The 57671-nt window shown below is 59.6% G+C and carries 48 protein-coding genes and 1 pseudogene (2 of these 49 cut by a window edge); 21 read left to right on the top strand and 28 right to left on the bottom strand.

Annotation, left to right across the window (positions count from 1 at the left end; translation table 11 throughout):
- The 3 genes from QEH57_RS17785 to QEH57_RS17775 form a co-directional block, all read left to right on the top strand.
- On the top strand, positions 1-2017 hold the 3' portion of the coding sequence (locus tag QEH57_RS17785; protein ID WP_309008121.1) for a TonB-dependent receptor. It extends 131 nt beyond the left edge of the window; only the last 2017 of its 2148 coding nucleotides appear in the window; the start codon falls outside the window, past its left edge; its stop codon occupies positions 2015-2017.
- A gap of 192 nt (positions 2018-2209) precedes the next feature.
- The gene (tcdA, locus tag QEH57_RS17780; RefSeq protein ID WP_309008120.1) at positions 2210-3007 is read left to right on the top strand and encodes a tRNA cyclic N6-threonylcarbamoyladenosine(37) synthase TcdA; all 798 of its coding nucleotides are present in this window, start codon (positions 2210-2212) and stop codon (positions 3005-3007) included.
- 66 nt (positions 3008-3073) lie between these two features.
- On the top strand, positions 3074-4435 hold the full coding sequence (locus QEH57_RS17775) for an MBL fold metallo-hydrolase (protein ID WP_309008119.1): 1362 nt from the start codon (positions 3074-3076) through the stop codon (positions 4433-4435).
- A gap of 127 nt (positions 4436-4562) precedes the next feature.
- Here QEH57_RS17775 and ruvC read toward each other — a convergent pair whose 3' ends face one another.
- Positions 4563-5135, bottom strand: a complete 573-nt coding sequence (gene ruvC / locus QEH57_RS17770; protein ID WP_309008118.1) for a crossover junction endodeoxyribonuclease RuvC — start codon at positions 5133-5135, stop codon at positions 4563-4565.
- A gap of 3 nt (positions 5136-5138) precedes the next feature.
- Positions 5139-5888 carry a sulfite exporter TauE/SafE family protein gene (locus QEH57_RS17765; protein WP_309008117.1) on the bottom strand — a complete coding sequence of 250 codons (750 nt, stop codon included), beginning with the start codon at positions 5886-5888 and terminating at the stop codon, positions 5139-5141.
- 102 nt (positions 5889-5990) lie between these two features.
- Here QEH57_RS17765 and QEH57_RS17760 point away from each other — a divergent pair, with 102 nt between their 5' ends.
- The gene (locus tag QEH57_RS17760) at positions 5991-7001 is read left to right on the top strand and encodes a Gfo/Idh/MocA family oxidoreductase (RefSeq protein WP_309008116.1); all 1011 of its coding nucleotides are present in this window, start codon (positions 5991-5993) and stop codon (positions 6999-7001) included.
- Positions 7002-7023: 22 nt separating this feature from the next.
- Here the strand turns inward: QEH57_RS17760 and QEH57_RS17755 are convergent, their stop codons facing one another.
- The 3 genes from QEH57_RS17755 to QEH57_RS17745 form a co-directional block, all read right to left on the bottom strand.
- A complete protein-coding gene (locus tag QEH57_RS17755) occupies positions 7024-8004 on the bottom strand; it encodes a hypothetical protein (protein ID WP_309008115.1) in 981 nt (326 codons plus the stop codon).
- Positions 8005-8135: 131 nt separating this feature from the next.
- Positions 8136-8903, bottom strand: a complete 768-nt coding sequence (gene hisA, locus QEH57_RS17750) for a phosphoribosylformimino-5-aminoimidazole carboxamide ribotide isomerase (protein WP_309008114.1) — start codon at positions 8901-8903, stop codon at positions 8136-8138.
- A 20-nt stretch (positions 8904-8923) separates the two neighbouring features.
- Complete coding sequence (locus tag QEH57_RS17745; RefSeq protein WP_309008113.1) at positions 8924-9634, bottom strand: lysophospholipid acyltransferase family protein; 711 nt, start codon at positions 9632-9634, stop codon at positions 8924-8926.
- Between the two features lie 249 nt (positions 9635-9883).
- Between QEH57_RS17745 and QEH57_RS17740 the strand changes: the two genes are divergently transcribed.
- From QEH57_RS17740 to rhuM, 4 genes and pseudogenes are all read left to right on the top strand, one after another.
- Positions 9884-10360, top strand: coding sequence for a hypothetical protein (locus tag QEH57_RS17740; protein WP_309008112.1), 477 nt, complete (start codon positions 9884-9886; stop codon positions 10358-10360).
- Between the two features lie 33 nt (positions 10361-10393).
- Positions 10394-11572 carry an XRE family transcriptional regulator gene (locus QEH57_RS17735; RefSeq protein ID WP_309008111.1) on the top strand — a complete coding sequence of 393 codons (1179 nt, stop codon included), beginning with the start codon at positions 10394-10396 and terminating at the stop codon, positions 11570-11572.
- Positions 11572-12033, top strand: coding sequence for a DUF4411 family protein (locus QEH57_RS17730; RefSeq protein ID WP_309008110.1), 462 nt, complete (start codon positions 11572-11574; stop codon positions 12031-12033). Before QEH57_RS17735 ends, QEH57_RS17730 begins: the two co-directional genes overlap by 1 nt.
- Before the next feature lie 141 nt (positions 12034-12174).
- Positions 12175-12545: pseudogene (rhuM, locus tag QEH57_RS25020) on the top strand (RhuM family protein); the annotation flags it as partial.
- Between the two features lie 53 nt (positions 12546-12598).
- On the opposite strand, the gene QEH57_RS17720 reads toward rhuM, so the two are convergent.
- Entirely contained in the window at positions 12599-13435 is an 837-nt protein-coding gene (locus tag QEH57_RS17720; RefSeq protein WP_309008108.1) for a glucosaminidase domain-containing protein, read from the bottom strand.
- 59 nt (positions 13436-13494) lie between these two features.
- A complete protein-coding gene (locus tag QEH57_RS17715; RefSeq protein ID WP_309008107.1) occupies positions 13495-13902 on the bottom strand; it encodes a hypothetical protein in 408 nt (135 codons plus the stop codon).
- A gap of 255 nt (positions 13903-14157) precedes the next feature.
- Here QEH57_RS17715 and QEH57_RS17710 point away from each other — a divergent pair, with 255 nt between their 5' ends.
- The 5 genes from QEH57_RS17710 to QEH57_RS17690 are packed head-to-tail and all read left to right on the top strand — an operon-like array spanning position 14158 to position 17553.
- The gene (locus QEH57_RS17710) at positions 14158-14940 is read left to right on the top strand and encodes an ABC transporter permease (protein ID WP_309008106.1); all 783 of its coding nucleotides are present in this window, start codon (positions 14158-14160) and stop codon (positions 14938-14940) included.
- The gene (locus QEH57_RS17705; protein WP_309008105.1) at positions 14937-15653 is read left to right on the top strand and encodes an ATP-binding cassette domain-containing protein; all 717 of its coding nucleotides are present in this window, start codon (positions 14937-14939) and stop codon (positions 15651-15653) included. The genes QEH57_RS17710 and QEH57_RS17705 overlap by 4 nt, the downstream gene beginning before the upstream one ends.
- A 20-nt stretch (positions 15654-15673) precedes the next feature.
- Complete coding sequence (mlaD, locus tag QEH57_RS17700) at positions 15674-16138, top strand: outer membrane lipid asymmetry maintenance protein MlaD (protein WP_309008104.1); 465 nt, start codon at positions 15674-15676, stop codon at positions 16136-16138.
- Positions 16139-16194: 56 nt separating this feature from the next.
- Positions 16195-16794, top strand: coding sequence for an ABC transporter substrate-binding protein (locus QEH57_RS17695; RefSeq protein ID WP_309008103.1), 600 nt, complete (start codon positions 16195-16197; stop codon positions 16792-16794).
- Positions 16795-16809: 15 nt separating this feature from the next.
- On the top strand, positions 16810-17553 hold the full coding sequence (locus QEH57_RS17690) for a VacJ family lipoprotein (protein WP_309008102.1): 744 nt from the start codon (positions 16810-16812) through the stop codon (positions 17551-17553).
- 46 nt (positions 17554-17599) lie between these two features.
- On the opposite strand, the gene QEH57_RS17685 is transcribed toward QEH57_RS17690, so the two are convergent.
- The 3 genes from QEH57_RS17685 to ald all read right to left on the bottom strand — a co-directional run bounded on the left by QEH57_RS17685 (position 17600) and on the right by ald (position 21905).
- On the bottom strand, positions 17600-18022 hold the full coding sequence (locus QEH57_RS17685) for a biopolymer transporter ExbD (RefSeq protein ID WP_309008101.1): 423 nt from the start codon (positions 18020-18022) through the stop codon (positions 17600-17602).
- A gap of 78 nt (positions 18023-18100) precedes the next feature.
- On the bottom strand, positions 18101-20716 hold the full coding sequence (locus QEH57_RS17680) for a zinc-dependent metalloprotease (RefSeq protein ID WP_309008100.1): 2616 nt from the start codon (positions 20714-20716) through the stop codon (positions 18101-18103).
- 76 nt (positions 20717-20792) lie between these two features.
- Positions 20793-21905, bottom strand: coding sequence for an alanine dehydrogenase (ald, locus tag QEH57_RS17675; RefSeq protein WP_309008099.1), 1113 nt, complete (start codon positions 21903-21905; stop codon positions 20793-20795).
- Between the two features lie 285 nt (positions 21906-22190).
- Here ald and QEH57_RS17670 point away from each other — a divergent pair, with 285 nt between their 5' ends.
- Entirely contained in the window at positions 22191-22526 is a 336-nt protein-coding gene (locus tag QEH57_RS17670) for an energy transducer TonB (protein WP_309008098.1), read from the top strand.
- A 64-nt stretch (positions 22527-22590) separates the two neighbouring features.
- Here the strand turns inward: QEH57_RS17670 and QEH57_RS17665 are convergent, their stop codons facing one another.
- Entirely contained in the window at positions 22591-23805 is a 1215-nt protein-coding gene (locus tag QEH57_RS17665; RefSeq protein ID WP_309008097.1) for an MFS transporter, read from the bottom strand.
- Between the two features lie 249 nt (positions 23806-24054).
- Here QEH57_RS17665 and QEH57_RS17660 point away from each other — a divergent pair, with 249 nt between their 5' ends.
- A complete protein-coding gene (locus QEH57_RS17660) occupies positions 24055-25893 on the top strand; it encodes a CAP domain-containing protein (protein WP_309008096.1) in 1839 nt (612 codons plus the stop codon).
- 197 nt (positions 25894-26090) lie between these two features.
- Here QEH57_RS17660 and QEH57_RS17655 read toward each other — a convergent pair whose 3' ends face one another.
- The 3 genes from QEH57_RS17655 to QEH57_RS17645 are packed head-to-tail and all read right to left on the bottom strand — an operon-like array spanning position 26091 to position 27786.
- Positions 26091-26333 (bottom strand): RNA-binding S4 domain-containing protein, encoded by a 243-nt coding sequence (locus QEH57_RS17655; RefSeq protein WP_309008095.1) that lies wholly within the window; start codon positions 26331-26333, stop codon positions 26091-26093.
- Positions 26334-26384: 51 nt separating this feature from the next.
- On the bottom strand, positions 26385-27062 hold the full coding sequence (locus QEH57_RS17650) for a hypothetical protein (protein WP_309008094.1): 678 nt from the start codon (positions 27060-27062) through the stop codon (positions 26385-26387).
- A 1-nt stretch (position 27063) separates the two neighbouring features.
- Entirely contained in the window at positions 27064-27786 is a 723-nt protein-coding gene (locus QEH57_RS17645) for a hypothetical protein (RefSeq protein ID WP_309008093.1), read from the bottom strand.
- 206 nt (positions 27787-27992) lie between these two features.
- On the opposite strand from QEH57_RS17645, the gene QEH57_RS17640 reads away from it, so the two are divergent.
- From QEH57_RS17640 to QEH57_RS17630, 3 genes are all read left to right on the top strand, one after another.
- Entirely contained in the window at positions 27993-29780 is a 1788-nt protein-coding gene (locus QEH57_RS17640; protein WP_309008092.1) for a DEAD/DEAH box helicase, read from the top strand.
- Between the two features lie 58 nt (positions 29781-29838).
- Positions 29839-29976, top strand: a complete 138-nt coding sequence (locus QEH57_RS17635; protein ID WP_309008091.1) for a hypothetical protein — start codon at positions 29839-29841, stop codon at positions 29974-29976.
- Between the two features lie 184 nt (positions 29977-30160).
- The gene (locus QEH57_RS17630) at positions 30161-31441 is read left to right on the top strand and encodes an amidase (RefSeq protein ID WP_309008090.1); all 1281 of its coding nucleotides are present in this window, start codon (positions 30161-30163) and stop codon (positions 31439-31441) included.
- Positions 31442-31466: 25 nt separating this feature from the next.
- On the opposite strand, the gene QEH57_RS17625 is transcribed toward QEH57_RS17630, so the two are convergent.
- The 4 genes from QEH57_RS17625 to QEH57_RS17610 all read right to left on the bottom strand — a co-directional run bounded on the left by QEH57_RS17625 (position 31467) and on the right by QEH57_RS17610 (position 37296).
- Complete coding sequence (locus QEH57_RS17625; RefSeq protein ID WP_309008089.1) at positions 31467-32006, bottom strand: YSC84-related protein; 540 nt, start codon at positions 32004-32006, stop codon at positions 31467-31469.
- Positions 32007-32133: 127 nt separating this feature from the next.
- Positions 32134-33687 (bottom strand): Ig-like domain-containing protein, encoded by a 1554-nt coding sequence (locus tag QEH57_RS17620; protein ID WP_309008088.1) that lies wholly within the window; start codon positions 33685-33687, stop codon positions 32134-32136.
- A gap of 157 nt (positions 33688-33844) precedes the next feature.
- Entirely contained in the window at positions 33845-34924 is a 1080-nt protein-coding gene (locus QEH57_RS17615; RefSeq protein WP_309008087.1) for a 3-deoxy-7-phosphoheptulonate synthase, read from the bottom strand.
- A 254-nt stretch (positions 34925-35178) separates the two neighbouring features.
- Entirely contained in the window at positions 35179-37296 is a 2118-nt protein-coding gene (locus QEH57_RS17610) for an ATP-binding protein (protein ID WP_309008086.1), read from the bottom strand.
- A gap of 331 nt (positions 37297-37627) precedes the next feature.
- On the opposite strand from QEH57_RS17610, the gene QEH57_RS17605 reads away from it, so the two are divergent.
- Positions 37628-38632 (top strand): glycoside hydrolase family 130 protein, encoded by a 1005-nt coding sequence (locus tag QEH57_RS17605; protein ID WP_309008085.1) that lies wholly within the window; start codon positions 37628-37630, stop codon positions 38630-38632.
- A gap of 22 nt (positions 38633-38654) precedes the next feature.
- Here QEH57_RS17605 and QEH57_RS17600 read toward each other — a convergent pair whose 3' ends face one another.
- Entirely contained in the window at positions 38655-39689 is a 1035-nt protein-coding gene (locus QEH57_RS17600; protein ID WP_309008084.1) for a UDP-3-O-acyl-N-acetylglucosamine deacetylase, read from the bottom strand.
- A gap of 287 nt (positions 39690-39976) precedes the next feature.
- Between QEH57_RS17600 and QEH57_RS17595 the strand changes: the two genes are divergently transcribed.
- Positions 39977-44620 (top strand): 2-oxoacid:acceptor oxidoreductase family protein, encoded by a 4644-nt coding sequence (locus tag QEH57_RS17595; RefSeq protein WP_309008083.1) that lies wholly within the window; start codon positions 39977-39979, stop codon positions 44618-44620.
- Between the two features lie 90 nt (positions 44621-44710).
- On the opposite strand, the gene QEH57_RS17590 is transcribed toward QEH57_RS17595, so the two are convergent.
- From QEH57_RS17590 to cbiB, 8 genes are all read right to left on the bottom strand, one after another.
- Positions 44711-46165: a cobyric acid synthase gene (locus tag QEH57_RS17590; protein ID WP_309008082.1), complete on the bottom strand. Its 1455-nt coding sequence runs from the start codon at positions 46163-46165 to the stop codon at positions 44711-44713.
- 10 nt (positions 46166-46175) lie between these two features.
- Positions 46176-46748: a cob(I)yrinic acid a,c-diamide adenosyltransferase gene (locus QEH57_RS17585; RefSeq protein ID WP_309008081.1), complete on the bottom strand. Its 573-nt coding sequence runs from the start codon at positions 46746-46748 to the stop codon at positions 46176-46178.
- Between the two features lie 33 nt (positions 46749-46781).
- Positions 46782-47942: an adenosylcobinamide amidohydrolase gene (locus tag QEH57_RS17580; protein WP_309008080.1), complete on the bottom strand. Its 1161-nt coding sequence runs from the start codon at positions 47940-47942 to the stop codon at positions 46782-46784.
- Between the two features lie 2 nt (positions 47943-47944).
- Positions 47945-48976: an ABC transporter ATP-binding protein gene (locus tag QEH57_RS17575; RefSeq protein WP_309008079.1), complete on the bottom strand. Its 1032-nt coding sequence runs from the start codon at positions 48974-48976 to the stop codon at positions 47945-47947.
- A complete protein-coding gene (locus tag QEH57_RS17570; RefSeq protein WP_309008078.1) occupies positions 48973-50022 on the bottom strand; it encodes an iron ABC transporter permease in 1050 nt (349 codons plus the stop codon). The genes QEH57_RS17575 and QEH57_RS17570 overlap by 4 nt, the downstream gene beginning before the upstream one ends.
- 21 nt (positions 50023-50043) lie before the next feature.
- Positions 50044-51141, bottom strand: coding sequence for an ABC transporter substrate-binding protein (locus tag QEH57_RS17565; protein WP_309008077.1), 1098 nt, complete (start codon positions 51139-51141; stop codon positions 50044-50046).
- An 84-nt stretch (positions 51142-51225) separates the two neighbouring features.
- Complete coding sequence (locus tag QEH57_RS17560) at positions 51226-53106, bottom strand: TonB-dependent receptor (RefSeq protein ID WP_309008076.1); 1881 nt, start codon at positions 53104-53106, stop codon at positions 51226-51228.
- Between the two features lie 446 nt (positions 53107-53552).
- Positions 53553-54482, bottom strand: coding sequence for an adenosylcobinamide-phosphate synthase CbiB (gene cbiB / locus QEH57_RS17555; protein ID WP_309008075.1), 930 nt, complete (start codon positions 54480-54482; stop codon positions 53553-53555).
- Positions 54483-54692: 210 nt separating this feature from the next.
- Between cbiB and QEH57_RS17550 the strand changes: the two genes are divergently transcribed.
- Positions 54693-57560: a glycosyl hydrolase 115 family protein gene (locus tag QEH57_RS17550; RefSeq protein ID WP_309008074.1), complete on the top strand. Its 2868-nt coding sequence runs from the start codon at positions 54693-54695 to the stop codon at positions 57558-57560.
- 62 nt (positions 57561-57622) lie between these two features.
- On the opposite strand, the gene QEH57_RS17545 is transcribed toward QEH57_RS17550, so the two are convergent.
- Positions 57623-57671, bottom strand: partial view of a hypothetical protein gene (locus tag QEH57_RS17545; RefSeq protein WP_309008073.1) — the 3' portion only. The gene runs 740 nt beyond the window's last position; only the last 49 of its 789 coding nucleotides appear in the window; its start codon lies beyond the right edge, outside the window; it ends in the stop codon at positions 57623-57625.

Genomic DNA, 57671 nt, shown 5'->3' with positions numbered 1-57671 from the left:
CACCTACGAGCTTGATCCGCTCCTCGCCAATGCGAACCGTATCCTGACGAACGGCAACTACGCCCAATCGGCCGTATCGACGATCTCACTACCCGATCTCGATCTCGACCACTTCCGCGATATTTCGGACGCCCTCGCATCCTACCCCGGCATCGCCAGCTACCGCCGCACCCATGCCACGGCCGCCCACCCCACCACCCAAGGCGTACGCCTACGCAACTTCGGAGCCAACGCCACCTCCCGCAGCCTCGTGCTCTACAACGGCGTCCCCCAAAACGACCCTTTTGGAGCGTGGATCTACTGGCACCAGTACGACCTCGCCCGAATCGAGGACCTCTCCCTCTACCCCAGCGGTATTGCGGAAAGCTGGGGCAACATGGCCTCGGGCGGACTGGTGTCCATCGTAGACAACGCCGCCGCGCCCGGAGCCCGCACCTTCCAAGCCAGCATCGGCAGCTCCCAGCGCTACGACCTCAAAGCCTACGCCGCCATCGAGCTGCAGGACGATTCCGTATTCGATTTTGGAATACGGCACTTCGAAAGCGACGGCTTCCACACCCTGCTCGAGAGCCAGCGGGGAAGCGTCGACATTCCGGCCAACTCGCAGGCCAGCAGCTTGAGTTCCCGCCTGTCCTGGAAAAACAACGACATCTGGAACTCCCAACTCAGCCTACGCTGGTTCGACGAATCTCGCGGCAACGGCACTCCCATCGGGCAAAACGAGAGCCAAGCCCTCGATCTCTCCCTCGTATCCGAACGTGCCATCCCCTCGCAAAACGCCAGCCTCAACCTCAGCCTTTACCTGCAAGACCGGGACTTCCAAAACGTATTCGCCTCCGTCGCCGAAGACCGCAATTCCGAGCGGCCAGCCCTCGACCAATACGACGTTCCCGCCCAAGCCATCGGGGGAGCCGCCGTCTATCGAAGCGATCCAACCCAACCTCACCAATACTCTGCAGGCTTGGATTTCCGCTTCATCGAAGGTTCCGTCAACGAACGCTACCGCAACCTCGGGGCCGGCTTCACCCGCGACCGTTTCGCCGGCGGCGAGCAGCAGTTCTTCGGTCTCTTCGCCCAAACGCAGTCCAAGCTTGGAGAACGCGACACCCTCACCCTTACCGCTCGCCTCGAAGAAATTCGCCGCAGAGCGGGCCGACGCATCGAGACGAACACCGAAACCGACAGCCTCATCCTCGACGAGCGCTACCCCGACTCCAGCAACAAGGCCTTGAGCGGAAACCTGAACTGGACGCACCGCTTCTCGGATACTCGAGCCACCCAGCTCTCCCTCTTTAGCGGCTACCGAGCCCCCACCCTCAACGAACTCTACCGCCCCTTTCGCGTACGCAACGACATCACCGAATCCAACCCCGAGCTCGCCAACGAACGCCACCAAGGCGCCGAGCTCGCCTACCTGCAGCAATCCGACGACGCCCACTCCAAGCTCCGCCTCTCCGCTTTCTTCTACGAGGCGGACGAAATGATCGCAAACGCCCTCTTCACCACCGACTCCGGCTTCGACCCGCGTTTCGGATTCATCCCGGAAGGAGGCTCCGGCAGCGCGCGCGTCAACCTCGACCGCAGCTACGTATCCGGCGCCGAACTACACGCAGAGCGCGCCTTCGGCGACTCCCTGCAGGCGTCCCTCACCGCGACCTATTCCCAAACCGAAATTCGCCGGGACGAGCGAAGCGAGCTCATCGGCAACCGCTTCCCGCAATCCTCCCCTTGGAAAGCGGTGGCGAACCTCGACTGGCAGGCGAGCAAGAAGCTCAGCCTTTGGGCGGCCTACCGCTGGTACGACCGCAGTTGGGAAAACCTCAGCAACACCCGGCGCCTGGGAGCCACCGCCGACCTCTCGCTGGGAGCCCACTTCGCGCTCGACAGCGTGCAAAGCCTATCCCTCACCCTAAGCAACGCCCTCGACGAGCAAAACGTCACCGGCATCGCCACCAACGGGCTCATAACCATCGACGAACCCCGCGAACTCTTGCTGAGCTACACTTGGAAAAAGTAGCGTCCGGTCAGAGCCTGGTGGAACAAGGGGGCGATCCCCGTAGCGCTGAGCTTTAGCCAGCGTCCACGAAGGTAAGAGCTTGCGCAAAGGACGCCGGCTAAAGCTCGGCGCTACGATTCGAGTCCCTCGACTAAAAGCGAACTTGCCAGCGTGCCGAAGTTCGGCACCTTCCCAGTCTCTTTTTCAGACGCTATGGCAGACACGCAGGCAAACTTTGATTTCCGATTCGGCGGCATCGGCAGGCTCTACGGAGCCGCTGCGCTCGAGCGCTTCCGCGCCGCCCACGTTTGCGTAGTCGGCATCGGCGGGGTCGGCTCCTGGATCGTGGAAGCCCTCGCCCGCAGCGGCATCGGCCACCTCACTCTCGTCGACCTCGACGACATCTGCGAAAGCAACGTCAACCGCCAGATCCACGCCCTCGACGGCCTCATCGGCGCCTCCAAGATCGAGACCATGGCGGCCCGCTGCCGGGCCATCAATCCAGAGTGCCAAGTCACGACCGTGCACACCTTCCTCACGGCCAAGAACGTAGACGAAATCCTCGCCGCCGGCTTCGACTACGTCATCGACGCCATCGACAGCACCAACCACAAAGTCGCCCTCATCGCCGCCTGCAAGCGCCTCGAAACGCCCATCCTGACCATCGGCGGAGCCGGCGGCCGCATCGACCCGACGCAGATCCAGATCTGCGACCTGGCCCGCTCCATCAACGACCAGCTGCTCAAGCGGGTGCGCAAGCAGCTACGGCAGCAGCACGGATTTCCCCGCCAAAAGAAGCGCAAGTTCCATATCGACTGCGTCTTCTCCCCCGAAGAGCCTCGCCCCCCGGAAAGCTGCGAGCTCGAAGGCGAGGACTCCGGCCCCCAGAGCGTGCGCCTGGACTGCTCCAGCGGCTACGGCGCCGCCACCCACCTGACCGGCACCTTCGGCTTCTTCGCCGCCTCCCACGTCCTGAAAGCCCTCGCTGGACTGGCTTCCCCCAGCGAATAGGGCACTTTCAAATGCCTTGACCGCTGGAGGGCTTTCCCTCTCCATCCAGCCCTTTTTCCAGTCGGCATGAAAATTACGGATCTTAATAGAGAGGGAGGCATAGGCTCAAATTCGCTGCTCGTCGAAGCAGGGAGCTACAACTTCGTAGTCGATGCGGGGCTCCATCCCAAGCTGACCGGAAACGATGCCATGCCCGACTTCGACCATATTGGCGACCGGGAAATCGATTTCGTCATCGTCACCCACTGCCATCTCGACCACATCGGCTCCCTGCCCGTCCTCCTGCGCCGCCACCCCAAGGCCCGCGTCTTCATGAGCCTCCCCAGCCAAATGCTGGTCGAGCGCATGCTGCACAACTCCTGCAACGTGATGAAGCGCCAGAAGGAAGAGAAGCGCATCCCGGAGTATCCACTTTTTACGCACGAGGACATCGACGGCATTTCCAGCCGCTTCGAGCCGCTCAAGTACAAGGAGCCGCTGCAGCTCAACCTCAAGGGCGAAGCCATCACCATCACCCTTTACCAAGCAGGGCACGTTGCGGGAGCCGGCGGCTTCCAGATCGAGCACGGCGGCAAGACCGTCTTCTTCACCGGCGACGTGCTCTTCGACGACCAACGCGTGCTCAACGGAGCACGCTTTCCCAAGGCCAAGAAGTTCGACGCCATGGTCATCGAAACGACCCGCGGCGAAACGGAACGCACGGAAGGCACCACCCGCCAGAGCGAGGTGAAACGCCTGCTCAAGCAAGTCGGCGAAACCATCCGCCGCGGCGGCTCGGTCCTCATCCCCGTCTTCGCCCTCGGCCGCATGCAGGAGCTGCTCACCCTCCTCAACGACGCCCGCAAGGATGGACGCCTCCCCAAGTGCCCCGTCTACGGAGCTGGACTCGGACTCGATATCGCCGACTACTTCGACCACATCACCAAGCGGACCCAGCTGATCAACTACACCCGCAAGGTCACCAAGGAGCTGCGCCTCAAGCGCCCGCCCCGCAAGCTCACTCCCGGCAAGGAGCCCGGAGAACCCGGCGTCTTCGTGCTCAGCAGCGGCATGCTGGTCGAGCGGACCCCCAGCTACCAACTGGCTTCCACCATTCTGGCCGGCACTAAAAACTCGATTTGCTTCGTCGGCTACTGCGACCCCGACACCCCTGGCGGCAAGCTGCTGGAAACCAAGCCCGGCCAAACCTTCCTTTTCGACGTGCTCGACTACCAGTGCCCCGTCCTCGCCCAGGTGGACCGCTACGAGATGAGCGGCCACGCGGACCGGGAGGAAATCCTCGAGTTCGCCCTTGCGGCCGAACCCAAGTCCATCGTGCTCACCCATGGCGACCCCGGCGCCCGCGACTGGTTCAGCCAAGCCTTGGAAGCCGCCGACCATCCGGTCAACGTCATCGATCCCGAACCGCTAAAGCCGGTCGAAATCTAGCGCATTTTTCGTTTGATCATTGGCATAAGGTAGGGCGGGACCGCCGGGCACGCCGCGTCTCCCTCATCACACAGTACGACTAACGAAACGAAAAACGCTCTAGCCGACCGCCGCGCCGCACAAGCGTCTAGCCGGTGAAGGCATGAGTCATGGCCACCGCGGCCGCGTCCGATTCGTCCAGCTCCAGCAAGGCGCCGTGGCCTAACAAGGTGCGGACCGTCTTGGCAACCTGCTCCTTGCTGGCTCGACCGTTCCCCACCACCGCTTGCTTCACGCGCAGCGGCGGATACTCGAAAACCTCCTTGCCGCGCATGGCGGCCGCAGCGATCGCCGCCCCCCGCGCCGCCCCCAAGATTTGCGCCGTCTGGAAATTCTGCACGTAGATTGTCTGCTCCAGCGCCACCACGTCGATCTCGTACGTATCCAAAAGATGGAGCATCTTTTCGCAAATGTTGCCCAGGCACTGCGGCATGCTGACTTTCGGCTTTTGCTTCAGGGTCTCGCTCCGCAGCAAGGTTTGGCGTCCGCCGCTCGCAAACTCGATCACCGCGAAGCCAGACCCGCGCAAACTCGGGTCCACGCCTAGGATCGTACCCACGTACTTCTTCTTCACGAGGGAAGCCATCGCTCCGATATTCGAAGCCACCGGCTTGCCGGCGACCTTAGCCTTCCACAGATCTCTTACTCCTTTGCGCGCCATTGCTTAAAACGAAATGAACAACATGTAAGCCACCGCGGCAACTGTCAGCCAAAAGGCGACCCGCTCGAACCAGGCTTGGCTAATCTTCTTGGCGAACAGGTAACCCAGAACGCTGCCTGCCAGCACGAAGGGCAGGAGCTTGAGGTTCGCTTCCAAGCTTCCCCAATTCACCAAGCCTTGCTGATGCAAAAAAGGCACCTTGAAGATATTCAAGAAGGTGAAGAAATAGACGCTGGTCCCCATGAAGGCCATCTTCGGCAAGCGCATGGAAAGCAGGAACAGGATCATGATCGGACCGGCCGCGTTGGCCAAGGTCGACACGAAGGCCGCGATCACGCCGATGCTGGCCGCCGCTCCGTAGCTGTGCGGCAAGGCGGCGCTGATGAGCTTGGGATACTTTTCCCTAAGCACGTGCAGCCCCAGCATCACGGCCAGCACGATGCTGATCACCAAACGAGCCTGGTTTTCCTGCATCGCCCCCAAGGTCAGCCAGCCAACGACCACTCCCGCAACCGCCCACGGCACCAAGCGAAAGATGTGCTTCCACTCCGCATGCTTGCGGTAGATCAGCAGGGAGCACAGGTCGCCCGCTATCAACAGCGGCAAGCCGAAGCCCACCGCTTCCTTCGACTCCAGAAGTATCTGGAAAATCGCTACATTGAGGATTCCAAGCCCCGGCACGCCGCTCTTGCTCAAACCAATGATCAAGGCCGCAAGCGCAAACATCGCCCATCGCCATAACTCGAAATCCATCCCCACGAAGGAGACCGATGCCCATCGAAAGGCAAACGAAAATCTGGCGATTCGCAGCATCCAGTCTCGCCAAGATTCCCTCCCGCTCCAACATACGTCTCCATGCAAAAACTACGCTGGGGAATTCTATCGACTGGCTTCATCGCAGGGCGTTTCGCCGAGGGCATCGCCTCCTCCAACACCGGCGTTCTGGCCGCCGTTTCCAGCCGCTCCCTCGAGGCGGCCAAGGACTTCGCCGCCCAGCACGGCAACCCGGCCGCCTACGGCAGCCACGCCGAACTGCTCGCCCAGGACGACGTCGATGCCGTCTACATCGCCTCGCCCCACCCCTACCATGCGGAAATGGCCATCGCGGCCGCCCAAGCCGGCAAGCACATCCTCTGCGAAAAGCCGATCGCCATGAACATGGAAGAAACGGAAGCCATCATCGCCGCCGCCGCAAAAGCGGGCGTGACCCTCGTGGAAGCCTACATGTACCGCTGCCACCCGCAAACCGCCAAAGTCGCCGCCCTCCTGCGCGAAGGCGCCATCGGCGAAGTGAAGCTCGTGCAAGCCGCCTTCGGCTTCCACGCTCCCTACAATCCCGAAGGACGCCTCTTCTCCAAGAAACTTGGCGGCGGCGGCATACTCGACGTGGGAGGCTACACCGCCTCCTTCGCCTGCATGGTCGCGGACCTCGCCAACGGCGGAGAGGAAACCGAGGTACAATGCACCGGCGGGAGCGGCCAAATCGATCCGCAGTGCGAAACCGATACCCTGGCCATCGCCAACCTGCAATTTTCGAACGGCGTCCTCGCCCAGATCTCCTGCAGCACCCAGCTAGCCCAAAACAACCATGTGAGGATCTACGGCAGCAAGGGTTGGATCGACGTGGCGGAACCCTGGATCGTCGGCCCGCGCGGCGGCGAGTGGAGCTTCCAGCTGCACCTAGCCGACGCCGATTCCCCGAAAATCCTCAAAGGCCGGGAAAGTCGCGAACTCTACGGCGTGGAGGCCGACACCTTTGCCCAATTGCTTGCGGGCGAACAGCCCGAGGCTCCGTGTATGAAGATCTCCGATACGCGTCGCACCAACCAGATCATAGCCGACTGGATGCAACAGCTTTCGCTCTAGAGCGAACGTGGCGAGAACCGCCTTAGTTCCCCGTGCGGAACTGCTCGAGCGAGGACTTCTTCTTTTTCTTGGTTTCGGCCTGGGCTTCTTCCGCCGCGTAGTCGGCAGGATTCCCCTTTAGCCAGCTACCGCAGTAGTAGACCACGCCGTTGTCCTCGTAGGTTTCGAACTCAGTCAAACGGTATCCATCGCTCAAATACATCGAGTTCTTATTGTAGAACTCGTCCGGCAACAGGTCGAAGGCGTACTGGCTCTTCTGCCACTCGGCCCGCTTCACCCACTCCGCGCCGAAAACGAATTCGCCCTCGAAGTCGTAGCCTTCGATATCGAGAAGGCGAAAGCCCCCTGCGTCCAAGCTCTTGGCTACGTTCGCAAACTTGTCCTTCTCGATGCCGCGGTAGAAGCGCACCTCGTACCCGTCGTTCTTCATCCAAACCCCAGCGTGGCGAAACTTCCCGTTCGCTTCGTAGGCCTCGAAGTCGATCAAGCGAAAGCCTCGGTCCGCCATTTCACCGTAGCGATTCGAGAACGAGAGGCTCTCCATTCCGAAGTAGAACTCAGTCTCCAGCCCTTCCTGGCTCTTCATCCAAACTCCCGAGAAATGCAAGGTCGCCCCGAAACGATCCACCTCGAACTCGACCAAGGAATAGCCGTTCTTGAGGTGAGCCTCGTGCTTATCGAGAAAATCGGCGATCGGGAGCGACATCTCGACCTGCCACACTTCCGCCACCGCGAGCTTCGTCCAAATGGTCGAAACCGTGGTCGTGCGACCGCTGCGGTAGGTTTCGATATCCGCGATGCGGAAGCCTTCCTTGATCTTCGCATTGAAGGCCTTCGCAAAAGCGGCCTTGTCCAAGCCCGACTTGAACTCCCACTCGACCTCCGTGTCCTTGAAGTCCGAGGCATGGCTAGCAGCGGTGGCGGCAAGGGCGATTGCGGACAGGGCAATCCGAGAAATAAGTCCAAAAGTCGTGGTGTGAGCTGTGCGAACGAGCTGTTTCATAAATGCGATCCTCCAAGAGTTCTCTAATAGGATCGGCCCAAGGGATTCCTACTGTAGAGCGGATACCACTCAAAATCAGCTAGGCTCCACCCCCTGCTCGCCCGCAGGGGGTTCGATAAAATTCCCCTGCCCTAGGGGTTGCGGCTGCGGTGCCAGGCGATCACGTCCGCGTAAGCCACCTGCCCGCCAAACACGTCCAAGGCGCTGCCAATGGTCAGGTCCACCTTGCCGCCGCCCAAGCTCTCCACCCGATCCAGATCCTCGAGCGACCGAGCACCACCCGCGTAAGTCATTGGCAGTTCACAATTAGCGCCGAGCATCCGCACCAAGTCCTCCTCGATGCCGCTCATGCGCCCTTCCACGTCCACCCCGTGCACCAGAAACTCGCAGCAGTACTTTCCGAGCTCCGCGATCGTATCCGCATCCACGCAGGTGCTGGTGAAATTCTGCCAGCGATCCGTCACCACCCAGTACTGCCCGTCGCGGGCGCGACAGCTCAAATCCAAGACCAGGCGCTCCTTTCCGGTTTCCGAAACCAGTTTCTCCAAGCGCCCGAAATCGACCTTTCCGTCGCGGAACACGTAAGAGGTCACGATCACCTGCGAGGCGCCCGCCTCCAGGTATTCGCCCGCATTTTCAGCCGTCACCCCGCCGCCGTACTGCAAGCCGCCCGGGTAAGCCGCCAAGGCCGAAAGAGCCGCCTCCTTGTTGCCCGGGCCGAGGGCGATCACATGCCCGCCGGTCAGCCCGTCGCGCTGGTACATGCGGGCAAAGTCCGCCGGAGCCATCTCCGACTCGAAATTGGTCTCCACGCTCGACTCGGAGCTGTCGGAAAGCGTGCCGCCCACGATTTGGACGACTTTGCCATTTCTTAGATCGATACAGGGGCGAAAGCGCATGGGCTACTCAGATGCGGACTCTAGATGCACTTGCAAACCTTCTTGAACGGTTCCTCCGCCCGGAAGCCAAGCTGGTCGAGCTCCACCTGCACCTGCTGCCGGAAGGCCTCCAGCTCGTCGTCGTCGGAACGGCGCGGCACTTCGATCAGGTCCCCCACTGTGATCAGGATGCGAGCGAAAGGCTTGGGAAAGATCATGCGGTCCCAGGAGCGGATCCGCCAGTAGTCGCTTGCCCAACAGGAAACCGGCAATATCGGCTTGCCGGTCATCTTCGCCAAGGCCGCGACCCCGACCTTCGCTTCGTAGACCGGCCCCTTCGATCCGTCGGGCAAGATGATGATGGAGTGCTTGTCCTTCACGATGGCCCGATACAGGCCTCGCAAGCCGGAGGCGCCGCGACGCGAGGAGGAGCCGCGCACGACCTTGGCCCCGGCGTACTTGCCGATGGTGGCGCCGATCTCCCCGTCCTTCGAGTCGCTCGACATCATGGCCAGCTTGAACTGCTTGCGCAGCAGGTAGCGGTAGATGTAGGTCGCGAAGTAGAACATGCGGTTGTGCCAGCAGGCCACCACCACGGAATCGCCCCGCCCCACCAGCCCCAGCAGATGCTCCGGATGCCCTACTACCCTCAGCCGATAGGTGAAACTGAAGACCTTGATAGCCGACAAAGTCAGGAACGCGATGAGGCGCGTCTTGCGGGGAACGTTGCTAAGTGATTCGTCAGTAGCCATGTAGAGGAACGGCTACAGTTCCAAACGCCCACGCCAAACCGTCAAGGTTAGAGCGCTAAGTGTATCCCTACAATACCTCCACCCCAGCTGCCCCCCAAGGAAGACAGCGCCCAGCAAGCTGCCAAGAGCGCGGCCCTCGCTTGTCCTGCAGCATCGTTCCCTTCAGCGAATTTTCACCTCGCAAATCTACCTAGAGCAGCCAAACGTAAAGCAACCTTCCCTCTCTCGTATCAGGACCGCCCCAGACCGATGGGCAAATCCCTCTTTCCCGATCACATGCCGCAATCCTCCCTCGTTAAGAAATCTGCCCGCAAAGCCGCCAAGAAGGCAGCCACCGCCAAAGTCTTCGAGATGGTCGAAGCCAACGCCATGAAGAAAGACTTCGATCTGCCCAAAATCTCCCGCTGGTCCCCCATCATCACCCAGCGGGCCAAGCAGGACGACATCACCACCGACACCGCCCTCTCCGACGTCGAAAAGAGCACCCCCTCCCACAAAGGCGCCCTGCACGATATCGAGCCAAGCGAGCTTTTCGAAAAGGCAGCAGAGCCGATAGTCACCAAGGTTCCAGGCAACCAAAAGCAGTCGGCCACCACCCAAACCAAACTCCGCGACACCCTCCTCCCAAAGCTCATCTCCGGAGAACTCCGCATCCGCGTAGCCGAAAAACTAGCGGAGGAGCTATCGTCAAATGCTTGTAAGACAAAGCCTTTTCTCAATCGTTGAAGTTAGTAGAATCAGCCTTTCGGATCTCTAGCCATGCCCAAACGCATTCCAGCACCCGTAAAACCAGAAGTTCTTGCTTGGGCAAGGACCTCAGCCCGCCTGAACCTGAGCGATGCGGCTCGTAAGACCAAAATAACGGAAGAGCAGCTTTCGGCATGGGAAAAAGGCGATGGTAGCCCGACGATACCGCAACTCAGAAAACTAGGGGCCGCCTACAAACGCCCAATTGCTGTATTCTTCCTGCCTGAACCTCCTAAAGACTTTTCGCCTCAAAAAGAGTTTCGCCGTCTGCCGGGAGAAGCTCCGGGAACGGAGTCGCCGGAGCTCGTTCAAGCCATTCGCAAAGCCTATTATCAAAGAGCCGCAGCAATCGAGTTGAGCGAAATTCTGAGCACCCCTCCCCATACTATCGAGGAGCAGCTGCATCCGAACCTGAATCAAGAACAAGCCGGAGCCTACATTCGCGACTCCCTTGGCGTAAGCTGGGAAAACCAGATAAACTGGCCGAGCCCCCATGCCGCCTTGGCTGCCTGGCGTACAGCCATCGAGGCAAAGGGCATACTGGTTTTCCAAACAGGCGACGCTCCTCTTAGAGAAATGAGAGGCACCTGCATCCCAGACCAACCTTTCCCAATAATCCTGATCAACAGCAAGGATGCACCGCACGGGCGAGTGTTCACGCTAATCCACGAATACGTTCACGTACTCATGCATGCAGCTGGCCATCAGACTTCCAGAATGGAGGGCATGCGGTCACCAGAGGAACAAAAACTCGAGATTGCTGCAAACGCATTCGCTGCCGCTGCCCTACTCCCTCAAACTCCTTTTCTTAAGTTAGCAGAAAAATATCCGGCGGCAAACCATGGCGACGACAACGCCCTACGATTACTCTCTCAGAGAGTGAAAGTCAGCCCCGAAGGGGTCTTGCGGAGACTGGTCACACTTCGAAAGTCTCAACAGTCAACCTATCGCCACAAGCGTGATTCATGGGGTAATAAAGTCTGGTACGTGAAAACTGGTACGGGCGGAGCCATTCCACAGCATGTCAAAGTGCTTTCGCGGGATGGCCGCGGTTTTGCTCGAATGGTGTTCGATGCCTACGATAGGCGATTGATATCGACCAGCGCGGCAAGTGACTATCTCGGAACAAAGCCAACTCACTTCGCTAATATTAGACAGGAGCTTTCCGTCGGACCGGGATCCAGCCGCTGATGAAATATTGTATCGATACCAGCGCTTGGATGGACGGTTGGGTTCGCGACTACCCTCAAGACGTATTCCCTTCTCTTTGGACAAAGCTTGAAGAACACGTTACAAATGGAGCCATCATTTCGAGTGAGGAAGTCTACATCGAAATAGCTAAGAAAGAAGATGGACTTCACGAATGGATAAAAGACCGAAAAGAGATGCTTGTCCCTATCGAAAGCGAAATCCAAGAAATCGTCTTCGAACTGCTAGCAACGTATCCAAGACTTGTAGACACGAAACGAAACAGATCCCAAGCCGACCCTTTTGTAATAGCGACAGCTGAGCATCTCAAAGCAACTGTCGTGACCGGCGAAAGAGCATCGGGCAGCCTCAACAACCCAAAAATCCCCGATGTTTGTATAAAGCGAGAAATACGCTGCATTTCCTTTTTGGAGATGCTTAGGGAAATTGGCTGGAAGTTCTAACACAACCTCTCGTTTCCAATACACCGAATTCAGTAATCTGGAAGCACGACTCCTTAGAGCGGATCTGCACCTTCGCCTAATCTCTCAATGACAGTCGATTCCGAAATACCCCAAGAGCTGAAAGGCGAGTTCATCCTCTAAATCACCGAGGACGGTAAATGGCGCGTCGAGGGTCGCTTCGAGAACGAGACCTCTGGCTCTCACAGGCCTTGGTGGCGGAGCTTTAAGATCGCGACGTTCGTATAATCAATGAGCACCTCAAGAACCTCTATCAGGAGGAAGAGCTCGATGAAAAAGCAACTATCCGGAATTCCCGGATCGTTCGCGTGGAGGGCGAAAGAGAGGTCGTCCGGGAAATCGATCACGACTATATCGAAGCAATTCTCGCAGCCGGCTTTCGGGTAAAATCGAGACGCGGCACCCAGGTCAGGCGTTGGGCCAAGACGCGTCTGCAGGAAGACCTCGGCAAGGGCTTCACCATGGATGACGAGCGGCTCAGGAACCCGTCCGTCGCCGGGCAAGCCCGATTGGCCTGCCACTCGATCGGACGATTACGATTCCCCCTTCAGCGCTCGTCCAAGCGGTTCGCGGAAATCATGCCGCGAACCTTGTCCACGTAGGTCCAGCGTTCTTGCGAGTAGCGAACCAAGCCGGGAGCCAGGTCGCGTCCGGTCGGCTCCACGCCGTTTTCGCGGTGGGCGGCCCGAATGTCGCGCAAGGCCTCGTAGGCGGCCCCGGTGTTCAGGTTGTGCAGGTAGGCGAGGAAGGATTCGCGCGGGCTGCGGTAGACCGTGACCTCGTGCTTCTTGCCGGCGGAGCGGCGCTTGGGCACCAAGCCGCAGCCCGGTTCGTAGCACCACATCCCGAAAAGGTTGTTGCCCTGGCGGGCGAAGCGGGAGGTTCCCCAACCGCTCTCGATGGCCGCTTGAGCCAGGGCCAGGGACGTGGGAATGGTATCGACCCGCGCGAGCAGTTCCCGGAAGGCGCCAGGGCTGGCCGCATCCACGGGGTCGAGCTTGTAGGCTTCCCGCAGCTCGTTGAAGCTCTCCAGTCGGCTGCCGTTCAGGCGCTGGTTGCGCTCGAAGTAAGCCTGCAGCTTCAGCACTTCCGCCCGTTCCTCCAGGATGTCTCCGTTCGCTTCCGCCACGAAGGGCTCGAGGAATTCGAAGAAGGCTTGCTTGCGCTCCTGCGTGGAGGTGATGGCCGAGAAGTTGGGCAGGCGGACTTCCTCGCTGCGCTCCGGTTCGTCGATAATGGTCTCGACCACGCTGAAGACGGAGTAGACGGCGATGAAGAGCAGGCTCAAGCCGGCGGCCACGAACATCCAGGTCTGGTAGTCGCTCCTCTTGGCGAGCGAAACCCCGCTCAAAAAGGACATGTTTGGTTTGCGGATTGGACTCATGTTTCCCTGTTTCCCCTTGGTTTAGGCGACAGCAATCCTGCGGCGGTGCAGTCCGAGGACTACTTGACGCGCTTCAGGTGCAGAAAAACCTCTCCATCCATCCAGTACTCGATGTAGTTGGCAGAGGTGTTCACGTGATCGGTCCAACCGTAGGGCGTCTTGCCTTGGTTGGCCGGCGATACCAGCTCGTAGCCTCCGTGATGCCACTCGCGATAGCTTGCGAAGTAGTCGTTGGAGAGCTTGACGGTGAGCTCCTTCTCCTTGTGGTCGGGAAAGAGCTGCAGGTAGACATTGTTCTCTTCGGGAACGTACTTGACGTCGCGAAGGATGGAGGCGTTGAAGGTGAGCGCTTCGAAGGGACCAAATTGCTTCCGCACGGCGCCCTGCTCCGGCTCGCCACCCGCGAAAAGCGAGGCGACAGGTCCGGCCAGCGCCAGCAGCAAAATCGATACGAAGAGTCGTTTCATAGTGTGAGCAGTCAACACGACGAGTGGCCAGAAGTCAAAAGCCTAGGGTTCTGAATCTCTCGTAAGGGTTGGCCGGATGGCACTGAGTAGCGCATACTAGCGAACCGATGAGCAGCGGCGCCTATTTTTTAAGTAACCTTTTCTGCACAAACTTTGTGGGTGACAGTCCATGAGGAATCCTTTTGTTGCCTCCTCAGCGAATTTACCGAATCGAAGAGGCATGCCAAACGTACAAGACGGAATCGCGAACATCAGATGATCAGCAAAATTGGAAGGCAGAGCATACGCTTGGTGAGCGAACTGGGAGAACTGGCAAGTTTCTCCGCGAAGGCGAGCGTCGCCCTGCCGGGACAACGGCACATCCTCGAGAAGCTCACCCGCTCCCTTTTCGAAATCGGAGTCCGCTGCGTGCCAATCACCTTGATCGTCGGCCTCTTCACCGGACTGGTCCTCGGCCTGCAGCTCTACTACGTGCTCACCAAGTTCAGCTCGGAGAGCCTGCTCGGGCAAGCGGTCGCACTTTCCATCATATTGGAGATCGGTCCCGTCTTCACCGCGATCATGATCGTCGGCCAGGCAGGCAGCGCCCTCTCGGCCGAAATCGGCATCCAGCGAAACGCCGAGCAGATCGACGCCCTGCACACCATGCAGATCAACCCCATCGGCTTCCTCGTCTCCCCCCGGCTCTGGGCCGCCATCGTGGCCTTCCCCATCCTGACCACCTTCTTCGACCTCATCGGCATCTACGGCGGCTACCTGACCGGGGTCGAGCTGCTGGGAGTCGATCCGGGCGCCTACTGGAACCGCATCTACGACGCCGTCAGCCTGCAGAACATCTTCAACGGTCTGGTCAAGGCCCTCGTCTTCGGAGTGGTCACCACCCTGATCTGCTCCTTCCAAGGCTACTTCACGCACCGCAAGGCCGACATCCCCGGAGCCCGCGGCGTATCCCAGACCACCACCCGCGCCGTCGTCTACTCGAGCATCGCCATCCTGGTGTTCGACTACCTCATAACCTCCTTCCAAATGGCGAAATGAGCGAAGCGACCACCCTAAGACTCCGCGGCATCAAAAAGGCCTTTGGCGAACAGGTAGTGCTGGGCGGCATCGACCTGGACATCCCGCTAGGCAGCCACACCACCGTAATCGGCAAGAGCGGCACCGGAAAGTCCGTCCTGCTGAAGTGCATTTCAGGGCTGCTTCCTCCCGACGCCGGCAGCATCAGCTCCGGCGACTCCAAGGGCGCTCCGCCTTGCAGCTACATGTTCCAGCAAAACGCCCTCTTCGACTCCATGACGGTCGAGGAAAACGTGGCCCTGCCGCTGCGCGAAAAGGGCAAGGCCAAGAAGGCGGAGATCGAAGAGCGCGTATCCGATTTGCTTGGACAGCTCGACTTGACCGCAGCCCGCAAAAAGTATCCTGCCGAAATTTCCGGCGGCATGAAGAAGCGGGTCGCCCTCGCCCGGGCCCTGATCACCAATCCCGAAATCATCCTCTTCGACGAACCCACCACCGGACTCGACCCGCAGCGCAAGTACAGCGTCTTCGACATGATCCGCAGCTACCGCAAGCGTTTCGGCTTCACCGTCATCATGGTCAGCCACGACGTGCCGGAAGTATTCGAAATCTCCGACAAGATCGCCTGGCTCGACGCTGGCCAGATCAAGTACTGGGGCTCCCCCGAAGACCTGCTCGCCAACCCGCCCGAAGACCTGAAACCCTTTCTCAACCCACAGCTTACATCCGTCTAAGCCTCACTCCCTTTAGCAATATGAACAGCAAGAAAATCGACTTTTCAGTTGGCCTCTTCGTCCTCGTAGGCATCAGCGCCATCGTCTACATGGCGATCCAAATCGGAGGCGGACGCTTTTTCGGAAACGACAGCCAGAACGTAACCGCGATCTTCTCCAACATCGGCGGCCTGAGCTCCGGCAGCAACATCACCATCGCCGGCGTCAAGATCGGCACCGTCGGCCCCATCACCCTGAATGCCGAAACCTTGAAGGCGGAGGTCACCCTCCTCATCGACAAGGACATCCAGCTCTGGGACGACGCCACCGCCGCCATCAAGACCAACGGGCTGATCGGCGACAAGTACATCTCCATCTACCCCGGCACCGAGATCGAAGGCATCAGCATGGAGCTCTCCGGCCCGATCGTGGACACGGAACCGGCCATCGACATCGAAGGACTCATCAGTCGCTTCGCCTTCGGTTCCGTAACCGAAGAGAAATAGAATTACTTACAGTCAAGAGGGAACGGCAACCGTTCCCACACAAACTACAAACTACGATGAACCTTAAAACCCTCCTCAGCTCCCTCGCTGTACTCTTCATCTCCAGCGTCAGCCTTCCCCACCTCCACGCCGAGGCGCGGCCGGAAAGGATGCTCGAAGAGACCATCGCCGAAGTGCTCGATATCTTGCACGCCGACGACCAAGCGATCCCCGCGGAAGCGAAACGCACAAAAATCCTGACGCTCCTCAACGAGCGCTTTTCCTTCGATATCATCATTCGTCGCGCCCTAGGCAGAAACTGGAACGCGCTCTCCGACAAGCAGCAAACCGAGATCACCAACCTCATCTCGGACCTGCTCATCCGCGCCTACACCAAGGAGCTGCAGAACGGACCCAAGCCGAATATCGCCATCGTAAGGACCGAGGACCTCGGCTCCAACAAGATCGAGATCGTGACCAGCGTTCGCTACAAGAGCAATTTCGTATCCGTCAGCTACCGGCTGGCCAACGTGAAAGGTCGCGGCTGGCAAGTCTACGACGTGCTCATCGAGGGCGTCAGCATGGTATCGAACTACCGCAAGCAGTTCGACGAACACTTCCAAACGAAGTCAGCTGCCGACCTGCTCGAGGTTCTTCAGCGCAAACTGGAGAGCTAACACGCTACCTGACCTATGAAGTTCCAACGCTTCGCTAGCGCGCTCACCCTCGCGACCGCCCTCGGCTCCCTCGCGATCGCACAGGACGATGGAATCGATCTCGACGAACTCTTCGCCGACGATTTCGAGGAGCAGTCCACCGTCTCCATCAACGATCCCCTCGAGCCTCTCAACCGGGCGATCTTCCACTTCAACGACGACGTCTACAAGAAATTGGCTAAGCCGCTCGCCCGGACCTACGCCAAGATCATGCCGGACCGCGTGGAACGCGGCATCAGCAACGCCTTCGTCAACATCAAGTTCCCCTCGCGCTTCGTCTCCAATGTCCTGCAAGGCCGCTTCGGCCAAGCCTCCAAGGAAACCGGAAAGTTCGTTCTCAACACCACCGTCGGCCTCGGCGGCGTGCTTCGCCCCAGCGACAACTACGAGAACCTGCAGACCACCAACGAAGACATCGGACAAGCCTTCGGACGCTGGGGCATGGGCCACGGCTTCTACCTCGTCATTCCCTTCATGGGACCGACCAGCTTGCGCGACGTCGTGGGCGACTACGCCGACGACGCCGTAGAGCCGCTCAAGACGCCCTGGAGCCAAGTTGACGACGATACCCTGCGCCTCTCCCTGCGGGTGCTGGAAATCACCAACAAGATGCCAGCCCTCATGGAACTCTACGACTCTATGCGACGTTCGTCCATCGATCCGTATTCATCCGTCCGCGACGCCTACGCCCAGCGCCGCGCTCGCGACGTATCCAAGTAAGCGCTACGACAAAAGCGAAAACCTTTTCCGATCCGCCATCCCTGTTTCAAGGGGTGGCGGATTTTTCGTCCGTGGTCTTCGTCACCACCTTTTTCACCTCCATCTGCGAACAGATTCCCAGGATTTCGGCGACGAAACCAACCTTCGTTTCCGGGTGGGCCTCGATGGTTACCGGCTCGAGGGCGCCGGCGTTCCGGGCGTTGGCCACCGCGTAGCGCACCCCGTCCATCCCGATTTCCTTCTCCCCCAGATAAACCGCTCCACCGCGCGATACCCGCAACACGAAAGGCTCCGTCTCCGGGTCCGGGATCTCGGGCGACGGGATCGGCCTTTCGATTCCTAGGCCGCTCTCGTCCACGAAGACCGTGGTAACGATGAAGAAGATCAGCAAGATGAACACCATGTCGATCAAGGGCGAAATGTTGATGTCCGCCGCTTCGTCCTCCCCTTTCAATGACTTCTCTCTCATGTCCTACATTTGTAGGACTTTAGGGCGAAGTCAAATCGAGCTCCACCTTTTTCGCGAGTGGAGACTCAGCGCCTAGGGCTACTGCTTGGGGTCGGGCGGCAGCAGCTTAAGGATGTTTTGCTGCTGCAGGTACCATTCCCTCAAGGAGCGAGAGAGCATCTTGTCGTCGAAGTTCTTGAAGAGCCCGATATTGAGCGAGCCTTCCACCGCCGCCTTCAGGTCCGCATGCAGGGATTGCTTGGCTTCCTTGGACCAGGCCTCGAAGGAACCGGTCTTGTCATTCAAGGCTTTCGCCGCCGCAAGACGCGTCTCGTAGGCGTATTCAAAATCCGGAACTTCCACATAAGCCTTGTCCACCTTGCCCTTGATCCGGGAATGCTTCTCGCGCTTGAGGATAACGTACTTCGCGAGGGCGATGATCCGCTTCTCGAGCGTCGCCACCGAATCCTCGTCGGAAAGATTGCCCGTGGCGGCCAGGCCCAGATCCCGCGGCGCGTTTTCGTACAGCTTCAGCGTTTGCAGCAATACCGCCTCCTCCAGCTTCTCGAACAAGGTGGAACTGCGCTCCACGATGACCTTCTTTTCCTCTTCGGTCCAAGCGTAGGATTCTCCGTCGAGTCCGATAAAGGTCGCATAGGCATCCGTATCCAAAAGCTCCACGAGAGACTCCTTGAGCTTCTCCGCATCGAGCTTTGGCGCCTTCTCCACGCGTTCGAGCTTGTCCTTCGACCTCAAGCTAATGCGAGCCGGCAGGTGGGCGAAAAGCACTTGGTCCACGCCACCCAGCTCTTCCAGGCTCTTCTCCAGACGTTCCCAATGCGCCATCCAGCGCTCCTCCTCGTTGATGTCGCCGACGTATTCGAAGGCGCCCTCCAACACAAGGGAACGGGTCGCCTTGTTGAACCATTTTAGCATGCGTTCGACCGGTTCGGAAAAGCGTCGAGCGAAGCTGCCAACATTCAATTCCACCGCCTCCAGCGATTTGCGATCCCGCGGATCCATAGGAGCCCGAGCCGAGATGAAGCGCTCGATCACCGCGTTGGGCAAGTAACGGGCGGCCGCGGAAAGCTCACGATAGTTGGACTCGATCGGATCCAAGCCGAAGTCGCCTTTCAGGACATCCGCGTACACCTTGGTCTCCTCTTCCGAACCGAAGCGAAGCTTCTTATCCTTGATGCCCTTGTCGTCCAGGTAAACGAAACGAATGGCGGCTTCGTCGTAGGCCAGCGCCTTCTCGCTCTGCTGGATCTTCCAGCCGCTGAACACCGAGCCGGTAAAGATGGAGTATTCCATCACGGAAGTAGTCGTTCTCATGTCCTCGTACTGGGAGAGGTCCTCGCCGCCGATAAAGTCCTGCATAAACTGGCGCAACTCCTTGGGCGAAATGCTCGCGTCCAGACTAGCCGCGAAGTTATGCCGCAAGCCGAGCACGTGCCCTACCTCGTGCGCAGTCACGTCGCGCACGTACGCCTCCGCGATCTTTTCAACCGCCGCGTCCGAAAGCTCCGGATCGGACAGGATTTCCTCGAGCCCGTCCGCCAGCTTCTTGGCGTAGGCGATAGGATCGAGGCGACAGCCGGCATGCCCGAGGTGCAGGCCGTAGCGCCCTTCCTCCTCGCCTTTGTCTTCGCCTTCCTCCTCCGCATCGTCCACGAGCGAGCGCAGGGACCTGAGCAAGCGACGAGCCCGATCGGTACCGCGAAAGTCAAAGGCGCTGGTCAAGTAAGCCTGCCCTCGCAGCATCTGCCCGGTGAGCGGATCCACCAAGGCGTCCGCGTAGGCGAATCCGGCCAAATCCCAAGGCACCCATTGGATGATGTTCAGGCTAGGGTCCGGAGCGGTCACGCCCTCCGGCGCCCTGCGGGCTTCCACCACCTCCTTGCCGAAAGCCTTGTTCCAATAGAGAATCCCTTCCCTGACTGCCTCCTGCAAGTGCTCCGGCGTATTGGCGCTGTAGTGAAATACGATCGGCTCGCTCGCGTCGAAACGGCTCAGCTTGCGGGACATCCGCCCCGTCTCGAGCTCCAGCAAATTGGCCGTCTCGAAGAACCGCAGGTAACGGTGCTCCTCTTCGCTCAGCTCCTTGGCCTCGAAATCGCTGCTCTGGTAGGGCTCGAAAAAATAGCGGATCTCGTACCGGGTTTCCAAGTCAGGATCGTTGACGCGGCTTCTCGCCTGCACCGCTTGACGGATGACGAGTATCCCTTTTTCCGATACCACCTCGAACACTCTGGCTTGCGGCAATTCCGCGCTGCGCTCGAAAAGCCGGGCATCGTACAAGGCGTCCATGCTGTACCAATTCCCGTAGGCCAAGCGACGCATCCCCGCGTTGAAGTCGATCACGATATCGCCGCCGGATTGATCCACCACCGGAAACGTCGCCAACAGGCGCCGCGCCGGGAGGTCCTCCGTCACCACTTGCCCCTGCGTCGTCTCGTACATGTCCAGCCCGTCCTCGAAAAGCTCGAAGAAGACCACCCGCCCCAGCATGCCCTTGCTCGTGGCCGCGATCGATTGCGGAATCAGGGAGGTCGAAAACATGTACTCCTTCCCCAGCCCAGACTTCGGTATGGCGACCCGAGTCTTGTCCGCGACCTTGAGCGGCGGCGCCGTCTTCTCCCTTGCCGATTGAGCCGAACAGGCCAGGAAAAACACCGCTGCCGCGGACAACACGAACGCCCTGAGAATCTTCATCGCGCCCATCCTTGCATCCGGCAGGGAATACTCACGCCCAAAATCCGCAAAAGCAGCGACTTGCAGCCTCCCACTTCTAAGGGAGCAGCGTATCCAGTTTCTGGTACTCCAGACCGAACGCTTCCGCCACCGGTGCGTAGACGATGCGCCCCTCCGCCACGTTTACCCCCTTGGCAATGGCAGGGGAACGCCGACAGGCCTGGCGCCAGCCCTTGCCCGCAATCTGCAGCATGAACGGCAAGGTCGCGTTCGTCAGGGCCAAGGTCGAGGTCATCGGCATGGCCCCCGGCATGTTGGTCACGCAATAGTGCACGATCCCGTCCACCTCGTAGATCGGGTTGACGTGGTTGGTCGGGCGAGAGGTCTCGGTCGAACCGCCTTGGTCGATAGCCACGTCCACGATCACCGCTCCCTTCTTCATCAAGGCCAAGTGCTCCCGCTTCACGAGCTTGGGAGACTTCGCCCCCGGGATCAAAACGCTCGAAACCACCACGTCCGCCTCCCGCAAGGCTTCGCGAATGGTTACCGGGTTCGACATCAAGGTAACCACGTTGGGCGGCAGCACGTCCGACAAGTAGCGCAGCTTCTGCAGGTTCACGTCCAATATGGAAACCCGAGCCCCCAAGCCTGCGGCCATCTTCGCCGCATTGGTACCGACCACTCCGGCCCCGATCACCACCACGTCGGCAGGAGCCACCCCTGGCACGCCGCCAAGCAGCACGCCCCGTCCGCCATGCTCCCGCTCGAGGTACTTCGCCGCCTGCTGGATCGCCATCCGGCCCGCCACCTCGCTCATCGGCGTCAACAGCGGCAAGCTTCCATCGCGTTCCTGGATGGTCTCGTAGGCGATGGCGACGCATCCGGAATCCCGCACCGCCTCGGTCAGTTCCTGGGAAGCGGCGAAATGGAAATAGGCGAAGACAATTTGGCCTCGCCGCATCGACCCGTACTCTTCCGGCACCGGCTCCTTCACCTTGGTGAGCAGCTCGCTCTCGGCCCAAACCTTCGCGCCGTCGAGCACTTGGGCCCCCGCTGCTTCGTAGTCGGTGCCGCTGAAACCGCTCGCTTCGCCAGCCGCCTCCTCCACCAGTACCCGATGCCCCGCCGCGACCAGCGCTTCCACGCCAGCGGGCGTCAGGGCCACCCGGTTTTCCTCAGTCTTCCTCTCTCTAACGACGCCGATAAGCATCCCCCAAACTAGGCCTGAGTTTCCGGATTCGCAAGTTAGGGTTCGGAGCTAGATGTACGTGCTTAGAGAGCCTTGCGCATAAGGGTGATAGAGGCCGCTACCCATAGCCTGGGGTGAATGAATGATTTTTGGAAAAAACGAGGGGTATTCCTCATTATTTCGATGGATTTGAGACGTTTTCGCTACGGAAACCGTAAAAGCGGCCGTTTTTTTATCCCATCGCCGGGCTCACACCTGGTCTTCGAAAAATCCCATCATCCCAAAATTAACAGCAAATCAACTACCATGAAGAAATTTAAGACTGCGATAAACGCCTTCTTGCTTGCCGCGCTAGCCTTCACCCTGCTCCCAGCTCTCAACGCCAACGATTGGGACGAGCAGCCATCCGTCAAGAAGAGCGTAGCCCCTAACAACCCGAAGAAGCTAGAGGGCATGGTAATGGCCACCATCAACATCGATGAAAAGGGATTCGTCGTGGGCGCCGAAATCAGCAAGTCGACCGACGCAGCCCTCGACTCCGAGGTCCTCGACGCCGTTAAGCAATGGCGCTTCAACCCAGCCAAAAAGGGCGGTTCCGCGATCTCCTGCAAGATCAACGTCCCCTTCAAGTTCAAGAGCTAAGCCAACGCTCGCTCGAGCAATCACTTTCCAGCGCCTTCCCGAAGGGAGGCGCTTTTTTGCGTCCCTAGGCCTGCACGGGCCGACCGCTGCGACGCAAGCTCACGTACATCGTCGACACGATCAGGATCGAAACCAGCACCAAGGACGAGCCAATGATCGCCGTATTCGTCGCGCCCATACCGGAGATCAGGTAGAAGCCTAGGAAGGGAGCCAAAATGCCTCGAATCCCCGTGGTAAAGGTGTGCACGCTCATGTACGAAGAGGCTCGCTCGGGTTTCGCGAACTTGGTCACCCAAAGGCTCCAGGAAATGTTCGCCCCCGCCATCGCGGTACCCAGCACGGCCGCGGAACTGTAGATCACCCACATGTTCGACGTGGTCAGAAACAGGATGATCGATAGCATGATCATCGCATTCAGGACGATGCGCAGGAGCATGAAGTCCAAATGGTCGAACAGGTAGCCCCACACGCGAGAGGTCAAAAAGCGGAAGGCAGCAGGGATCCCGATCGTGACCATCATCACCGTCAGCTTGCTCGCCACGATGCCGTACTCGGGCTGCAGCAGGTACTCCACCCGCAGCGGCAGCACCATCAGGTTCCCGAATCCGAGAAACATCCAACTGATCAGCAGCACCCCGAACTTCTTGTCCTCCACCGCGTACCCCAAATTGCGCAACGGATTTTGGGCCGCCCCTTTCTGTACGCAGCTCGACGGTATCCGCGAAACGGCTACGCCGGTCAAAAGGTAGGCAAGGGCTATCACCACGAAGACCCAGCGATAGAAATGAATATCGTCGTCCAGTATCCAGCCTCCCACTACACTGAAGCCGAAGGCGGCCGCCACGTTCACCATCATGCTGATCGACAGGTAGGCGCCGCGCTTGTTAGACGGGTAGTTGTAGGTCCAGATCTGCACCAGCAAGGGCATGGACTGAGCGGCCAAGGCAAAGGCGAAACAAGCTGGAATCAGGAATCCGAGAAGCGTGTCGGCAAAGCTGGCGAGCAACAGCGAAAGCCCTGCCGCATAGGAAATCCAAGCCGTCAGTTGGCTGGCGGTGTACCCCATCCGGGAAAAGAGGCTCAAGCTCACCGGATTGCACAGCAAGCCCAGCGGTCCCGCCGCCGCGATGATGCCTTTCACCGTATCCGGCGCCTGGAAAACCCCGATCGCCACGATCAAGGCGAAGCCGCCATAGCCGGTCTCCACAATTCCCGACAAGCCTCCCCGTACGCAATCCCAGCGGAACGTTTGTTTCGTCTTTTGCTCGTCAGCCAACATTCGAGCCACCCTACCGAAAGCAGAGGCGCGAAAAAGCTAATTCTCGCCGCCCTTCGCCAGCGGCTTCGTTTGATCGTTGTAAACGCTTCCAAAAAAGCTAAGTTCTATCCGTCGCGGCGCCGCAGCATCCGCCCACACGCGCCCCGAAGCCGCTCGCCCATCAACCGTCACCGCAGCTCCGCGCGTCAAAGGCACTTAACGAGCGCTAAAGCTGGCCCGATTTTTGACGTGTCTAACCCTATTCCGCCCATGAATCGTTTGCTCACCGCGTCCCTTCTCCTCGCCACCACTCTCCTCGCCGCTCGGCAAGCGAACGCTGAGCAGGAAATACCACCGGCGATTCCGGCTCCCGGGCTGCCTCACTACGACCCCGAATACTACGGGCCCGACATGCCAGAGCCTTGGCAACCCGAGCCTCTTTACCGGCTTTCGGCCACCAGCGGCCCCGTCACGACCTGGATCGAAAAGGCGGAATCGACCGACGAAATCGTCATCCAGCAAAGCCAGAGCAATCCCTACGACTTGCTGCAGTCCGAAACGGTGGCCCAAGGCGATTTCGCGTTTCGCCTCGCCAACGTCGGTTTCAACGACATTTCCGTAAGCCTCTCGCCGACCATCACCGTGCAAAGCGGCACCAAGCTCTTCTTCCAAAGCCAGCTCGGCTACGCGACCCCCAGCCAAGTAGCACGGGTGCAGATCGTGGCCAACGGCACGCCCACCGAAATTTGGTCGCTCGCGGGCAACAGCACCGGATCGGCCCCGACCCAAGGTGGCTTCGAGCTCGTCACCCTGGACCTAGCCGCCTTCGTGGGACAAACCGTAACCATCCGCTTCTTCTACGATTTCACGGGCGGGTCAGCCTTCACCCAATCCCAATACGGCTGGGTCATCGACAACATACAGGTCGGAACCGAGCTGGCGACCGAACCCTACCTGGAAGTTGGCGATCCCGCGGCCGACGAAATTCTGATCGTCGAGATGATCAACCGAGCCCGAGCGGACGCCGTAGCCGAAGCCACCCGACTGCGAAACAGCACGGATTCATTCGTCTTGAGCGCCATTCAATCCTTCGGCGTCGACCTGGACTTGATGGAGCAGCAATTCGCGACTTTGCAGCGAACCACCCGGCCGCTCGCCATCAACCGCCGCCTGACCGCTGCCACGCGCCTGCACAGCTTCGACATGCTCGACAACGCATTCCAAGGTCACGAATCCTCCTCCTCGCCCCCGGACCCCTATTCTCCAGAGGACGGCCCGGGCCAGCGAGCGACGAAAAACGGCTTCGTCGGCTCGGTCGGCGAAAACGTCTACGCCTTCGCGAAGTCCTACGAGCACATGCACGCCGGCTTCAACATCGATTGGGGCACCAGCGGTAGCACCCGCCAAAGCGTGGGCGGAATGCAGGACCCTCCGGGACACCGCAACAACATCCACGAACCGGACCACCGCGAAATCGGCGTCGGGATCATTCACGGAACCAACGAGGGCGTGGGCCCCATGCTCGTCACCCAAAATATGGGAGTCCGCAGCGGCTTCGACTCTCCCTTCCTCGTCGGCGTGACCATCCTCGACGCCGACTCCGACAGCTTCTACGATATCGACGAGGGACTCGGCGACGTTCGCGTCGAGGTCGATGGAGCCCTGTTCTACACCGACAGTTCCAGCGAGGGAGCCTACGCCCTTCCCCTGCCCGGCGATGGAGCCTACAGCGTAACCTTCAGCAAAACAGGTTACGCGACCCAAACCATCGCCTTCGCAGTCACGGCTGGCGAAAGCGTAAAAATCGACTATTTCGCCGTGGTTGCCGAAGAGCTCGACACGGTCGAAATGCTTGGCGTCGACCTCATCGGCACGGATACGCTTCGCATGCGCGTTCGCTACACGGGTTCAGTGAATGATCTAGTGGCCCAATCCTCGAGCACCCTGGCGAGCCAGGACTGGATGGCCATCGAATCCGTAGTGACAGACCTAGGACAGGACGAATACCAGATCGATGTCGCTCGCGGGGCCTCGCCTTACTTCGTGCGGATCATGGCCATGCAAGACTCGTCACCGCAAAACGAATACATATACGAGCAAAGCCAGTAGCCCGAGAGTGACGATCGTCCCGAGAACGCGATTCTCGCGTCTGGGGCCAAGCGACTCCTCCTCCGGAAGCTCGAGTCCGTCGTACAACGAGTCCTCGTTCCAGCCCGTCTCGGAGCAACTGCCGCAGCTATCGCAGGCAACGGCGCCCTTGTCCACGTACTCGCCGCAGTTCGGACAATAACCTGGAGGCTGGAAACTCACTGCGGCTTCGCGACTACTTGGATTTCCAAATCGGCGACCTGCACGCGATTGCCAGCGACCAACTTCCGCCGGACGCGCTCTTCAACCTCGCCGTCTACCCGCACCAGCCCGGAGCTGATCAGCTGCTTCGCTTCGCCGCCGCTCATCACCACGTTCTCGAACTTCAACAGCTTGTTCAGCTCCACGAACTCTCCCCGGAGAGCGACTTCGCGCCGCTCGTTGATTGACTCTTCAGACATGGGCCCAAGCTACGAGCGGAGCCCATTCCAACAACTAAAATCTTCGCCCAACTAGGCGGCCTGCTCCACGCGCTTCTTCCCGATCACGCTCACGAGCAGCACGAAGAAACAAAGCACCAACTGAAACAGCGGCAGCTGCAAGGCGCTCGGCATCGAATAAATGAAGGCCGTGCCCGGAATCCAAACCACCCAGATCGATACCAGCACCGCCGGAATCTCCATAAAGAAAAAGTCCCGATCCAGCTCGCGCTTGAAACGCCGCCACGAAAAGCCGCAATCCTTCCAGCGATACAGCAACGCCGTGGCTGGGGCCGACCAAATCGGACAAAAGGCGAACTGGTCGAAAAGCACCTTCTTCAAAACCGTTCCGGTCTCGTTGCCGCTCCCGAACATCAAGGCCTGCATGCGATACAGGAAATCGATCTCGAGACCCTTCCAGCTCCAAGCTCCCAGAAAGAACAGTCCCACCGCCCAGAAGTCCGATCGCTCCACCTTTCCCACCGCAGCCAGGTAGAGAAACGGCACCAGCCCGCCAAAGACTCCCGTAGTGATCGCCGAGTACCAGTACCCGTACTCCACCTTCACTTCCCCGATCCAGTCGTACGCTCCGCGGGCCTCGGGCAACAGGTAATAGACTCCCACCACCACGCAGGCGATCGCCTGCAGGACCAGACCGGGAACGAGGTTCGCTCGCACGCCCCGCACGCAAAGATTCAGCAAGCCTTTCATGCTAAACGAGCTTGGCGACGTAAACCGCCCCGCAAGATTCCCCATTGGTCACGGGATTCGCAAAAACCACCTTATGCGCTTCCACCTCGCCGAAAACCTTCCCGAGGTGTGCGGTGAAGTCGCCCTCCGGCTCGCCATCCGCCCAGAGCGCAAAAACGCCGCGCGGCTTCAGGCGGGTCGCCATCTCGCGCAAGCCTTCCTCCGTATAGAAGCGCGTATTGGTCTGGTGCAGCACGTTGGTCGGCGTATGGTCGATGTCCAGCAGTATGGCGTCGTGCTTCTTTTCTGGATACAACGGATCGAAGCTCTTCGTCACATCCCGCGACAATCCAAAGAAGTCGCCATGGACCAAGCGGCAACGCTCGTCCAAGTTCAGGATCTCGCCCATCGGCACCAAGCCCTTCTGGTGCCATTCTATAACAGGCTTCAGGTAGTCGACCACCACCAGGGACTTCAAGCGCTTGTCCTCCAGGGCCGAAACCGCCGTATAACCCAGTCCGAGTCCGCCCACTACGACATCCAAGTCCTCCCCTTCGGTCGCGGCCAGCCCCAGCTTGGAAAGCTGCCACTCCGCTTCGTGATACAGGGAAGACATCAGAAAATATTCGCCAAGCTTCACTTCGAAAATATCCAGATCGCCCAATTGCGGCAGGCGACGCCGCCGCAGCATCAAGTCGCCCAATTCAGTCGGCTGGTAGTCCAATTCCTCGTAGTCAAAGCTCATCGCCGAACCAAAAGGCCCATCGTTCGCCACAAGCCAACCTAAAAATAAACCTTGCGGTTTCCGTTTCGGCTGTCATCACCCGCTAGCTTCATATCGTGAGCTGGGGCTACTTGTTGGGACAATTTAAGGCTGCCGGCTTATAATCAGATCGTTTTGGGCAACGCACGACGCGTTTGCCGTTTCGGTCAATTAGCCAAATGCAGACCATGTCTGAACAAGAAATCGAACAGAAAAACTCTGTCCGCTTTGCGGATCTATCTCTAAGCCAACCGGTACAAGACGCCCTCGTCGAAATCGGTTACGAATCTCCATCGCCTATCCAGGCGAAGGCCATACCCGTCGTCCTCTCCGGACGCGACCTCATCGGCCAAGCGCAGACAGGCACCGGCAAGACCGCTGCCTTCGCCCTTCCGCTGCTTTCCATGCTCGACGCTAAGGACGAAGGCCCCAAGGCCATTATCCTAGCCCCGACCCGCGAGCTCGCCCTCCAAGTATCCGAGGCGATCTCCAACTACGGACGCAACCTCAAGAAGCTCGGCGTGACCGCGATCTACGGCGGCACCGACTTCACCCGCCAATTCCGGGCCCTCGAGCGCAAGCCTGCCATCGTGGTAGGCACACCAGGCCGCATCATGGACCACATCCGACGCGGCAGCCTCGACCTCTCCCGCATCTCTCACGTCATCCTGGACGAAGCCGACGAAATGCTGCGCATGGGCTTCATCGAAGACGTGGAGTGGATCCTCGAGCACACGCCCGCCGAACGTCAAACCGCCCTCTTCTCGGCCACCATGCCGCCGCGTATCGCTGCCATCGCCAAGAAGCAGCTCAAGGAGCCGGTCACGGTCGCCATCAAGGCCAGCACCGCAACCGTATCCACCGTTCGCCAGCGCTTCATCAAGTGCAACGGCATGCGCCACAAGATCGAAGTTCTCGGCAACTTGCTCGAAACCGAAGAACGCGACGCCGCCATCGTCTTCACTCGCACGAAATCCGCCGCCAGCGAGATCGCCGACGAGCTTGCAGCCTCCGGGCACTCCGTGGAGGCCATCCATGGCGACATCTCCCAAGGCAAGCGCGAAAAGGCCGTCTCCCTGCTCAAGGAAGGCAAGATCGACATCCTCGTCGCCACAGACGTCGCCGCTCGCGGCCTCGACGTGGACCGCATCTCCCACGTATTCAATTTCGACATACCGGACGACGCCGAACCTTATATCCACCGTATCGGACGCGCCGGACGTGCCGGACGCAGCGGCGAAGCGATTCTCCTGCTTACCCGCCGCGACTTCCGCAAGCTCCGCAACATCGAGGACAGCACCCGCCAGCAAATGCAGCCGATGCCGCCTCCTTCCCGCGAGCTCATCGCCCAAATCCGCCAAACCAAGCTGGAAAAGCAAATCGGAGAAATCATCGAGGAAGGAAAGATCAACCGCGAGCGCACCTCCGTCACCGACGCCTTGGCCAACCTCGAAACCGATGCCGAAACCCTAGCCGCCGCTCTTCTCAAGATGCTGCAAGCCGGCAAGTCTCTGCCCTCGAGCGCTTCCAGTTCCGCTTCCTTCGAACGCGAGCCGCGCGAATCTCGCGGTCCCCGCGGCGACCGGGATTTCGACCGCGACCGTGGACCACGCCGCGAACGCCCTAGCCGCGACCGCGACTTCGACTCCCCACGGGGACGCCCCGAGCGGGCCGAACGTCCGGAACGCCGCGCCGACGTGCCGCCTCCCGAAGCCGATATCGAGCGCTACCGCGTAGAGGTTGGCCACAACCACCAGGTCAAGCCCGGCAACATCGTCGGCGCCATCGCCAACGAAGCCGGACTCGAAGCCAAGTACATCGGCCGCATCGAAATCTACGACGACTACAGCACCGTCGACCTTCCCAAGGGCATGCCCAAGGAAGTGCTCAAGATGCTCAAGAAAGCGTGGGTATCAGGCCAACAACTACAGATGTCCCGCGTAGTGGAAAAGCGCCGCAACCACTTCGAACGCTAATCGACTCTTTCAAAAAGCCGTTCTCGCCTAAAAGCGGGAGCGGCTTTTTTTGTATCCCATGACTTCAGAAGAAAAACAAGGCACCCGCCGCTGCGAGGCTTGCCAAGCCCCCTTGCCAAAGAACAGCAACCTGCCGCTCTGCGACGACTGCTTTACCGCCTCCTGCGATAGCTGCTGCGCGGACGACTCCGACTAGAGCATTTTCGTTTGATCATTCGCATAAGGTAGGGCGGGACCGCCGGGCACGCCGCGTTTCCCTCATCACACAGTACGACTAACTAAACGAAAAACGCGCTATGGGCTTCGCCGAAGCGGCCCACTTAGCCAAAAGCCAAGCGAGCGCTTGCCTCCGTCCGCCAATTCTAAGATGAGGGGAGCCGATGCCTTCTAAGACGAAAACCATTCGCGAGTGGAAAGAGCTCGTTCTCGAATCTCCCGCCGCTGCGGCCCGCTTCTACTTCCAGCAAATCGAAACCATCCCCCGCGACACGCAGCGACGCGTCTTCGCCGCCCTTCCTTCCCAGGACGAGCTGCTCCACAGCTTCGAAGAAGCCCGCAGCCACGCCGACAAGCCCCTCGCGGGCGCGCCCTACCTGCTGAAGGACCTCTACGACTTTCCCGGCTACCCGACCACCGCCTCCTCCAGCTTCCTCCCTGAAGTGCGTCCCGCTCCCAGCGAGGAAGCGGAACTCTCCCAAGCCCTGCGATCCGAGGGCGCCGTCTTTGCCGGCAAGACCCACTTGAACGAGTTCGCCTACGGGCTCTCGGGAGAAAACCGCAGCTTCGGCGATTGCCCTCACCCCGTCTTTCCGGATCGGCTCAGCGGGGGTTCGAGCAGCGGCTCGGCTTGGGCAGTTCGCAGCGGCATCGCCCCGCTCGCCACCGGCACCGACACCGCGGGCTCCATTCGGGTCCCCGCAGCCTGGTGCGGCCTCTACGGCCTGCGCTTCTCCCCCAACTCCTGGTCCCGCAATGGCTGTTTCCCTCTCGCTCCCGACTTCGACACTGCCGGCTGGATGACCGCGAACTCCGAGGACATGCAAACCGCGATCCGCGCCCTCGTCCCTCTGCAAGCGGCGGCCCGAGAAAAGCCCAGAGGCCTGAACCTCTTCGACGCCATCCCGAACCTTTCCCCGCAATTCCGTAGCCGCAGCATGGATACGATCCGAAAGCTGGATACGGAAACGCAGGACGACGCCCTGCAAGCCTACCGCAAGGCCAGCGCCGAAAATCCCTTCAGCTACGCCGTTCTCCAAAGCATCGACGCCTACCAGGTCCAAAAAGACTGGCTCGACGCCTACCGCGATCGCTACGACCCCGTGGTCTGGCAACGCTTCGACCGGGCTCGGCACTGGAGCGAGGCGCAAATCGAAAAAGCCAGCGGCATCGAACAAGGCATCAAGGCATTCTTCGCCGCGTGCTTCGAGGCCTACGACTTCATCGTTCTCCCAGCCACCCAGTCCCCCGCGATCAGGGCCGCCGAACACACCGACGCGTTTCGCAACGAGCTGCTCGCCATCACCGCACCCGCCAGCCTCGCTCGCTGTCCCGTCCTCACCGTTCCCATCACGCTCGAAAACGGCGAAACCCTAGGGCTGCAGATCCTCTACCGGGACCAATTCTCGGACCTTCCCCTAAGACTGCTAGAAGCGCTTTCCTAGCAGCGTGGGAGATGGGCAGCTTCGCTTACTCCTTGACGATCTTCGTGATCTTGGAGCCTTCCAACGAAAGGTTGTACATCAGGCCCTTGTTCCCGAAGACGAAGGCGACCACCGGTTCGTTGAGGGTCTTGGAGTCGATTTCGCCGCCGGCACCGATGTTGGCGATGGCCACGCTGCCGTCGACGCCGACCTCCCAACCCTCGCTGTTGCGAAATTTCTCAAGGGCGGACTTTTCTAGGAAAAGGATGATTTGGGAGCGGCTCTGCACTCCGATCTGGAAGCCAATGGACGCGCTGGCAGTGCTGTAGTAGTCGACCCGCTTGCCGTTTACGAACAAGGCCCCTTCCCCGTATTCGCCGCCTATCCCGAGGCCCGCTTTGCCAACCGTGGGAAAGACCAACATCCCGGCCGCGTCCTCCGCCAGCTCCTTGCCGGCGCTGGTGTGCTCGTAAAAGTCCTCGATCGCCTGGTTGATCTTGGCGTCGAGCACCTTCTTTTTAGCCGCGAAGGCCGCGGTGCCGCTGAGGAGGAGGGAAACGAAGGTTAGGCAGATTAGTTTTTTCATAGCGTTGAAAGTCTAGAATCGGGGATTTAACGCCCCCTCGACAAGCTTCGGCCGCGTTTGCTCCCTAAAAACAAAGAGAGCGACCTCGCCTCGCGGCAAAGATCGCTCCCTTCACTTCTTCTTTCGATTAATCCAGCAAGCTGGAAATAAGCAGGCCGCTCGGGATTCCCGGCTTCACGGCGTCTTCGCCCATGGCCACGATCGCTCCGTCGAAATCGGCCTTGGCAAAATCCGCAGCCACGATTCCGTCCGCATTGCCCCCGGCCAGCGCGAACCCGAGGAAGACGTCATCTCCCAAGTCCAAGGTATCGCTTCCTGCCTGGGTCCAGGCGTCGCCGGCGTTGGCCTTGGTGTAATAGCGTATCGTCGTTCCTGACCTCTCGATTTTGAGCCATGGCGTTGCCGACGGGCTTGCTCCTACGGAACGGGCCGCGGTGGCCCCGCCCCTGCTAGAGCGGGTACGAACGCTCAAGCTCGAATTTCCGTCGAACAGCAGCGACGCTTGCGGCGACTTGCCGTAGAGCGCCGATCTCACCATCAGGCCAGCCACCGTGCTGCCGTCCGCAGATTCGAGGGAGGAAAGCTGGGCTTCCACCGATACGTCGCCGGAGGCTCGCAGGTAATAGTAGCGGTGCGAATCGGAGCTCCCGCCGATCGCTCCGTTTTCGTCCTCAAGAGTGAAAGTATCGCTGGCAAGGTCGTAGCTTGCGGACCCTCCCTCGTTCGATTCCTCGACCGAAAGGGTCGCGAGATTCTCTACGATACTAGCATCCACCGGAGCCGCTCCTACCAGCACTTGCTGGTCGACCAACACCGTTTGCTCGCGTCCGTCGATCGCAGCGACCGCCGAAAGCGTATAGCTGCCCGCCTCGGAAATAGCGAAAGTAGCCTCGTACGGAGCCTGGCTAACCGTCTCCACCAGTTCCTCGCCGATCCAGTAGCTCACCGACGTAATCGAAGACGTATCCGAGGCGGAAGTTTGCACCACGAAGGCTTCCCCGGCTCTCGGGGTGGAGGCGATCGAGTCCAGGGCAAGTTCCAGCGTGGGGAACACGAAGGCGTTGACCGCGAAGAGGAAGTCTACGCTGCTGGAATCCTCGCCGTCCGAAACCGTGACCGTGATGGTGCTTTGGCCGGAGGTATTCAACTTCGGCGTAAGGGTGAAAGTCCTGTTGGCTCCGCTTCCCCCTAAGACCACGTCCGCAGGGTCGAGCAGGTCCGGATTGCTGCTGCTCAGCTTCACGCTCAGCGCGGCGCCGTCCGTCTCGAAGTCGCTCACCGTAAAGGACAGCGAACCGGAAGTCTCGTTTTCCTCAACCGTCACGTCATCAAGGGCCGTGAGAACGGGAGGAACGTTGATGTAATGCGCCGCCACGTTGGTGTAGCCGGAATAGCCGAAGGCGTTGAAGGCGTTGACGCGGTACTTGTAGTCGACGCCTCGTTCAGCCGTCGTGTCCGTGTAGGACTCGACGTCTGCCCCGACCTGGGCAAGCGCTTCGAATTCGCCGTCGCCGATGGCTCGCTCTATATTGAAGCCATCCTCGTTGTCGGAATTGTCGCTCCAGCTTAGGACCACGTCCTCGGCGTGAGCGATCGCCCCGAAAGCGAAAACCGCCAGAAACGCGACCGTGCGAGACAGCGTTTGGGTTTGGAAAAAGAATTGGTTGATCCTGCGTTGCATGCCCAGCGTTACGGGCCGCGACGGCTGTTTCTGTATATCCCAGCTCCAACTTGATGGGTTCTCCGGCAATCGTCTGGGGAACTTTCTGGAAAAGGCTAGGCACCTTTCCACGAGGAACCCCTTGGTGAACTTCCACCAACGGGGCTGTGGAACCTACTCACAGGGTTTCGGCAAGGGTCTGAATCAGGTATTCAGTATCCTTCCAGCCAATACAAGCATCCGTAATAGACTGGCCGAAACGGCGGGTCTCCCCTCTACCCACATCCTGCCTGCCCTCGGTCAGGTAGCTCTCGAGCATGACTCCCGCGATCCCGCTCTGCCCTTGGCGAAGCTGCCGCGAGATTTCTTCGATTACTAAGCGCTGCTTGCGGTGGTCCTTCTGGGAGTTTCCATGCGAACAGTCGACCACCACCGGCCGGGCCAAGCCTTGCTGTCGCCCCGCCTCTACCGCAGCGGCCACGCTTTGCTCGTCGAAGTTCGTCCCGCTCGATCCGCCTCGCAAGATCAGGTGCGTATAGCGGTTGCCTCGCGTTTCCACCAAACAGACCTCCCCCTCGAGACTTTGCCCGAAGAAGCTGTGGGCTTGCCGGGCGGACAGCATCCCGTTGGCTGCAGAGGAAAGCGTCCCGTCCATTCCATTCTTCATCCCCATCGGCAAAGGCAGTCGGCTGGCCAGCTCCCGGTGGATTTGGCTCTCGACCGTGCGAGAACCGATGGAGCCGTAGGACATGCAATCCTCAAGGTACAGGGCTAAAAGCGGGTTCAGGAACTCAGTGGCGCATGGCAGTCCCAATTCGTTTACCCGGGTCGCGAAGCGACGCGCGATGTTGATTCCCGCCATGGGACTGCTCTCGTCTCCGCTCAACGGATCGTAGAGCAAGCCCTTCCAGCCGACGACGCTGCGCGGCTTTTCGAAGTAGGTCCGCATCACTACGAGCAGCTTGTCGCTTACGGTATCGGCAAGCCGGCGCAGGCGCTCCGCGTACACGTGGGCAGCATTGACGTCATCGATGGAGCAAGGTCCGCATACGACCAAAAGTCGCTCCGCGTCCTCGCCCGAGAGGATGGCGGAGATCTCACGCCTGGCCTTGGCCACCGTTTCCTGGCCCGCGGGCGAAAGGGGGATATCGCGGCGAACCTTAGACGGAGAGGGAATCGGCTTTAGCTCGATTCCATGGTCCGCCTCGGGCTGCGCCTCGGTGTCTGCTTGTATTTCTGGTAGGAGTGTCGCGTTCATTTTGCTGTCAGGGAGTTGTATCGGTTTCAAAGGAAGGCCTGAGTCGAGAAACGCAAAAAGCCCTGGGATTCACGTGGAATACCAGGGCTTTTCTGCGGATTTACTCGGTTCTATTTAGATACGTCAATCACGCCCCTGGAAATTCCAGAAGTAATAAAACCAAAACGAGTAGTTCGATGCGATTGACATTGGAACTGAAACTAGGCCCGCGACCTCCTTAAGGTCAAGCCCGAAGGTTTTCCGCTCGCCCCGCCTTACACGTAGCGAGCGAGCAAGAGCTTGAAGCGATCGATGCTGATGGGCTTCACCAAGCAATCCGAGCACCCTGCATTCCGGGCCTCCTCCAAATCCCTTCGCATGGCGTGAGCGGTGTGGGCGATGACTGGCAAGTCCGGACGGATTTCCTTGATACGCTTGGTCGCCTCCAAGCCATTGAGAACCGGCATGCTGATATCCATGACCACGAGCTTAATCTCCCTGTCGTTCTCGACTGCCAATACGGCTTCCTCTCCGTTTTCGGCGCGCACCGAGACAAGCTTTTGATTTCTCAAGAACTCGTCGACCACTTGAAAGTTCATGTCATCGTCTTCCGCCACCAGCACCTTGCTGCCCTCGCGGATTCCTCCCTTTGGAGGCTTCGATTCGCCCTCGGGTTGCCGCTCCACCACTTTTCGATCCTCGCACCGCTCCTCGGCTTGGTCGCGCACGGTGAAGCGGAATACGGTGCCGTTAGGCAGGTTGTCCTCGAACCAGATACGGCCACCTAAAAGCCCCACCAGTCCTTGGCAGATGGAAAGGCCAAGGCCCACCCCGTCGTTGCGGCGCCCCGTCTGCCCCTCTCCTTGCCGAAAGCGATGGAAGATTCGCTCCTTCAATTCCTCTGGCACTCCCATACCCGTATCCGCCACGTAGAACTCTATCATTCCATCCGGCCGGCGCTCGTATCCGACATGGATAGACCCCTGCATGGTAAACTTGATGGAATTGGAAACCAAGTTGTAGATGATTTGCTTGAGACGCGTTTCGTCGCAGGTCACGCGATCCGGATCTCGTATCTGATTATCAACTACAATCTCAATCGGGCTCTCCTTTTCCGCCCTCAAACGTTCGTTGAATGCGGAATAGATTTCCGTGAGCATCAGGCGCAGGTCAAAGGTTACCGGCTCCACCCGAAGCTGGTTCGACTCGATCTGGGCCAACTCGATTATGTCGCCCAAGATCCGCAGCAAATGGTTTCCATTGGACAGGATTATATCCACGAACTTTTCGCGCTCCTCACGGGTACCTCCGCCTGCCTTGAGAAGTTGGGCAAAGCCCATGACCGCGTTCAAGGGGGTCCTGATCTCATGCGACATATTGGCGAGGAAGGCTGACTTGAGGCGATCGCTCTCCTCCGCCCGCTCCTTCGCTTCGATCCATTCCCGTTCGCGGATCTTTTGATCCGTGATATTCCGGCTATAGACGGTCGCGCCTGTAATAATCCCGTTTTCGCGTATCGGCTTCAAGGATACATCGAAGTAGAATCGCTTCCCCTTAACCTTGAAAACTTCCTCCAGATGAAACGATTCTCCGGCCAGAGCTCGAGCGAAGCGCGGCTTCCAAATTTTAGCGATCGCCGCCGGAGCCTCTTCCAGGATACTGTCTCCCACATGCAAACGATTCCCATAGATGGCTCGCACGTTGGCCAAGAAGCGGGAATTGAAAACCGTCAGGCGATAATCAGTATCCATCGAAAATACCATGTTCTTGGTATTCTCAAGAATCGCTTCCAAGTAAGCCACGCCCCGATCCAGTTCGGCCTCCACGTGCTTTCTCTCCGTGACGTCCGTCATCGCCCCGGCAATCCTCGCTCCCTGCTCACCGTTCACCAGGCAAAGAGTGAGCTCCACCCAAACGACGCCCCCCTCCGCCTTGACGAACCTACAGTCGATCGGGCTTCGCCTCTTGCCGCCCTTAACCCACTCCACCGCCAAGTCGAAAGCGCTGCGATCATCTGGATGCACCGCTTCGCGAAACGCCTCGGAGCTCAGCTTTCCATACGGCTTCTTCCGTCCTAAAATTTCGAATACATCTTCCGTACACAGCAGCTCGTCCGTCTCTAAATCCCAGAGCAAGGCCCCCACCCCGGCAGCCGACAAAGCGGAATGGCATTCGTTCGGAGTCACGCAGGCTCCTTCCCGCGGCTCTTTCCGGCTCCCTCGGCCATTCTCCCTTCCCTTAAGGCTATAACTCACGCCAAGGGCAACCGACATAGGCAGCAAGGCCATCAACCAAATTGCGTCCGGCCAAACGACACGGACCAGTCCCGCAGCCGCAATTCCCGAAACCGCGGATGCCAAGATGCGAAAACGATCTCGAACTAAAAGAGTCATAAGGCCTCCGACTCCAGTCCGGCAACAGCCATCATCCACCGACACTGCGAAAGCTTCGCTGAAGACGGCAGGCGAAAATTGGTACCCAGTTCACTTAATTTGCTCACACGTAATTTAGGCGATTCGTTAAGCGGTGCGACGGAGAGAGGATTCCATCTCGAAGCACCCCTGCTATAAAGGCCTCCTCGATACAATTTGCAACCCTCCAACTGTAAAAATCACAGAATGGAAAATCATTTTCGTTGCCAGGATCCAGCAAAGAACCCTCACTCACAAAACCCCATAACCCAATCGTTATCAACACCTTAACTTTCAATAAAACTCAAACCGAATGAGCAAAACCTCAAATACCCCAACCTTAATCGGTCCCGCCCTTCCGCACATTCCTTGGGAAAACAAGCCGGCTGGCTGCACCGCTCCGCTGTGGCGCTTCAGCCAAAACCCCATCATTGGCTGGAATCCCATCCCGAGCGGGGCACGCGCCTACAACAGCGCCGTAGTGCCCTACGGCGACGCCTTCGTAGGCGTCTTCCGCGTCGACGACAAAAGCGGCCGCGCCGGACTGCACTTCGGCACCAGTCCGGACGCCATCAACTGGGATCTCGAGGACCGGCGCATCGATTGGGTCGACGAAAACGGAAAGCCCAATCCCAACTCCTATGCCTACGACCCTCGGGTGGTCCTAATCGAGGACACCTATTACATCACCTGGTGCGACGACATGAAAGGCGCCTCCATCGGTCTCGGCTACACCAAGGACTTCAAGACCTTCGTCAAAGCGGAAAACCCGCTCATGCCCTTCAACCGCAACGGCGTCCTCTTTCCTCGCAAGATCGGCGGCGAATACGTCCTGCTCAGCCGCCCCTCCGACAGCGCCCATACCCCCTTCGGCGACATCTACCTCAGCCAATCGCCGGACCTAACCTACTGGGGCAAGCACCGTCACGTCATGAGCGCCGGGGGCTCGGGCTGGTGGCAAGGCACCAAAATCGGAGCCGGCCCTATCCCCATCGAAACCACCGAAGGCTGGTTGCTCTTCTACCACGGGGTTTCCGGCACCTGCAACGGCTTCGTCTACAGCATCGGCGCCGCCCTGCTCGACCTCGAAGACCCCAGCACGGTGCTTTACCGCAGCCGCGGCTACTTGCTCACCCCGGAAAAATCCTACGAAACCACCGGCTTCGTGCCAAACGTCGCCTTCCCCTGCGCCACTCTCTGCGACGGGCCCAGCGGCCGGATCGCGATCTACTACGGAGCGGCCGACACCTACAGCGCCATCGCCTTTACCCAAGTCGACGAACTGATCGAGTTCATCAAGAGCGACTCGGAAGTTTAGGCGACCTGAGCCTACTCGCCGTCTAAACCTCGACCAAAAGGTCGTAGGCGTAGAGCAGCTTTACCATCTCCACGTCCGGATAGTGGCCGCCCTTGTAGTCGATGATCTTCCCCACGAAACGTCCTTCGTCGATCAAGGCCAAAGCCGCCAACAAATCCAGCACCGCCCGGTGCCACGCCGCCTCCAAGGACTTGCCTTCATGCAGGTGGCTTGGCTCGTTGCTGTACTTCCGCTTGCCGGCGATCAACACGTTCTTGCTATTGTATCCAAGATTTCGCGACTCGGGAAACAGCTTGCCAAAGGTGGTAACCAAAAACTTCTGACGCGCCGTGGTGTTGGTCCGCGCCGTGGATCCGTGCAGGAAGGAACGCTCGTTGTTCACGAAGCGAATGCGCTGCTGCCCGATGGCGTTGGGAAAGTTACGCACGCAGTCGATGTCCAGTCGCAGGCTTCCCGCGTCCGCCGGATCGATCTGCAGCAAGCCGTTGTGCGGGGTGAGCAGCGATACCCGCTCCTTCACCGTAAAGTAGCGAACCGGCGCCTCCAGCTCCTGGCGACCGGCGGAGTTGATGGCCTCCACCAATTCCTTGCTCCCTTCGTTGAACAGCGGCGGATCGCCCGAATCGAGCTTGATCAGCAAATTGTCCACGTCCATGCCCGCCTTCAAGGCGATGATGTGCTCCACCAGACGCACGTAATTGTGGACGGATCCGGAACGCAGCACGATGTTGCTCACGATCTCGCCAGTGGTCCAGACGTTGCGAATCGATACCTTGATCGGCAGGGAGTCCGGAATGTCGCAGCGCTGCAGCCACCAACCGGAAAGCTCCGTCGGCTCCAGCTTCAAGGTGCGAATCGAGTTCTTGGAAAAGGTGCCCGGAGCGCTGACCTCCACCGGCCGCGCGATGGTCCGCGCTCGCTCGATGCGCGGCGCCGCCTCGTCGCTGGACCAATCCTGGTCGATCGGCGTCGCCTCGAATTCCGCCTTCGCCCGGCCCAGCGCCTGAGCGTTGCCTTCGAGTATGCGTCCTAGACCGTCTTGTTCCTTGCCTGTCATCTGCGTAAAGGCGTGTAAAACGACAAGCTTGTCGCGCCGGTTCAAGCTTATCTTATGGCAGCCCCCCTGCAGCCATAGCTCGCAACGCTCCAATCCCCCGTCCCCACCGCCCTTTTTTTCTTCGAGGATAAACTTTAATGATATTTTTGTCTTTATTTATTTATTAGAATCGCCAATGCTTCAGCCCTGCCTGAGGCTGCAATCGCTTCGGGCACCGGCGCCGCTAGGGACCGAACCGCGTTCCCTAGCCAAGCCCCTATCTCGAAAAGCTAACAGCCACTGCTCCCATGATCGCAACGAAACCGAAATACCCAGGTATCCGCATCACCACCAACGGCAACCAACTGGTCGCCCTCTACACCGAGGCTCGGATCGCCGAGGCAGGCGTTTTCTACCCGATCACCCCTTCCACCGAGATGGGAGAAATGTTCGAGTTCGCCCGAGCCAAGGGTCAGCTCAACGTATTCGGACGGCCCACACTCGCTATCGAAACCGAAGGCGAACACGCCGCCCAAGGCGGGGCCATCGCCCAATCCGTCACCGGCAAGCGCACCGTGAACTTCACCTCCGGCCAAGGCATCGTCTACGGCATCGAACAGTACTACCACGCCCCGGGCAAGCTCTCGACCATGGTGCTGGAAGTCGCCGCCCGGGCCCTCACCAAGCACGCCCTCAACGTGCACTGCGGCCACGACGACATCTATGCCGCCCTCGACACGGGCTGGATCATGATGTTCGCCAAGGATGCCCAACAAGCCGCCGACCAGGCCGTCATCCTGCGCAAGGTCACCGAAAAGGCCCTCACCCCGGGGATGAACATCCAGGACGGATTTCTCACCTCCCACCTCGAGCGAACCTTCCTCAAGCACGAGTCCGAGCTCCTGCGCGAATTCCTCGGCTCTCCGGACGATATCGTGGAATGCCCCACCGAAGCCCAACGCCAGCTCTTCGGCCCGACCCGTCGCCGCATTCCAAAGGTGATCGACCTCGAGGATCCAGCCCTCATCGGCCCCGTGCAAAACCAAGAGCACTACATGAACGGCGTGGTGGCACGCCGCAACAACTTCGTGGAACCCATTCTCGGATTCATCGAAGAAGCCTACCATGAGTTCGGCAAACTCACCGGACGCCACTACGACCTCGTCACCGAATACCGCAACGACGACGCGGAAATCACTTTCATCTCCCTCGGCTCCGCTGCCGAAAACATCGAGGCCGCCGTCGACTACCTGCGCGAAACGCGCGGGGCGAAAGTCGGTTCCATCCACGTCAACGTCATCCGTCCCTTCCCCCAAGCGGCCATCGTAGAAGCCCTGCGCGGCAAGAAGTCCTGCATCATCCTCGAGCGCACGGACGAACCCTTCGCCGGCGACAATCCCCTCGCCCGCGAAGTCAGAGCCGCCTTGACCAAGAGCTACATCCATCCTGGCTTCGCCCACCGCGACGGACTTCCCACCATCGAACAAAGCGAGGTGCCGCGCAACTTCTCCGGCGTCTACGGACTCGGCTCCCGCGACTTCCGTCCGGAGCACATCATCGGCGCCTACGAATTCGTGGCCGAAGGCCGAGCCCGCCAAGACGGCAAGACCGCCGACGACGGAGTGACCTTCTTCAACCTCGGCGTCGACCACCCCTACTCCGTTTGCGCCGACGAAACGCCGTCCCTCCTGCCCCAGGACGCCATCGCCGTACGCCTCCACTCCATCGGGGGCTGGGGCATGATCACCACCGGCAAGAACCTCGCCGAAATCATCGGGGAACTGGGCACCTTCGTCGCGGAACGAGACGACGAAAGGGACGAAAACGGCGCCCCGCGCGAAGTCGTGCACGTTTCCGCTAATCCAAAGTACGGTTCGGAAAAGAAAGGAGCCCCAACCGAATACTTCCTCACCGCGGCCCCCGAGCGCGTACGCGTCAACTGCGACCTAAAGCACGTCAACGTCGTGCTCTGCTGCGACCCCAAAGCCTTCACCCATATCAATCCCATCAAAGGCCTCGTCGAAGGCGGCGCCTTCATCTGGGAATCCTCCGAAACGCCCGCCCAAGCCTGGCAGCGCATCCCCAAAAAATATCGCCAGGAGATCGTCGATAAGAAGATACGCATCTACACCCTACCGGGCTTCAACATCGCCAAGGGCGCCGCCAAACGCCCCGATCTCCAGCTCCGCATGCAAGGGAACTCCTTCCTCGGCGCCTTCTTCAAAGTATCCCCCTTCCTCAAAACCTTCGGCATCGACGAAGACCACTTCAAGGAGGTGGTTCGGGCCCAGTACAACAAGAAGTTCGGCAAGTTCGGAGATGCAGTGGTCGACTCCAACATGGAGGTCATGGTCCAAGGCGGCTCCCAGCTCCGCGAGGTGCCCTACGGCCCCCTCGACGCCCCCGACCTCTCCGCCATGCGCGGCGAAATGCTGCTGCCCAACAGCGACTGCGGTGGCGCCTGCGGCTGCGCCCCCCACCCCGAGCAGCCAAGCGGCCTCCCCATGTACCAAACCGCCACCTTCGATCAGGAGTTCCGAGCCGGCCTCGGCTACGACCAGCCGGCCTCGCCCCTTTCCGCGGTGGGCGTCATGGCCTCCGCCACCGGTTCGACCGCCTCCAAGTACGGCTCCCGCCGGGAAACCCCGAAGTACTTCGCGGAAAACTGCACCCAGTGCATGGAGTGCATCACCTCCTGCCCCGACACCGCCCTGCCCAATACCGCCCAGGATTTGCAAACCATCCTGCGCACTGCCGTGGAAAACTACGTGCGCGACCCCGAGCAACGCGCCCTGATCGCCGCTGCCATTCCGGACGTCGACCAAGCCATCCGCGATCGCATGCAAGCCAACGCCAAGAAGAAGGAAGGCGAATCCGTACGCGACCTCGTCATGGAACTCGTCCGAGCGGACCAAAAAATATCCGCCGACGCCGCTAACGAGCTGGACTCCATCCTCAAGATCCTCCCGCTCGCCTACCTCAAGGTTCCCGCAGTCTTCTTTTCCTTGGAACGAAAAGAAAAGGGCATGGGCGGCATTTTCTCCATCTTCGTCTCCGACCTCTGCAAAGGCTGCGGTCTCTGCGTCGAGGAGTGCGGCGACCACGACGCACTGCGCATGGTCGAGGACACAGAGGAATACAACGCGGAGATCCTCTCCGCCACCCAGTTCCTGCGGTTGCTCCCCGACACCGAGCAAAAGTACCTCGGCCTCTACAACGACGAGACGCCTGAAGACTCGCGTCCCGCCGCTTGGCGAAACCACATGATGGTCAACCGCAACTACGACGCTCTCGTGTCCGGCGACGGAGCTTGCGCCGGTTGCGGAGAAAAGCCCGTCCTGCACGCCCTCGCCTCCGTAACGGAAGCCTACATGCGCCCCATCTACCACAAGAAGGCGGATCGCTTCCTCAAGAAAGTCGCGGACCTCAAGGCCCACGGCATCGCGAAGCTCCAGGAGCTCGCCCAAAGCGACCCTAAGGCTTACGCCACCTGGAAGCGCATCGTGTCCCACGTCATCATGGGCCTCGGAGGGGACTCCGATGCCGACACCGATGCCCGCCTCGCCGCCCGTGGCGAGATTTCGGATACGGAACTCATCGAGGCCATCTGCCTCGTCCTCGAAAAGGAAGCCTTCAACCACAAGCAGCTGCAAAGCATCGACGGACGCCTCGCCAACGGCATGTCCGTCATGGCCATGGGCGCCCATACCGGTTGCAATACCGTCTACGGCTCCACCCCACCGAACAATCCCCACCCCTACCCATGGCTCAACTCCCTCTTCCAAGACGGAGCCACCATCTCGTGGATGATGGGGGAAAGCTTCATGACGGAAAACGCCCGTCGCTCCGTGCTACCCGAACGCATGGTCGACCACCTCATGGACGGAGACCTGCTCGACGAAGCCACCTACTTCAACTACACCCACTTTACCGATGCCCTCATGACCGATCAGGAAATCAAGGAGCTTCCTAAGGTTTGGTGCGTCGGCGGCGACGGCGGCATGGGCGACATCGGCTTCCAAAACGTATCCAAGGTCATCCTACAAAATCGCCCCAACGTGAAGCTGCTCATGCTCGACACCCAAGTGTATTCGAACACCGGCGGGCAAAACTCCGACCACAGTCCCATGACGGGTGGCTTCGACATGAACCAGGCCGGGGCAGCCTCCCAAGGCAAGCTTAACGAGATGAAGAACATCACCGAGTGCTTCCTCAACGGACACGGCTCCCCCTACCTCGCCCAAGTCTCCATAGCCGATTCCGCCAAGCTCTACAACAGCTTGCTCGAAGGCCTGCAGTACCGCGGTACCGCCTTCTTCCAATGCTACACCACCTGCCAGCCGGAACACGGAGTCGCCGACAACATGGCCACCAACCAAGCAACCCTAGCCCGCGAAAGCCGCTGCCTGCCCGAGTTCGTATTCAACCCGCAGCTCGGCGAGTCCTACCAGGAAGCGCTCAGCCTCAAAGGCAACAAGAACCCGGACCGCGACTGGTGGCAGGCCAAATACAGCGATACCAAAGAAAGCTACGCCTTCACCATCGCCCACTGGGCCTGCACCGAAGCCCGCTTCCGCCAGCACATCAAAAAGGCGACAGCGGAAGAAGTCGAACGCATGGAGTTCCTCGAAGACGTGCTCCTGCGCGTCACCCAGCAAGACGTGGTCTACCGCCGCTTCACCGATCCCAAGAACCGCGCTTACATCCCTGACTTCGGCGTCTACATCTACTACGACTCCGGAAACGGCAAACGCGTCCCGATGAAGATGAGCCGCCAAATGGTGCTCTTCAACATCGAACGCCGCAAAGCTTGGCGCATGCTGCAGAGCCACGCGGGTGTAGTGAACAAAGACTACGAAGCGCAAAAGGCCCTCATCGCCAAAGTCGACAAAGGGGAAATCAGCCTAGAGGAGCTCAAGTCCAAAGGACGCCAGCTCCTCGTAGCCGAATAGTCCGTAGCGCCGAGCTTCAGCCGGCGACCGCGATGCAAGATCAATTCTCCGCTGTCGCCGGCTAAAGCGCGGCGCTACGGACTACCCCCCTCACAGCCCTAGATACCGCTTCACTGTATCCAGATCCAAATACCGATCCAACGATTCCGCCATTCGCGCGTACACCAGCGCCCGCTTGGCCTTCCAATTTTCCTCGCAAATCCTAGCCTCGCCTATCCCAGCCTCCACCACCAGCCGCTGCCTCATCTCCGCAGCGTCGAAGAGGCCATGCTGATAGCTGCCCCAAACCTTTCCCAGCTTAATACCATCCGCCCGGAAAGCGCCTTCCCCCGCCTTGCGGGCCTCCAGCAAAGTCTCGCAGCTCGAAGCGTCGACCCAGCGACTTTCGCCGGTGTGGATCTCAAAGGTCTCCCAAACCTGGCCTTCGTACCTTGCTTCGTTCCGCACCACACGCTTTTTCCGCAAAAATTCCGATTCCAGCGGCAACAAGCCCAGCCCCTCCGCGCTCTCGCCCGAAGCTGGATCGAATAGCGTCCGCCCGAGCATCTGCTTTCCCCCGCAAATCCCAACCACCGGCCGGCCAGCCCTGGCAGCAACCTGCACCGCATCGGCGAGGCCTCGCTCCTTCAGCCAAGCGAGATCCGCTAGCGTATTCTTGCTTCCGGGCAGGACTACGGCGGCTGCATCACGAACGACATCGGGCGATTCCGTCCAAACGCTTTGCACGCCCGCGTCATTCCTCCACGGCAATTGATCTTGGCTGTTGGATACGCGCGGATACTTGACCCAAGCGATATACGGTTCGCCGGATCTCGGTCGCCCCGCCACCGCGTTCAAGCTGTCTTCATCGTCGATCGCTAAGGTCGAATCGAAGGGCAGCACGCCTAGGTAAGGAAGCTCGCTACGTGACTCGATCTCCGCTTTCGCTCCGTCGAACAAACTCAGGTCGCCGCGAAAACGATTCACCACTACGCCCATGCCCAGTGGTTTCATGACATCGGGCATCAAATTCCAAGTCCCGAGAACCTGGGCGAAAACACCCCCGTATTCAATATTGGATACAAGCAACCACCGCCCATCCAAATACTCGACGGGACGCAAGTTTACGATATCCCGATTCATCAGGTTCAGCTCCACCGGACTGCCGGCTCCCTCCAGCACCAACACCTCGCACTCCGCCTTCCAATAGTCCAAAGTCTCGCGAACCGTTGTCCAAGAATTCTCGATACTCGTGTAATAGTCGCGAGCGCTCGTAGTCTCGCCAGCAACTCCCAGTCGCACGATTTGCGATCCGTCCGGCCCGTTCGGCTTCAGGAGAATAGGATTCATCTCCACCCGCGGCAGCAAGTCGCAGGCTTCCGCTTGCACGGCTTGGGCGACGCCAATCTCCCCACCGCCCAAGGTAGCGAACGCGTTGTTGGCCATATTCTGCGCCTTGAAGGGCGCCACCTTTACGCCTTGCAGCCTCAGCCACGCGCAGAGCGCCGTAGACACCCAACTCTTGCCCGCATTGGACGAGGTCCCTAAAACCGAGATTGCCTTCATCAAACGCCGGCTAACGCTCGCGCTTGAACAAACGCCAGCGCTCTTCCGTCAAGCCCTTCCGGTGCGTCTCCTGGCGAGCCAGCTTAAAAGCCAAGTCCGAAAGGCGATTGACGAACTGCAGAATGCTTGGAGCCACGGGATCGATCTTATTCAAGGTCACCAGGCGTCGCTCCGCGCGACGCGCTACAGTGCGCACCATATGGCACTGCGCCGAGATGGCATTGCCTCCCGGCAACAAGAAATACTCGGTCGCATCCGCCAAGCTCTCCTCGATCTCCCGCATCCACGCTTCCATCCAAAGCGCGGAATCGTCCGGCAACGGTACCTTAGGCTGACGCTCGGAGGTCGACGGCGTCGCCACGTGCCCCATCAGATTCATCATCTCCGTTTGGATACGCTGCAACCCGGCTTCCCAATCATGCTCCGGAGGCAATACGCTGCGCAGCACCCCGATCACGCTGTTGGCCTCGTCGAGATCGCCCAGCGCCTCGATCCGCGCGTCGTCCTTGTCGACGCGGCCGCCGCCGCCCACTCCAGTCGTCCCCTTGTCGCCGGAGCGCGTTGAAATATTTCCTTTTGGCATAGTCTTGTTTATTAAATATTGTTCCCGATCGACTCAATCATCGAAGCGACCGCTCCACTTCACGGCATAGCCCACCGCAAAACTGCGCCGCACCAGCTCCAGAAAGGAAGCCGACTCGAGATTCACCTCGAAGGAACCGAGTTTCAATTGCATATCCTTACGGCCTATCTCTCGACCACTTACCGCCGAAGCCACTAGCGCCGCGTGACCGATCATGATTTCGTGGATACACCCCGAAGGTGAAACGCCCCAAACGAATTGATCGCGAACATGCACCAGCGCCTGCACCGCCGCAACCGTGACTGGATCGTGGTTGGCAGAGAGAAAGTTCGCCTCGAACAGGTCCCCTACTTCCGGCGGCAACAGCTGCTGGATTCCTCCGATAAAACTCGCTTCCGTTTCGCCGAAGCGAAGAAGCTGAGCCAAGCTAGAGCGACGCGAGTCCGGGGTCAGCCCCGATTGCAGATTCAAAGCTTCGAAAAGGGAACGGCGCACCGCAACTCCAATCAATTCCCCTAACTTCGAGTGCTTATTCGCATCCGTGTGCTGGATACGCGTTCCCAGCAAGCAGGCGATCCCGATCTGGTCCGTACCCGTGCCGGTGGCAATTCCCTCCGAGTAGCGAGAGGGAGCCATGAGCTCTTGCAGCACGCTCGACTTCGCTTCCGTCATCACCGTACTGGCCGATACCAAGGCCCCGTTGCTCAATTCCTGGTTAATCAACAAAATAGTATTGATCGTACCGGCTGCGGGCGGAGGCCGGTCGATCACCACGATCCCATTCTCCGAAGCATAGTAGGAAGCGGGGTCTCCGGCTCTGCCGCCATTGCCGCCCACTCCAGCCGTGGTAATAGCGACAACCTGCAAGCCTTCATGGCGTTCTTCCGCTACTGCCGCATTGTTTACGTTCGCAGCCGTTCCTAGGGAAGCGCTTTTCGCGAAGTCGATCCCCGCCTTGCCAGCGATCCGCTTTTGGTAGCGTTCCGGTTCCTTCACCGCGACCTGGCAAAGATCCGTACCGCTGTGGGCCCGCGGTTCGCAAGACTGGTGGTTGTAGAGATACTGCAAATCCTCCCGCAAACCGCCGTTCAAGCGACAGGTCGACAGCACCCGATGCGGCTTCAGGAATTGGGCATACACAATCTTCTCCTCGCGGAAAAGCGCCGCCCCATCGTAATACTCGCCTATCTTCATAGCTATCGGTTTTCCTCCTTGTGCTCGCGCCCTAGCAAGAAGCCAACAAGCTCCTCGAGGGTGGCGACGCGCTTCGTTTCTTCGCTGGCTGCGATTTCCCAGGCGACGTCCCCCTCCATTTCCAGAATCCGTATCCTCAATTTGGATGCGCTTTCTGCTGACAGCACTTCGTAGCCAATTCGGGCCAACGCCCGCCGCGTCCAAACTTCAGCCGCGCCCCTTCCATCGAGGGCCACGCTGGCGCAGCTGTGGCTATGCATGCGAAAGGCTCCCTGCTCGCTGTCCCAATCCACCTCGCGAGAAGCGAAGGTTCTGGCAATGCTTCCTCCAAGCGCCAGAGCTTCCGGCATTCCGGTGGTCAAGGACCCATCGTTTCCTAAAAGCCAAAGCTTATCCGCGCTGCGCAAGGCAAGGTCGAGGTCATGGGTCGAAAGCAAAATGCTCAAGCCCTGCACCCGAGCCAGATCCCTCAAGGTACGCATCAGCTCCACCCGCCGCGGCAAGTCGAGAAACGCCGTCGGCTCATCGAGCAAGATCAAGTTCGTCTCCTGGGCTAGGGCCCGAGCGATCATCACCTTTTGACGTTCGCCATCGCTCAATTCCGAAACCTGACGCGGTGCCAGCTCCGTTGCCCCGACCGCCTGCAAGGCCCAATCGATGCGGGCTCGGTCCTCTTGTCCCAAGCTTCCCGTCCAACCGGTGTGAGGATGCCGTCCCAGCGCTACCACCGAATAAGCGTCAAACATTCCCTGCGGCAGACTATCGGTCAGCACCACGCTTACCGAGCGGGCCTTTTCTTTGGGGCTCATCGATCCGATCTCCGTATCCGCAATTCGTATACGGCCGCCCAAAGGCTTCTGCATGCCCGACAAGCTGCGAATCAAGGTCGACTTCCCCACGCCATTCGGCCCCAGCAAGCAAACGAACTCCCCAGCCGCCAGCTTCAGGTCAAGGCCGCTGGCCACGACGCGAACCTGGCCGCCTTTTGCCGTGTAGCCCACGCTCAAGCCGATTGCTTCCAGCGGTACCCTCATCCGAAGGCCTTCCTAAGGTTGCGCTGACGGATCAAGGCCACGATGATCACCGGAGCCCCCACCAGAGCCGTAACCGCGTTGAGCGGCAGCGCCCCATCGAATCCGGGCGCCTTGGCCACCAAGTCCGCCGCCAGAGCGATGCCCGCGCCTCCCAGCAAGGACGCTGGAATCAGGACCTTGTGCTGGGCAGTCTTGAAGAGATAGCGACACAGATGCGGGGCCGCGATGCCCAAAAATCCAATCGGGCCGCAAAAGCCCGTCACCGTTCCGGCCATCAGCGAAGCCAAGCCAAGGGAGAGGATCCTCACCCGCTTCACCCGCGTGCCCAAGGACTCCGCGAATCGTTCTCCCATCAGCATCGCATCCAGCGGCTTGCAGAGGAAAAGCGAAGCCAGCGCCCCCGCAGAAACGCAGGCTCCAAACACCCGCATATGACTCCAGGCTACGTTGCCGAAAGTGCCGTAGGACCAGGCGAAGAACGACTGCAAGCGCTCCGCCATGCTGTAAAACATGAGCACGCTCACCACCGCTCCCACCGCATAGCTTAGCATCAATCCCAGAATCAGGAGCGACATGACATCCACTCGTTGAGCAAACGAAAGAACGATGCCCAACACCACCGCGGCGCCACCCGTGGCGGCGATCACCACCAGCAGGTGGCCGCTAAGCTCCAAGCCTTGAGTCAAGCTCACCCCTGCCGGAGCAAGGACCAGCAGGACGATGGCCACGCCTAGGCTCGCTCCGGAATTGACGCCCAGCACGAACGGATCCGCGAGCGGATTCCTAAAAATAGTCTGCATCAACAATCCGGATACGGCTAGAGCCGCTCCCGCCAGCAAGGCCGTCAAGGCTCGCGGCAAGCGGAAGTCGATAACGATCTGGCTGCTGATGGAACTGCCTTTCCCCGTCAGCGCTCCCCAGACGTCACCGAGCGACAAGGTGGCCGAACCTAGGCACACGTTGGCCAAGAAAAGCGCCAGCACACCGATCCCCAAGACGAGGAAAAGCAGGGCCGTAGGCGGTTTGGAGTTTGGCTTAGGGGTCATCGAAAAATTGGATACAAAAGCTCACTTCAGCTTTTCGTAAAAGACAAAATCATGTTCCGGTAAAAGCTCGGGGTGAAAGATCTTGATCAGGTCCGCCAATACCTCCTCCGGATGCGAAACGCCGCGCTCGAAAATGTCGTTACCTCCCTTGGCGTTCACCCGGACCGTGTTGTTGTAGACCCGCCCCTTCTGCAAGGCCTTGAAGCCCGCGAAGCGCTCGTCCGCCGCCAGCAGGGCTCGAATCGAGTCGTAGTGGCTGGGATTCAGCCAGTAGTCCGCGTCCCCGGCGCGCTGCAAAATGACCTCCACGTCGAGCGGCACCCCGCCCGTCGCCTCGTTGTCAGACCAGAGGTAGTCGGCCCCCGCGTGGCGAAAGGCAGTCGCCGTATAGCTCTTCCCTCCCGGCACATGCCAGACTCCCGAATAGGGCGCGCTGGAGAAGACAGAGGGGCGATTCTTGACGTTGCGGGTCAAGCTCACCAAGGCTTCGTAGCGTTGGGCAATTCCGTCGAAGATGCGCTCCGCTTCCGCTTCCTTGTCGTAGAACGCCGCCACGAACTTGATCCACTCCGTGCGGGCCAACGGATGCTTCTCCATGTAGCTGGCGGTGACGACCACGGGCAATCCCGCCCGCCGCATCTGCGGGTGCACGTCGAAATTGGCATTTCCCGTAGTGCTGGTAAGAATCAGATCCGGCTGCAACATCAACATCGACTCCACATCCATCCCGCTTCCGGACTGGATCTCGCGGGCCACGCCCGAGGCCACCAATTCATGGGCCCGTTCGTCGTTGGCGTAGTCCAAATGAGCGATCCCGATCAGCGAATCGTAAAGATCCAAGTCGCGTATCGGACCGAGGAATACAGTCGCCATAATAGCTAGGCGCTCGACCGGAGTGCGAACGACCACAGCTCCGGGAGCAAGCTCGGGCAGTTCCGCTCCGCGCGGGACGAGCGCGTAAACCTGTTCGTGGTCCCCCGCTCCTTTCCACGTGTTGCGAACCGTTATTTCTTTGTATCCCTCAAAGGCAGCGATGGAAAAATTTTGGGCGTAGCGCAGCTCCCCCGCAAAGGATACGATGCACTGCGATAGCAAAAGGATAACAATAAGCGATTTCATCGGCGTAGGCAAAAAAGGGAGCGCGCTCGTCGAACAGCCATGAGCACTGCCTGAACGACTAGCGAGCCCCCGCACAGAAAGAGATTAGAAGTTCAGGCGTATCCCGGCGCTCGCGTTCGCTTCCGCAGTTTGGTAGCCGGAGATCTCTTCGTATTCAGTATCCAATACGTTTCCGATCCGTAGCCAGATCGAACTGTTCTCCGTTGTCTCGTAAGTCGCGGCGAAGTTGACGACCTCGTAGCCCTCGAGCTTCTCTCCCAAGCCTCGCGATCCGCTGCTGCCATATTGGCTGGATACGAACAGAGCATCCACGTTCAAGCCAAGCTTGCCGTCGAGCCCCGTCCAGTTCGCGCCGAGCGACGCGACGCTGCGCGGAACGCGCAATGCCTCGAGGCTGCCGTCCTCCTCCGCGTCGCTATAGGTGTAGGCAGCCTTCAGGCGAAGCGAATCGTTCACGTAATAACGGGCGGAATTCTCGATCCCGACCGACTCGTAGGAGCTCAGGTTTCGGTAAACCCCGTCCCAATCGATCTTATCTTCGACCTTGTTTCCGAACAGCGTGGAGCTGAGCAACAGCTTGCCGCCGACCAGGCTCTTCTCGAAACCGAGGTCCCAACCTTCGCCGCTCTCCGGCTTCAGGTCCACATTTCCGTACCATTGGTTGAACAACTGATAGAAGGACGGCGCCTGGAAGGACGTTCCGAAGGATCCGCGAACCCGCGCGTCCCAATTGTCCAGACGGTAGCTAAAGGTCGCGCGGTAGGTCGTTTCGTCGCCATAAGCGCTATTGTCGTCATAGCGGGCGCCAAGTGTGAGATCGAGCGCGTCGCTGTACTGGAACACGTTTTCGACGAAGACAGAGGTATCGTTGCGATTCCCGACGTCGCTGAGGTTTTCCTCTTCCTCGTACTCGACTCCGGCAACCAGCTTCCAGCTCTCGTTCGCTTCAATCGTATTGATCCAGTCGTACTTGTAGCGCTTGCCGGTAGCGTTGTAAGGGCTTCCGTCGGAATAAGAAAGCGTATCCACATCCGAATACGAAATGTTTGCGGAGCTGGTCCAATTGTCGCGCAAAGCGAAATCGCTGCCGACTCGCGCGAACAGCTGTTCCGTGGTCGCGTAATTGTCTCCCGCTGGCGTCCCCCAAACCCAGGCTGGATCGCCGGGATCGAACTCGGAATACGTATCCAAGTAAACAGCCGACGCATGCACGCTCACCGTCTCGCTCAAAGCATATTCCACCGCGCCGCTGAGCGTGGTATTGTCGTAGGTATCGTCGTCGGCCCAGGCTTCGCCATACTCTGGCGATTGGGCGGAAAAGCCTTCCGACTCATGGACCAAAGCGTCCACCGACCAACTCAAACCGCCCCGCGAACCGGAATGCCCGAGCCCGTAGTCGTAAGTATCGTAGGAACCATATCCCACCACCGCGCGGCCGCCGCTCGATGCTCCCGGACCCAAGGTATCGACCGAGATCACGCCCGCCAAGGCATCGGCCCCGTAAAGCGAGCTCTGCGGGCCCAGCAGGACTTCCACCCGCGAGGCGGAAGCTGTGAAGAGGTTGCCGAGATTGAGGATCTGCCCGTTGGACGGATTGCTGACCTCGATTCCATTGAGCAGCACCGTGGGGCGATTCGAGCTCAAGCCGCGGGTCGTAATACCAAAGGTACCGCCCGGGCCGCCATTGTTGCGCATCACCAGCCCCGGCACTTCGCGCAGGGCATCGACGAGGAAAAGGTCTTTGCCGTTTTGCAGTTCGTAAGCGTCGAGCACCGTGACCGAGCTCCCAACTTGTTGCACCGGCAATTCGAGGCGATTCGCGGAAATCGAGAACGCATCGAGCTCGAAGAAAGCGTCGCTCGCGTTCTCCTGAGATCGCGCAGGAGCAGCCAAACAAGCGAGGCTGAGACCAGCGAGCAAGAGGCCGCTGGCGGATGTTAGTTTGTATTCAGATTTTTGGTTCATTGTTCGATGTGAGGAGCGCCGCTAAACAAAAAAAGGCGCCCAGCATCGAACAGGACCGAACGACCCGGATCTCCCCTTTCTCCTTGAAAAAGGCTCAACCACAGTCGACTGCCATGCGAAGCATAAGCGTTACCCTCTTGCTCTAGCGACAAGTTGCGTGCCTTTCCGGAAACCGAAAAGGCGGGTAGGATTCGTAGGCAGTGGTCGGACTCCAAGTTTGCATCCCAATTGAATTCCATTGGGAAACCTCCCCCTACTCCGCAGAGCGAAGCGCAAAACCTTACCAAGGTGATGCACGGGCTTGTGACTTGTTACCGTAGCGCGACTGTCGCCGGTTCTAACGGCGTTTCCTGTCGACGAATCGATTCAATTGATAAAGAACGACTCCCTTAAGCCGAATCGGAAAAGCATTAGCAAGGTTAATCAATTACAAACTTGTAATTAGTTCAAAGCACCCCCGCCACCAGCCATGCCGCCAGGATCAATCCGAGGCATTTCGCGTAGGCGACCCCCATCAATTCCGTCGCCCTGAGAATGTCGGCCCGACCCGGCTGGCGAGCCCCCTGGTTCATCTCCGCCGTCTGCACCAGCTTTCCTTTCTCGTACATGCGGCCCCCGATAACCACGCCGAGCCGCTTGGCCATGGCGGCTTCCGGCCAACCGGCGTTGAAGCTGGGATGCTTCACCGCATCTCCCTTGAGCCGACGCCAATGCCGGGCTTCGTTCAGCTTCAAGAGCAGCAAGCAACAGAGGCGGGCGGGAAAGTAGTTCAGCGCGTCGTCGATGCGGGCGGACACCTTGCCGAGCTGCTCGAACCGCGCCGTACGGTGGCCCACCATCGCGTCCAAAGTATTGCTCAAGCGGAACAGCAAGGCTCCCAGCGGGCCGAAAAGGGCAAACCAAAACAGCGGGGCGATCACCGCGTCGTTCAGGTTTTCCGCCCCGCTCTCGATAGCGGCGCGGCAAACGTCGTCCTCCTCCATCCGCTCCGTATCCCGCCCCACGATCCAGGAAACCCGCTGGCGGCCGGCTTGCAGACTGCGATCCAGCCCGCGCTTCACCGCCACCACGTGCTTCACCAGGTCTCGGTAGGCGATGCACTGGAACAGCAAGACGCCATCCAGCAGCAATTTCGCCCAGTGGCCCAGCGCCTCCGCCCCCGCAGCGAGCAGCAGGTAGCCGCCCACGCAGATCGCAGCGATCCCTAGCCAAAGTATCAGTCCGGCGAATACGCTGCGTCCCAAGCTCGCCACCAATCGCTTTTCACCTTCGACCGCCAGCATTCCGACCAGCTTCACGATATGCGGCATCTTGCGCGGATCGCCCAAGACGAAATCCAAACCAACCCCAATTCCCAGCGCTATAGCATAGTCCATGTACACGCCCCTAGCCTTGCTTCAAGAATTCGCCCAAGTCCAGCCCGCGCGCGCTCCCCCGCTATGCATCGGCATAATTGGCGACGCTTAATTGCGAAGCTCGCCGACCTGGTAAACGTTGACCTGAAAAGCTGTTCCAAATTTCGCCCAGATCGCTAGGCACCTTTTCCGCTCCCCCCGTCCACCCTAACTAGAATCGAATTTCCTACCATGATAAGCCTCGCCCTACGCGTCACCCTCGCTTCCCTACTTGCCCTGCTCGCAACCAGCAGCGGCCACGCCCTCGGCGACCCCGCCTACATCTCCACGACGAAGGAGCGCGGCGGACTCCAGCTCGCGGCCGACGGCCAGCTGATCGACCTCTACGTCGACGCCGACGACCATTGGGGATTGGTCCGAGCCACTGGGGACCTGCAAACAGACTTCCAACGCGTCACCGGACGCAAGCCCGCCCTCCTGCATTCTCCCAAGGAACTGGGAAAAACCGCCGTTATCGTAGGGACCGTCGGGCGCTCCGCGCTGATCGACCAACTGGTAGCCGCAGAAAAAATCGACGTATCCGCAATTCAAGACAAGTGGGAAGCCTACCACATCGAATTGGTAGACAAGCCCGCTAAAGGCATCGAAAAAGCCCTTGTGATCGCTGGCAGCGATAGGCGCGGCGCCATTTTCGGGGTCTACGACCTCTCCGAGCAAATCGGCGTTTCCCCTTGGCATTGGTGGGCGGACGTGCCGGCGAAGCAATCTCCTACGCTCTACGTCAAGGCCGACACCAAACTCCAGGACGCCCCCAAGGTCCAGTACCGCGGAATCTTTCTCAACGACGAAGCCCCCGCCTTGACCGGATGGGTGCAGGAAAACTATGGAAACTACACCCACGAATTTTACGTGCACGTTTTCGAGCTCCTCCTGCGGCTCAAGTCCAATTTCCTCTGGCCCGCCATGTGGAACAACGCCTTCGCCGACGACGACGAGCAAAACATGGTGCTCGCCCACAAGTACGGGATCGTCATGAGCACCTCCCATCACGAGCCCATGATGCGGGCCGACAAGGAATGGGACCGCTACGGCGAGGGCCCCTGGGACTACGCCCGCAACCCGGACCGACTCGACGCTTTCTGGAAGGAAGGCGCCGAACGCAACAAACCCTACGATTCGATCTACACCATCGGCATGCGCGGCCAGGCCGACACTCCCATGTCCGAAACCGAAGACATCGACCTCCTGGAAAAGATCGTCGACTCTCAACGGAAAATACTGACCGAAGTCTTCCACGACCGCGACATCACCGAGGTCCCTCAAGTCTGGGCCCTGTACAAGGAAGTCCAAGGCTACTACGAGAGCGGCATGCGCGTACCTGACGACGTGATACTGCTCTGGTGCGACGACAACTGGGGCAACATTCGCCGTCTCCCCACCCCCGAAGAACGCAAGCGGGCCGGCGGAGCTGGGGTGTATTACCATTTCGACTACGTGGGCGGACCGAGATCCTACCGCTGGACCAACGTAACCCAAATCGCCAAAGTCTGGGAACAGATGAACCTCGCCGACGCCTACGACGCCAACAAGATCTGGCTCACCAACGTCGGCGACCTAAAGCCGCAGGAACTCCCCATCACCTATTTCCTCGACCTCGCCTGGGACATCGAAGACTGGCCCAAGGAACGCATCCCGGACTACCCTCGCCTATTCGCCGAAAGCGCCTTCGGCCCGGACAATGCCGCGGAAATCGGCGAGCTCCTCACCGCCTACACGCGGCACAACGCCCGACGCAAGCCCGAGCTGCAAGCGGCCGATACCTACAGCTTGCTCAACTACCGCGAAGCGGAGCGCGTCGAAGCGGAGCTGGCGGACCTAGTCGAACGCGCCGAAGCTCTCTACGCCCGCACTCCCGAACCTGCCAAGTCAGCCTTTTTCCAGCTGGTCTACTACCCAGTGAAAGCCTCCGCCGCCATCACTCAGATGTACATTGCCCAAGCCCGGAACCACCTCTACGCCAAGCAAGGCCGGGCCACCACCAACGAACAGGCGAAACAAGCAGAAGCCTATTTCGACCTGAACAAGGAATTGCAGGACCTCTTCCACGGCGATGCGACCGGCGGCAAATGGAACCACATGATGTCGCAACCACGCATTGGATACACGCATTGGAACAATCCTCCCGCCGACACGCTGCCGCCTCTTTTCTACAACCGTCCCAACGCCGTGGCGGACATGGGAGTCGCAGTGGAAGGCATGGAAGCCGCCTGGCCCGCGGAAGGAAATTCCTACGCTCTGCCCCACTTCTATCGTAACGGCCAAAGCGAATACTATATCGAAGTTTTCAACAAAGGCACCCTTCCCTTCGAGTTTCAGGCAAGCCCTTCCGCCCCTTGGATCCAGCTCAGCCAATCGTCCGGCACCATCGAAAGCCAGCGTCGCCTAAGCGTATCCATAGATTGGAGCCAACTCCCAGAAGGCACGCATAGCGGACACGTAATGGTGCGCGGCACCGGCTGGGGCGGCGCCCATATCGCCGTCACGGCACACCAGCAATCAGTTGCGAACCTGAAAGGCTTCGTCGAAACCGACGGCTACCTCTCCATCGACGCGGCCAACTACAGCCGCAAGCGCGACGTCGACGGACTCGCTTGGGAAGCCATACCCGAACTCGGCCGTACCGGAGATTCCGTATCCGTTTTTCCGATCACAGATCGTTCCTTCGAAGACCCGAGCAAAGCTCCTTACTTGGAATACGATCTCACCCTCTTCACCAGCGGAACGCTTTCCATCCAGACCCTCTGGAACCCGACTTGGCCGATCGCCCCCGATCGCGGGCTCCGTTTCTCAATCGCCCTCGGCGACGAAGAACCGCAAATCGTCGACCTGCACGAAAATCGCGCCCACCACCTCTGGCAAGAGTCCGTCAAGGATGCCGTCCGGCCCGCAACGACCCATCACACGGTTGAAGAAGCGGGCCACCACACCCTGCGCATCTACTGCGTCGATCCCGCCACCACCTTGCAGAAGATCCTGATCGACACCGGAAACCTCAAGCCCAACTACCTCGGCCCGCAGCAAAGCCCGAAAGTCAACTGACGCGATCCTGCACGCCCTGCGGGATCCAACTCCCGCCGACGCGCGTCAGGATCGATCCGGGATTAAGGTGACTCCTCCGCCTTCTTTCCCGTTTCAAGCACTTCGATATCA

It is taken from the genome of Pelagicoccus sp. SDUM812005 (assembly GCF_031127875.1).
In the GTDB taxonomy this organism is placed as follows: domain Bacteria; phylum Verrucomicrobiota; class Verrucomicrobiia; order Opitutales; family Opitutaceae; genus Pelagicoccus.
This window is presented reverse-complemented; position numbering and strand designations above follow the sequence as displayed.

Excerpts from the sequence above, each read along its gene's own strand:
- tcdA (WP_309008120.1), top strand. The coding sequence starts at position 2,210 with ATGGCAGACACGCAGGCAAACTTTGATTTCCGATTCGGCGGCATCGGC.
- QEH57_RS17775 (WP_309008119.1), top strand. The coding sequence starts at position 3,074 with ATGAAAATTACGGATCTTAATAGAGAGGGAGGCATAGGCTCAAATTCG.
- ruvC (WP_309008118.1), bottom strand. The coding sequence starts at position 5,135 with ATGGCGCGCAAAGGAGTAAGAGATCTGTGGAAGGCTAAGGTCGCCGGC.
- QEH57_RS17765 (WP_309008117.1), bottom strand. The coding sequence starts at position 5,888 with ATGGATTTCGAGTTATGGCGATGGGCGATGTTTGCGCTTGCGGCCTTG.
- QEH57_RS17760 (WP_309008116.1), top strand. The coding sequence starts at position 5,991 with ATGCAAAAACTACGCTGGGGAATTCTATCGACTGGCTTCATCGCAGGG.
- QEH57_RS17755 (WP_309008115.1), bottom strand. The coding sequence starts at position 8,004 with ATGAAACAGCTCGTTCGCACAGCTCACACCACGACTTTTGGACTTATT.
- hisA (WP_309008114.1), bottom strand. The coding sequence starts at position 8,903 with ATGCGCTTTCGCCCCTGTATCGATCTAAGAAATGGCAAAGTCGTCCAA.
- QEH57_RS17745 (WP_309008113.1), bottom strand. The coding sequence starts at position 9,634 with ATGGCTACTGACGAATCACTTAGCAACGTTCCCCGCAAGACGCGCCTC.
- QEH57_RS17740 (WP_309008112.1), top strand. The coding sequence starts at position 9,884 with ATGGGCAAATCCCTCTTTCCCGATCACATGCCGCAATCCTCCCTCGTT.
- QEH57_RS17735 (WP_309008111.1), top strand. The coding sequence starts at position 10,394 with ATGCCCAAACGCATTCCAGCACCCGTAAAACCAGAAGTTCTTGCTTGG.
- QEH57_RS17730 (WP_309008110.1), top strand. The coding sequence starts at position 11,572 with ATGAAATATTGTATCGATACCAGCGCTTGGATGGACGGTTGGGTTCGC.
- QEH57_RS17720 (WP_309008108.1), bottom strand. The coding sequence starts at position 13,435 with ATGAGTCCAATCCGCAAACCAAACATGTCCTTTTTGAGCGGGGTTTCG.
- QEH57_RS17715 (WP_309008107.1), bottom strand. The coding sequence starts at position 13,902 with ATGAAACGACTCTTCGTATCGATTTTGCTGCTGGCGCTGGCCGGACCT.
- QEH57_RS17710 (WP_309008106.1), top strand. The coding sequence starts at position 14,158 with ATGATCAGCAAAATTGGAAGGCAGAGCATACGCTTGGTGAGCGAACTG.
- QEH57_RS17705 (WP_309008105.1), top strand. The coding sequence starts at position 14,937 with ATGAGCGAAGCGACCACCCTAAGACTCCGCGGCATCAAAAAGGCCTTT.
- mlaD (WP_309008104.1), top strand. The coding sequence starts at position 15,674 with ATGAACAGCAAGAAAATCGACTTTTCAGTTGGCCTCTTCGTCCTCGTA.
- QEH57_RS17695 (WP_309008103.1), top strand. The coding sequence starts at position 16,195 with ATGAACCTTAAAACCCTCCTCAGCTCCCTCGCTGTACTCTTCATCTCC.
- QEH57_RS17690 (WP_309008102.1), top strand. The coding sequence starts at position 16,810 with ATGAAGTTCCAACGCTTCGCTAGCGCGCTCACCCTCGCGACCGCCCTC.
- QEH57_RS17685 (WP_309008101.1), bottom strand. The coding sequence starts at position 18,022 with ATGAGAGAGAAGTCATTGAAAGGGGAGGACGAAGCGGCGGACATCAAC.
- QEH57_RS17680 (WP_309008100.1), bottom strand. The coding sequence starts at position 20,716 with ATGAAGATTCTCAGGGCGTTCGTGTTGTCCGCGGCAGCGGTGTTTTTC.
- ald (WP_309008099.1), bottom strand. The coding sequence starts at position 21,905 with ATGCTTATCGGCGTCGTTAGAGAGAGGAAGACTGAGGAAAACCGGGTG.
- QEH57_RS17670 (WP_309008098.1), top strand. The coding sequence starts at position 22,191 with ATGAAGAAATTTAAGACTGCGATAAACGCCTTCTTGCTTGCCGCGCTA.
- QEH57_RS17665 (WP_309008097.1), bottom strand. The coding sequence starts at position 23,805 with ATGTTGGCTGACGAGCAAAAGACGAAACAAACGTTCCGCTGGGATTGC.
- QEH57_RS17660 (WP_309008096.1), top strand. The coding sequence starts at position 24,055 with ATGAATCGTTTGCTCACCGCGTCCCTTCTCCTCGCCACCACTCTCCTC.
- QEH57_RS17655 (WP_309008095.1), bottom strand. The coding sequence starts at position 26,333 with ATGTCTGAAGAGTCAATCAACGAGCGGCGCGAAGTCGCTCTCCGGGGA.
- QEH57_RS17650 (WP_309008094.1), bottom strand. The coding sequence starts at position 27,062 with ATGAAAGGCTTGCTGAATCTTTGCGTGCGGGGCGTGCGAGCGAACCTC.
- QEH57_RS17645 (WP_309008093.1), bottom strand. The coding sequence starts at position 27,786 with ATGAGCTTTGACTACGAGGAATTGGACTACCAGCCGACTGAATTGGGC.
- QEH57_RS17640 (WP_309008092.1), top strand. The coding sequence starts at position 27,993 with ATGTCTGAACAAGAAATCGAACAGAAAAACTCTGTCCGCTTTGCGGAT.
- QEH57_RS17635 (WP_309008091.1), top strand. The coding sequence starts at position 29,839 with ATGACTTCAGAAGAAAAACAAGGCACCCGCCGCTGCGAGGCTTGCCAA.
- QEH57_RS17630 (WP_309008090.1), top strand. The coding sequence starts at position 30,161 with ATGCCTTCTAAGACGAAAACCATTCGCGAGTGGAAAGAGCTCGTTCTC.
- QEH57_RS17625 (WP_309008089.1), bottom strand. The coding sequence starts at position 32,006 with ATGAAAAAACTAATCTGCCTAACCTTCGTTTCCCTCCTCCTCAGCGGC.
- QEH57_RS17620 (WP_309008088.1), bottom strand. The coding sequence starts at position 33,687 with ATGCAACGCAGGATCAACCAATTCTTTTTCCAAACCCAAACGCTGTCT.
- QEH57_RS17615 (WP_309008087.1), bottom strand. The coding sequence starts at position 34,924 with ATGAACGCGACACTCCTACCAGAAATACAAGCAGACACCGAGGCGCAG.
- QEH57_RS17610 (WP_309008086.1), bottom strand. The coding sequence starts at position 37,296 with ATGACTCTTTTAGTTCGAGATCGTTTTCGCATCTTGGCATCCGCGGTT.
- QEH57_RS17605 (WP_309008085.1), top strand. The coding sequence starts at position 37,628 with ATGAGCAAAACCTCAAATACCCCAACCTTAATCGGTCCCGCCCTTCCG.
- QEH57_RS17600 (WP_309008084.1), bottom strand. The coding sequence starts at position 39,689 with ATGACAGGCAAGGAACAAGACGGTCTAGGACGCATACTCGAAGGCAAC.
- QEH57_RS17595 (WP_309008083.1), top strand. The coding sequence starts at position 39,977 with ATGATCGCAACGAAACCGAAATACCCAGGTATCCGCATCACCACCAAC.
- QEH57_RS17590 (WP_309008082.1), bottom strand. The coding sequence starts at position 46,165 with ATGAAGGCAATCTCGGTTTTAGGGACCTCGTCCAATGCGGGCAAGAGT.
- QEH57_RS17585 (WP_309008081.1), bottom strand. The coding sequence starts at position 46,748 with ATGCCAAAAGGAAATATTTCAACGCGCTCCGGCGACAAGGGGACGACT.
- QEH57_RS17580 (WP_309008080.1), bottom strand. The coding sequence starts at position 47,942 with ATGAAGATAGGCGAGTATTACGATGGGGCGGCGCTTTTCCGCGAGGAG.
- QEH57_RS17575 (WP_309008079.1), bottom strand. The coding sequence starts at position 48,976 with ATGAGGGTACCGCTGGAAGCAATCGGCTTGAGCGTGGGCTACACGGCA.
- QEH57_RS17570 (WP_309008078.1), bottom strand. The coding sequence starts at position 50,022 with ATGACCCCTAAGCCAAACTCCAAACCGCCTACGGCCCTGCTTTTCCTC.
- QEH57_RS17565 (WP_309008077.1), bottom strand. The coding sequence starts at position 51,141 with ATGAAATCGCTTATTGTTATCCTTTTGCTATCGCAGTGCATCGTATCC.
- QEH57_RS17560 (WP_309008076.1), bottom strand. The coding sequence starts at position 53,106 with ATGAACCAAAAATCTGAATACAAACTAACATCCGCCAGCGGCCTCTTG.
- cbiB (WP_309008075.1), bottom strand. The coding sequence starts at position 54,482 with ATGGACTATGCTATAGCGCTGGGAATTGGGGTTGGTTTGGATTTCGTC.
- QEH57_RS17550 (WP_309008074.1), top strand. The coding sequence starts at position 54,693 with ATGATAAGCCTCGCCCTACGCGTCACCCTCGCTTCCCTACTTGCCCTG.